We start from the raw sequence: 57,671 nt of genomic DNA on the forward strand, positions 1-57,671 counted from the left end.
GCGTGACGCTCCGCCGGGCCGCTGCCCGCCCCGCACCGCCCTCAGGCGGCGACCAGCACCTCGGCCGGCTCCAGGGCCAGCTTCAGCACCTCCCGCACGTCCGCGACCGGGTGGACGGTGAGCCGCTCCAGCACCTCGGCCGGGACGTCGTCCAGGTCGGCCTCGTTGCGCTTGGGGATGATCACCGTGCTGACCCCGGCCCGGTCGGCGGCGAGCAGCTTCTGCTTCACCCCGCCGATCGGCAGCACCCGCCCGGTCAGCGACACCTCGCCCGTCATCGCCACGTCCGTGCGCACCCGGCGCCCGGAGAGCAGCGAGGCCAGCGCGGTGGTCATGGTGATGCCGGCGCTGGGCCCGTCCTTGGGGACGGCCCCGGCGGGGACGTGCAGGTGCACGCCCCGGTCGCGCAGCGAGGTGACCGGCAGCTCCAGCTCGGCGCCGCGCGAGCGCAGGTAGGAGAGCGCGATGTGCGCGGACTCCTTCATCACGTCGCCCAGCTGCCCGGTGAGGGTGAGCCCGGTGCCGCCCGTCTCGGCGTCCGCCAGCGAGGCCTCGATGAACAGGACGTCGCCGCCGGCGCCCGTCACCGCCAGACCGGTCGCCACGCCGGGGACGGCGGTGCGCCGCTCGGCCGGCTCCTGGGCCGCCTCGGGGACGTGGTGCGGCCGGCCGATCAGCGCGCGCAGGTCCCCGGCGCCGATCTCGGCGGGCAGCTCGCGCTCGCCCAGCTCGGACTGTGCGGCGACCTTGCGCAGCACCCGGGCGATCGAGCGTTCGAGGTTGCGGACGCCGGCCTCGCGGGTGTACTCGCCGGCGAGCCGGCGCAGCGCCTCCTCCTCGACCCGGACCTCCTCGCCCTTCAGCCCGGCCCTCTCCAGCTGGCGCGGGAGCAGGTGGTCCCGCGCGATGACGACCTTCTCGTCCTCGGTGTAGCCGTCCAGCCGGACCAGCTCCATCCGGTCGAGCAGTGCCTCGGGGATGGCCTCCAGCACATTGGCGGTGGCGAGGAAGACCACGTCCGAGAGGTCCAGCTCGACCTCCAGGTAGTGGTCCCGGAAGGTGTGGTTCTGCGCCGGGTCCAGCACCTCCAGCAGGGCGGCCGCCGGGTCGCCCCGGTAGTCGGAGCCGACCTTGTCGATCTCGTCGAGCAGGACGACCGGGTTCATCGAGCCGGCCTCCTTGATGGCGCGCACCAGGCGGCCGGGGAGCGCACCCACGTAGGTGCGCCGGTGGCCGCGGATCTCCGCCTCGTCCCGGACGCCGCCGAGCGCCACCCGGACGAAGCTGCGGCCCATCGCCCGGGCCACCGACTCGCCCAGCGAGGTCTTGCCGACCCCGGGCGGCCCGACCAGGGCCAGCACCGCACCCCCGCGGCGGCCGCCGACCAGACCGAGCCCCTGGTCGGCCCGGCGCTTGCGGACCGCGAGGTACTCGACGATGCGGTCCTTGACGTCGCCGAGCCCGGAGTGGTCCGTGTCCAGCACGGCGCGGGCGCCCGCGATGTCGTAGGCGTCCTCGGTGCGCTCGTTCCAGGGCAGCTCCAGGACGGTGTCCAGCCAGGTGCGGATCCAGGAGCCCTCGGGCGACTGGTCGGACGCCCGCTCCAGCTTGTCGACCTCCTTGAGCGCGGCCTCGCGGACCTTCTCCGGCAGGTCGGCGGCCTCGACCCGGGCGCGGTAGTCGCCCTCCTCGTCGGCCGGGTCGCCGTTCAGCTCGGCCAGCTCCTTGCGCACGGCCTCCAGCTGGCGGCGGAGCAGGAACTCCTTCTGCTGCTTGGCCACGCCCTCCTCGACGTCCTTGCGGATGGTGTCGTTGACCTCCTCCTCGGCGAGGTGGTCGCGCAGCAGCGCCAGGGCGTACTCCAGGCGGGCCACCTGGTCGGCCTCCAGCAGCACCTTGAGCTTCTGCTCGGCGGTGGCGAAGGGCGCGTAGCCGATGTTGTCGGCCAGCTCGCCGACGCCCTCGATCTGGGCCACCCGGTCGACGATCTGCCAGGCGCCGCGCTTGCGCAGCCACTGGGTGGAGAGCGCCTTGTACTCCTTGACCAGCTCGGCGGCGCGGCCGGCCACCGGGGTGTCGAGCGAGGACTCCCGGAACGGCGTGGTCTCCACCCAGAGCGCGGCGCCCGGCCCGGTGGTGCCGACGCCGATCCGGACCCGGCGCACGGCACGGACCAGCGCGGCCGGATCGCCGTCGGCCAGCCGGCCGACCTGCTCGACGGTGGCGAGGGTGCCGACCGCCGCGTACGAGCCGTCCACCCGCGGGACCAGCAGCACCTGGGGCTTGGCGGTACCGGTGGCCGCGGCCCGCGCGGCCTCGACCGCGGCGCGCACCTCGGTGTCCTTCAGGTCCAGCGGGACGACCATGCCCGGGAGCACGACCTCGTCGTCGAGCGGCAGCACGGGCAGGGTGAGCGGTGTGGACGTCGATGCCATGATCTCTCCCCAGTCAGCGAAGTTGAGTTGACCTGACTAAGGTTGGGCGGGCATCGAATGTTCCCTCCGGCCCGTTCGCCATGAGCGAACAAGGAAGGCCTCGGAGAGGCCTGTCAAAAACGCCCCGGAAACACCCGCGGCCGCCCCCGGGGACTTACGCGCGGTCGAGCACCGCGGCCGCCCCGCCGGCGGCCTGCGCCGAACCCGGGGAGCCGACCGGAGCCGCCTCGGGGCGGCGCCACCGGCGACCGGGCCCGCGCCTGAGCCAGCGCCAGAGCGCCACCCCGGTCAGCACCGCCACCGGGTGGCCGACCCCGGTCACCAGGTCCCGGTCGGCGGCGATCTGATCGGCGAGCAGGACGGCGGCGCCGCCGAGCGCCAGCAGCCGCCCGCGCGGCGACAGCAGCCCGGCCAGCGCACCGAGACTGACCAGCACGCCGTAGCTGACGCCGATGTCCAGGGAGTCCAGCGCCCCGGACTCCATCCGGCCGGTCGCCACCGCGGCGATCACCACCGACTGGGAGAGCACCGTCGCCGTGATGTGGCCGATCGCGAAGACCGCCGCCGCCCGCACCGAGCCCACCCGGCGCTCCAGCGGCGCGACGGTGAAGGCGAAGGCCCAGAGGTACGGCATCCAGATCGTGCCGGCCACCCAGAAGCCGCTGAACAGCAGCGCGCGCAGCGGATGGCACACCAGGTTGTGCCCGTCCGAGCTGGAGGCCTCCTGCAACCGGAGCACCAGCCCGGGGTCGGCCAGCTTGGCGAAGGTGGTGGTGGCCACGACCACGGCGAGGTAGCCGAGCGCGAAGGGGTTGCGCCGGGGCGTCGGCACCCGGGCGAGCACCCACTCGGCCAGCCCGGCCCGCAGGCCGTACCGGAGCATCCCGTAGGGCGGTCCCGGGCGCGGTCCGCTCCGTGCGGTGCTCCCGCGCAGCTCCGCCATGCCGCCTCCGCTCCCGACCCGCAGCTTCCGGCCCCCGTCCGGTGCTCAACGTACCGGCGCGCGCCGGAAATCCCACCTCTGCGACTTGTCGTGACCACGGTACGTCGGGCTCCTGGGAGCCAGCTGGGAATACCCCGTGAACATCGAGTGGCGCGGCACTCCGGGATTGGTACAGACCTGAACTCCGTCTACGCACGAGTAGCGGCTCTGACCGGCGGCTTGGCGTCAACTGGAGTGCATACGTACCGTTACGGAGTGAAAAATCGCCGGGTAAGGTACTGGCCCGTGCCCACTTCCGAGTGGGTCCGACGGGCGGCCGGACGGCCGCCCCGCGGGCCGGAAACGTCCGGTCCACCTGCCGGGAAGCACGTGGTGTCCGTACGCTGCGATGTGTGCGGAAGAGGCGGGCAGTCCACACCTGTCCTCCGATTCCGCACGCGCTACGGGACGGCGGACCCGGCACAGTCCACGACGGAACAAGACTACGAGCGGAGCCTCGCCATCCCCACAGGTGGCCGGCCCGCAGCCCTGGGGGCGGTGGCGTGACCGTGACAGAAATTCAGCAGGACAACCAGAACAGCGGCGGCACGGTGAGCAGCCAGCGCAGAGTGCTGGTGGTGGAGGACGAGCCCACGATCGCCGAGTCGATCGCGGCCCGGCTGGGCGCGGAGGGCTTCAAGGTCGCCGTGGCCCACGACGGCCCGGGCGCGGTCGACGGCTTCCACACCTGGCAGCCCGACCTGGTCGTGCTCGACATCATGCTGCCCGGCTTCGACGGCCTGGAGGTGTGCCGCCGGATCCAGGCCCAACGCCCGGTACCGGTCCTGATGCTGACCGCGCGCGACGACGAGACGGACCTGCTGGTCGGCCTCGGCGTGGGCGCCGACGACTACATGACCAAGCCGTTCTCCATGCGGGAGCTGGCGGCCCGGGTCAACGTCCTGCTGCGCCGCGTCGAGCGCGCCCAGCAGGCGGCCCGCACACCGGCCCTCGGCTCGCTGCGCTTCGGCGAGTTGGAGATCGACCACGTGCAGCGCCGGGTCCGGCTGGCCTCGGGCGACGTCCACCTGACGCCGACCGAGTTCGACCTGCTCGCCTGCCTGGCCGCGCAGCCGCGCGCGGTACTCACCCGCGAGCAACTGCTGGCCGAGGTCTGGGACTGGACGGACGCGTCCGGCACCCGCACCGTGGACAGCCACGTCAAGGCGCTGCGCCGCAAGATCGGTGCCAGCTGGATCCGCACCGTCCACGGGGTCGGCTACGCGCTGGAAGCTCCGCTCTCATAGCGGCGCCTCGGGCGACGGGCCTCCGGGGGGCCCGTGTCCCGAACCGCCGTACCCACGCGGGGAACCTCAGCGCGCGGGGATCACAGGGGACCAATGACCTTTCCACAGCAACGCAACGGGGACGCCGACGGCGCCCACCGGCCCACGCTGGCCGCCCGCGCCGCCCACCGGGTCTGGGCCGACATCCGGCCGCTCGACCCGGTCCGCTCGATCAAGGGCAAACTCGCCCTCCTGGTGATCGTCTCGGTCTTCCTCGCCACCGGCATGGTCGTGGTGGCGATCCGCTCCGAGACGCAGATCCGGATCATCATGGTCTTCTCCATGATCGCCTCACTGCTCTTCATGCAGTTCCTCGCGCACGGGCTGACCGCTCCGCTGCGCGACATGACCGCCGCCGCCCGCGCGATGGCCTCGGGCGACTACAGCCGCCGGGTCGAGGTGGGCTCCCGCGACGAGATCGGCGAGCTGGCGGCCACCTTCAACCAGATGGCGGCCGATCTGGAGGCCGCCGACCGGCACCGCCGCGAGCTGGTCGCCAACGTCTCCCACGAACTGCGCACGCCCATCGCCGCGCTGCGCGCCGTGCTGGAGAACGTGGTCGACGGCGTCGTCCAGCCGAATCCGGCGACCCTGGGCGCCGCACTGGAACAGACCGAGCGGCTCGGCCGGCTGGTCACCCACCTGCTCGACCTGTCCAAGATCGACGACGGGGTGGTCGACCTGGACGCGCGGCCCTTCGAGGTGCGCGAGTTCCTGGACGGCGTGCTGCGCGGCGTCACCGTGGACGGTGCGACGGCCGGCGGGGCCTTCTCCCGGCGCGGGGACGTCCGGCTGGCCCTGGAGGTCAGCCCGGCCGGCCTGACCGGCGTGGCGGACCCGGAGCGGCTCCACCAGGTGGTCGCCAACCTGGTCGACAACGCCTGCAAGCACTCCCCGCCCGGCGGCACGGTGACGGTCCGGGCCCGGCCCGGCGGTGAGCCCGGCGCCCTGCTGCTGGAGGTCGAGGACGAGGGGCCGGGCATCCCGGCGGCCGACCGCACCCGGGTCTTCGAGCGGTTCAGCCGCAGCGGCACCGCCACCGCCCAGGGGCCCGGCTCCGACGGCGGCACCGGTCTGGGGCTGGCCATCGCCCGCTGGGCGGTGGACCTGCACGGCGGGCGGATCGAGGTGGCCGAGGCCGCGCCGGGCTGCCGGATCGAGGTCCGCCTGCCCGGCCCGCGGTAGCGCCCGCCCCGGGCCGGGTGCCCGTCGGCCGCGCGCCGGCCCGCACCCGGCCCGGGGCGGCGGTCCGCGGCGAACGGACTTCGCCCGCATGTCACAGAACCGACACAGACGTGGACGGACGATCCAGGAGAGCCCGGACAGTGATTTGTCCGGTTTCATCCGGATATGGTGGCTGATCGGAAGTGATCGCTTCCCCTCCGAGGCGGCTTTCTAACGCACATTTTCAGCCAACCTGCAGGTCAGGACTGTGATCTGGGCGACGCCTGAGCCCTGGGGACTGCGCGATCACTGGTCAGGGGCGTAGCCTTAATCCCCGCTGTCCAAACATCCCAAAAGGAAGCGGAAGAGGGCGGTTGCCGCCGTGTCGCCACAGTCCCAAGAAACCCCCAACAGCTCGGCAAGCTCCACTGGCTTCGGCCCCAATGAGTGGCTCGTCGACGAGATCTACCAGCAGTACCTCCAGGACCCGAACTCGGTCGACCGAGCCTGGTGGGACTTTTTCGCCGACTACAAGCCCGGTACCGAGGTGACCCCAGTGACCCAGGCCGCGACCCAGGTCGGCCCCACGCCGACCCCCGTTGCCGCCCCCGCGCCCGCCGCTGCTGCTCCGGCCGCACCCGCCCCCGCCGCACCGGCCGCGCCCGCGCCGGCCCCTGCGGCCGCGGCACCCGCGCCCCTCGCCGCAGCTCCTGCCGCGCCGCCGGCCCCGAAGGCCGCCGCTCCGGCGCCGGCCGCGCCCGCCGAGACCGGACCGGAGCTGGTCCAGCTCCGCGGCCCCTCCAAGGCGGTGGCGACCAACATGGACGCCTCGCTGGAGGTGCCGACCGCGACCTCCGTGCGCGCCGTGCCGGCCAAGCTGTTGATCGACAACCGCATCGTCATCAACAACCACCTGCAGCGCGCCCGCGGTGGCAAGGTCTCCTTCACCCACCTGATCGGCTACGCCCTGGTCCAGGCCATCAAGGCCTCGCCGGGCATGAACCACAGCTACCAGGTGAAGGACGGCAAGTCGTACCTGGTCAAGCCCGAGCACGTGAACCTGGGCCTGGCCATCGACCTGGTGAAGCCGAACGGCGACCGCCAGCTCGTGGTCGCGGCGATCAAGAAGGCCGAGACCCTCGACTTCTTCGGCTTCTGGCAGGCCTACGAGGACATCGTCCGCCGGGCCCGCGCCAACAAGCTCACGATGGACGACTTCACCGGCGTCACGGTCTCGCTGACCAACCCCGGCGGCATCGGCACCGTGCACTCCGTGCCGCGCCTGATGCAGAACCAGGGCACCATCGTCGGCGTCGGCGCCATGGAGTACCCGGCCGAGTTCCAGGGCTCCGCCCCGGAGACCCTGTCCCGCCTGGGCGTCTCCAAGATCATGACGCTGACCTCGACCTACGACCACCGCGTCATCCAGGGTGCGGCGTCCGGCGAGTTCCTGCGCGCGATCCACCGGCTGCTGCTGGGCGAGAACGGCTTCTACGACGAGATCTTCGAGTCGCTGCGGATCCCGTACGAGCCGGTCCGCTGGGCCACCGACGTGGCGACCACGCACGACGACGAGGTCAACAAGACCGCGCGCGTCATCGAGCTGATCCACTCCTACCGGGTCCGCGGCCACCTCATGGCCGACACCGACCCGCTGGAGTACAAGCAGCGCAAGCACCCCGACCTGGACGTCACCACGCACGGCCTCACCCTGTGGGACCTGGAGCGCGAGTTCGCGGTCGGCGGCTTCGGCGGCCAGCGGATGATGAAGCTGCGCGACATCCTCGGTCTGCTGCGCAACACGTACTGCCGCACGGTCGGCATCGAGTACATGCACATCCAGGACCCGACGCAGCGCAAGTGGCTGCAGGACCGCCTGGAGAAGCCGTACACCAAGCCGGAGCGCGAGGAGCAGCTGCGCATCCTGCGCCGGCTGAACTCGGCCGAGGCCTTCGAGACCTTCCTGCAGACCAAGTACGTCGGGCAGAAGCGCTTCTCGCTGGAGGGCGGCGAGTCGCTCATCCCGCTGCTGGACGCGACCATCGACTCGGCGGCCGAACACCGCCTGGACGAGGCCGTCATCGGCATGGCCCACCGCGGCCGCCTGAACGTGCTGGCCAACATCGTCGGCAAGCCGTACGGCAAGATCTTCGGCGAGTTCGAGGGCAACCTCGACCCGAAGTCGATGCACGGCTCCGGCGACGTGAAGTACCACCTCGGCTCCGAGGGCACCTTCACCGGCCTGGACGGCGAGACCATCAAGGTCTCGCTCGCCGCGAACCCCTCCCACCTGGAGGCCGTGGACCCGGTCGTCGAGGGCATCGCCCGCGCCAAGCAGGACATCCTGGACCAGGGCGGCACCACCTTCCCGGTGCTGCCGATCCAGATCCACGGCGACGCGGCCTTCGCCGGCCAGGGCGTCGTCGCGGAGACCCTGAACATGTCGCAGCTGCGCGGCTACCGCACCGGCGGCACCGTGCACGTCGTGGTCAACAACCAGGTCGGCTTCACCGCCGCGCCCGCGAGCAGCCGCTCGTCGATGTACTGCACCGACGTGGCCCGCATGATCGAGGCGCCGATCTTCCACGTGAACGGCGACGACCCGGAGGCCGTGGTCCGCGTCGCGCGGCTCGCCTTCGAGTTCCGCCAGGCGTTCCACAAGGACGTCGTGATCGACCTCATCTGCTACCGCCGCCGCGGTCACAACGAGGCCGACAACCCGTCGTTCACCCAGCCGCTGATGTACGACCTGATCGACAAGAAGCGCTCGGTGCGCAAGCTGTACACCGAGGGCCTGATCGGTCGCGGCGACATCACCATGGAAGAGGCGGAGCAGGCGCTCCAGGACTTCCAGGGCCAGCTGGAGAAGGTCTTCGCCGAGGTCCGCGACGCCGCCCAGACGCCGGCCCCGGCCGCCAACGGCAAGCCGCAGGCGGACTTCCCGGTCAACATCCAGACCGGCATCTCCCAGGAGATGGTCAAGCGGATCGCCGCCTCCCAGGTCAACCTGCCGGACTGGCTGACCGTCCACCCGCGCCTGCTGCCGCAGCTGCAGCGCCGCGCCTCCTCGGTCGAGGACAACACCATCGACTGGGCGATGGGCGAGACCCTCGCCATCGGCTCGCTGCTGATGGAGGGCCACCCGGTCCGCCTCGCCGGCCAGGACAGCCGCCGCGGCACCTTCGGCCAGCGCCACGCGGTGCTGATCGACCGGGTCTCCGGCGAGGACTACACCCCGCTGCTGTACCTGACCGAGGACCAGGCCCGCTACACCGTGTACGACAGCCTGCTGTCCGAGTACGCGGCGATGGGCTTCGAGTACGGCTACTCGCTGACCCGCCCGAACTCGCTGGTCATGTGGGAGGCGCAGTTCGGCGACTTCGTCAACGGCGCGCAGACCGTGGTGGACGAGTACATCGCGTCCGCCGAGCAGAAGTGGGGCCAGCACTCCGGCGTCACCCTGCTGCTGCCGCACGGCTACGAGGGCCAGGGCCCGGACCACTCGTCCGCCCGCCCGGAGCGCTTCCTGCAGCTGTGCGCGCAGAACAACATGACGGTCGCCATGCCGACCCTGCCGTCGAACTACTTCCACCTGCTGCGCTGGCAGGCGCACAACCCGCACCACAAGCCGCTGGTCGTCTTCACCCCGAAGTCGATGCTGCGTCTGAAGGCCGCGGCGAGTGCCACCGAGGAGTTCCTGTCCGGCTCGTTCCGCCCGGTCATCGGTGACACCACCGTCGACCCGGCGAACGTCCGCAAGGTCATCATCACGGCGGGCAAGTTCTACTACGACGTCGAGGCGGCCCGTACCGAGCGCGGGGTCACCGACACCGCGATCGTCCGGGTCGAGCGGCTCTACCCGCTGCCGGTGGCCGAGCTCCAGGAGGAGCTGGGCCGCTACGGCGACGACGTCCAGTTCATCTGGGCGCAGGAGGAGCCGGCCAACCAGGGTGCCTGGCCGTTCATCGCCATGAACCTGGTCGACCACCTGCAGGTCGTCGTCGGCCGCAGCGCCAACGGTTCGCGGCTGCGCCGCGTCGCCCGCCCGGCCTCCTCGGCCCCCGCGGTCGGCTCGGCGAAGCGTCACGCCGCCGAGCAGCAGTCGCTGCTGGAGGAGATCTTCACCATCTGAGCCCGCTCCGACTCCGGTCGGGCTCGAACGGCCCCGGCCCCCGCGCACACCGCGCGGGGGCCGGGGCCGTTGCGGTGGGCCCGGGCCCGCGCGGTGACGCCGTGCCAAGGTCCCAGCTCTGCAACCAAACGGCCACCGACCTGCGAGCACAGCTGACGGCTCGATAGGTTATGCCTCGCCGGACCGACGCCCGGGCGCCCCTCACCGCGCCCGCCGCCCGCCGGATGACCTCACCGCTCTCCCAGGGGGACCACCACATGACCGCCGACACACCACGGGACGCCACGCCCTCGCCGCTCCCGCCGGTCTTCCAGCCGCTGCACCCGGACGACCCGCGCGAGGTCGGCGGCTACCGGCTCTTCGCCCGCCTCGGCGCCGGCGGCATGGGCCGGGTCTACCTGTCCTACACCCCGGGCGGCCGCCCGGTGGCGCTCAAGGTGGTCCGCCCGGAGTTCGCCGAGGACGGCGAGTTCCGGCGCCGCTTCGCCCAGGAGGTCAGCAACGCCCAGCGGATCCACGGGCTCTACACCGCCCAGGTGATCGACTCCGGCGGCCTGGACTCGGACGCACCCTGGCTGGTCACCGCGTACGTGCCGGGCCCGTCCCTGCAGCAGGTGGTCCGCGAGAACGGCGCGCTGCCGGTGCGCACCGTGCTGCTGCTGATGGGCGGCATCGCCGAGGCGCTGCAGGCCATCCACAGCGTCGAGGTGGTGCACCGCGACCTCAAGCCGGCCAACGTGCTGGTGGCCGGCGACGGCCCGCGCGTGATCGACTTCGGCATCGCCCGGGCCGCCGACGCCACCGCGCTGACCGGCACCGGCTACCGGATCGGCTCGCCCGCCTTCATGTCCCCGGAGCAGGCCCAGGGCCGTCCGGTCACCCCGGCCACCGACGTCTTCGCGCTCGGCGCGCTGGCCGCGTACGTGGCCGGCGGCACCGCGCCGTTCGGCGACGGCCCGGACACCGCCGTGCTCTACCGGGTGGTGCACGAGCAGGCCGACCTGGACGCCGTCCCGGCCGACCTGCGCGAGCTGATCATGCGCTGCCTGGCGAAGTCCCCCGAGGACCGGCCGAAGCCCGCCGAGATCATCGAGATCGCCCGCAACCACCCGTCGGTCGGCGGGCAGCTGCGGTTCTCCGAGGACTGGCTGCCCAAGCAGGTCAACACCGAGATCACCCGCCGCTCGGACCTGCCGAAGACCCCGCCGACCCCGCTGCCGGCCGCGCCGGCCACGGCGCCGACCCCGCCCCCGAGCGGCCCGCCCACCATGCCGCCGCCGCCCCTCGCCCAGCCGACCCACCCGGCCACCGCGCCGTCCTTCGGCGCGCCCGACTTCGGCACCCCCCGGCCGCAGCCGGTCACCCCGCCGCCCGGGTTCGCCCCGCCGCCGCTCGGCGCGTACGGCGCCCCGCAGCCCGGCTACGAGGCCCCGACCGCGCCGCTGCTCCCCTCACCGCCGACCGTGCAGCTGCGCCAGGAGCCGCCGTCCTACGACACCCCGCCGCCCGGCCCGGTGGTGACGGACACCCCGGCGTCCGCGCCGGAGCCGAAGCGCAAGGGCGTCTCCTGGAAGGTCCTGCTGACCGTCGCCCTGGTGATGGCCCTCGGCGGTACCGCGGGCGGCGTGGTGCTGGTGAAGAAGCTCGGCGACGACAAGAAGAACGACAGCAGCAGCACCACCCAGCAGACCCCGGGCAACCAGCCCCAGGCCCTGCCCTCGCAGACCGCGGACCCCGGCATCGCCGACACGCCCAGCCCGTCGCCGACCAAGCCGTCCTCCGGGAAGGTGACGGCCGCGCCGTCGGCGTCGGCCACCAACGGCGTGACCGCGCCCGCCCGCCCCGTCGGCTACACGCCGCTGCTCGACAAGAAGCCGCTGGCCATCCCCGGCACCGAGGCGTACTACGACTCCTACCGGATCGACCTGGACGGCGGGACGGTCGTGCCGCGCGGCAACGACCTCAAGTGGGGCCTGGGGCTGAACGCCACCGGCAGCAGCAGCAAGGCCAACTCGTTCACCACCGCGGGGGACGACAAGTCCGACTTCGCGGTGATCACCGAGGCGAGCGTGACCCCGGAGCAGTGCGCGATCGCGATCGACTCGCGGCCCGACACCGACCTGTCCTTCAACCGGGTCTCGCCCGGGCGCCTGCTCTGCGTCCGCGACCGGATCACCCGCAACATCGCCATCGCGGTGGTCGAGATCGCCGACGGCACCACGGGCGCCGTCAAGCTCACCGTGAGCACCTGGCGGGCCAGCTAGCCCGGCACCGTCCGGACTATCCTGACCGGGTCGAATCCCCACCTGACCGGAGCGAACCGTGTACTTCACCGACCGCGGCATCGAGGAGCTGGCGAGCCGGCGCGGCGACGAGGAGGTCACCTTCGAGTGGCTGGCCGAGCGCCTGCGCGAGTTCGTCGACCTCAACCCGGACTTCGAGATCCCGGTCGAGCGGCTGGCCACCTGGCTGGCCCGGCTCGACGACGAGGACGACGAGTGACGCGGTAGGCCGTGATCGAGGGCCCGGGAGGCAACGCCTCCCGGGCCCTTCGCGCGCCCGCCCCGTAGGGGACGCCTCCGGGTCCGCTCGGGGTCCGCTCCGGGTCGGAGTCCGGGCCGGATCCCTTGACTTCGCCGTCACGCGATATATCGTCTTTGGAAGAGAACGCGATACATCGCGAGTCGTAACGGGAGGCGGCAGACATGAGCCAGTGGACGGTCGAGGGCCCCGACAGGATCACCATCGACGGGGAGGTCGACACCCTCCACGTACGGATCGTCGGGGGCGCCGTGAACGTGGTGGCCACCGAGGGCCCGGCCCGGCTGGAGGTCACCGAGCTGGAGGGCGAGCCGCTGCACGTCACGCTCGCCGAGGGGGTCCTGACGGTCACCTACAAGGACCTCAGCTGGAGCGAGTTCGGCGAGTCGGTCAAGTCGGTGCAGTCGATCAAGTCGTTCTTCGGCGGCCTGCGGCGCACCCGCCGGGCCGTGGTCTCGCTGGCCGTGCCGGCCGGCGCCAAGGTCAAGGCGGGCACCGTCACGGCCGGCGCCACCGTCTCCGGCATCAGCGCGCCGGTCTCGGTGCACAGCGCCAGTGGCGACGCCACCCTGGTCGGCCTCACCGGCCGGACGGACGTCAACACCGTCTCCGGGGACGTCGACGCCCAGTCGCTCTCCGGCGACCTCAAGGTCAACACCGCCTCCGGGCGGGTCACCCTGCTGGCCGGCACCTCCGACAACGTGCAGGTCCACTCGGTCAACGGGGACGTCACCCTCGACCTCGACGTGGCCACCCCGTCGGAGATCAAGGTGACCACGGTGAGCGGCTCGGTCGGCGTCCGGCTGCCCTCGCTCGTCGACACCAAGGTCGACGCCGGCACCAACAGCGGGGACGTCACCAGCACCTTCGAGCAGCTCAAGGTCGGCGGCTCCTGGGGTGCCAAGAAGCTCTCCGGCAAGCTCGGCTCCGGCCAGGGCAACCTGGCGGTGACCACCGTCTCCGGCGCGGTCACCGTGCTCCGCCGACCGGACACCGAGGACGACGGCCCGGTGATCGTCAAGGAACTCCCCGCCGGCCCCGACCTCGGCAAGGGCCCCGACCTCACCAAGGAGGCCTGAGATGACCCCCGTCTTCGGTCACGGCCGGCTCCGCCTGTACCTGCTGAAGCTGCTCGACGAGTCGCCGCGGCACGGCTACGAGGTCATCCGCCTCCTGGAGGAGCGCTTCCAGGGCCTGTACGCGCCCTCGGCCGGCACCGTCTACCCGCGGCTCGCCAAGCTGGAGCAGGAGGGCCTGGTGACGCACAGCACCGAGGGCGGCCGCAAGGTCTACCGGCTCACCGAGGTCGGCCGCGGCGAGCTGGCGACCCGCCGGGGCGAGCTGGACGAGCTGGAGCTGGAGATCCGCGACTCGGTGGCCCAGCTCGCCGGGGCGATCCGCGAGGACGTCCGGGACGGCGCCGAGAACCTGCGCGAGGAGCTGTGGGGCGCGGCGAAGCAGGCGCCCCGGCCGGAGGGCGCCGAGACCGGCGGGGACCCGTGGGCCGGCCCGTGGGGCGACAAGGACGCCTGGCAGCGCGCCAAGGAGGAGTTCGCCCAGTTCAAGAAGCAGGCCAAGGAGCAGGCCAAGCGCGCCAAGGAGCAGGAGAAGGCCGCCAAGGCCAAGGCGAAGGCCGCCGAGGAGGAGGCCCGCAAGCTGCGCGAGCAGTCCCGGGCGGCCCGGACGGCGGCGCAGCAGGAGGCGCTGCGGATCAAGCGCCGGGTCGAGCAGCAGGTCCGCGACCACGCGGCCCGGGGCGACTGGCCGACCGGGCTGGCCGAGGGGCTCTCCGAACTCACCAAGGGCCTGGCCGGGCTGGCCGACGCGGCCCGCTGGGGCCACGCGGCGCAGGACGCCGACGCACCCGCCGAGAAGGTCACCGTCACCCGGATCGACCTGGACAAGGACGAGCCGGCCGACGGCGCCCCGGCCGACCTGCCGCCGTGGGCGGCGACCGACCCGGCCGGCGACCCCACCCGGGAGCTGGAGCGGCTGCTCGACCGCTTCCGGGACCAGGTCCGCGACGCGGCCCGGGACGGCGGGGTGAGCGCCGAGCGCCTGGCCGAGGCCCGCTCGGTGCTGGGCGCCGCCGGCGAGCGGCTGCGGCGCCTGCTCGGCTGAGCGGCTGCCGGGCCGACCGGCACGGGCCGGCGCTCCTGCGGGAGCGCCGGCCCGCGGCGTTCAGGGGGTGAGCACGATCTTCCCGAAGACGTCACCCTCGGCGAGCCGGGCGAAGCCCTCCCGGGCCTCGGAGAGCGGCAGGACCGAGTCGATCACCGGCCGGACGCCGGTGGTGGCGCAGAGCGAGAGCAGCCCGGCCAGCTCCTCCTTGGTGCCCATGGTCGAGCCGACCACCCTGAGCTCCAGGAAGAAGATCCGGTTCAGCTCGGTGGTCTTCGGGTTGGGGCCGGAGGTGGCCCCCGAGATGACGACGGTGCCGCCCGGGCGCAGCGACTTCACCGAGTGCGCCCAGGTGGCGGCGCCGACCGTCTCCATCACCGCGTCCACCCGCTCGGGCAGTCGGGCACCGCTCTCGAAGGCGGCGTCGGCGCCGAGCTCGACGGCCCGGGCCCGCTTGGCCTCGTCCCGGCCGGTGACCCAGACCCGCAGCCCGGCGGCCTTGCCGAGGACGATCAGCGCGGTCGCCACGCCGCCGCCGGCGCCCTGCACCAGGACGGTGTCGCCGGGCTTCACCCCGGCGTTGGTGAACAGCATCCGGTAGGCCGTCAGCCAGGCGGTGGGCAGGCAGGCGGCCTGCTCGAAGCTGAGCCCGGCCGGCTTGGGCAGCAGGTTCCAGGTGGGCACCGCCACCCGCTGGGCGAAGGTGCCCTGGTAGCGCTCGGTGAGGATCGAGCGGGGCTCGTCCGGGCCCACCCCGTGGCCGCTCTGGCCGATCACCGAGTGGAGGACCACCTCGTTGCCGTGCTCGTCGACGCCGGCCGCGTCGCAGCCGAGGATCATCGGCAGCTTCTCGGCGGGCAGACCGACCCCGCGCAGCGACCAGAGGTCGTGGTGGTTGAGGCTGGCGGCCTTGACCGTGACCACGCTCCACCCGGGGCGCGCCTGCGGTTCGGGGAGTTCGCCCAGCTCCAGCCCGCTCAGCGGGTCGTCGGCGTCGATTCGTGCGGCGTAGGCAGCAAACATGGTCCGGACGATAGCCGCGACGGCCGGGGCCCGGAACCTCGCGTGACTGTGACGCGCGTCCCGGGCCGCGATTCCCCCGCTCGCCGCCGGGCGCTCGGAACGGCTGCCTCCGGAAAGGGAGGGAGCGCCCCTCATCGCGGGGCGCTCCCTGTTCACGCGTCAGCGCCGGGCGACGCCCTCGGCCCGGGCGGCTTCGGCGACGGCCTTGGTGACGGCCGGGGCGACCCGCTCGTCGAACGGCGAGGGGATCACCTTCTGCGGCGTCAGCTCGTCGGCGACCACGCCGGCCAGCGCCTTGGCGGCCGCCAGCTTCATGCCCTCGGTGATCCGGCTCGCCCGGACCTGCAGCGCGCCGGCGAAGATGCCGGGGAAGGCCAGCACGTTGTTGATCTGGTTCGGGAAGTCGCTGCGCCCGGTGGCGACGACCGCCGCGTACTTGTGCGCGACCTCGGGGTGGATCTCCGGGTTCGGGTTGGCCATCGCGAAGATGAACGCGCCCTCGGCCATGGTGGCCACGACCTCCTCCGGCACGGTGCCGCCGGAGACGCCGATGAAGACGTCGGCGCCGGCCAGCGCGTCGGCCAGCGAGCCCTTGAGACCGGTCCGGTTGGTCCGCGCGGCGATCTCGGCCTTGACGTCGGTCAGGTCGCCGCGGCCCTCGTACACCACGCCCCGGCGGTCGCAGACCGCCACGTCGCCGATGCCGGCGGCCACGAGCATCTTGGCGATGGCGATGCCGGCCGCGCCGGCGCCGGAGATGACGGCACGCAGCGTGCCGATCTCCCGGCCGGTCACCCGGGCGGCGTTCCAGAGCGCCGCGGTGGTGACGATCGCGGTGCCGTGCTGGTCGTCGTGGAAGATCGGGATGTCCAGGGCGTCCTGGAGGCGGCGCTCGATCTCGAAGCAACGGGGCGCGGAGATGTCCTCCAGGTTGACGCCGCCGAAGGAGGGCGCCAGCCGGACGACGGTCTCGACGATCTCGTCCACCTCGGTGCAGGCGAGCGCGATCGGGACGGCGTCCACACCGCCGAACTGCTTGAACAGGATGGCCTTGCCCTCCATGACGGGCAGCGAGGCCTCCGGGCCGATGTCGCCGAGGCCCAGCACGGCGGTGCCGTCGGTGACGACGGCGACCGTGTTGGCCTTCCAGGTGTAGTCGTTCACCAGCTCGGGCTGCTCGGCGATGGCCGTGCAGACGCGCGCGACGCCGGGGGTGTAGGCGAGGGACAGGTCGTCCGCGTCGCGCACCGGAACGGTCGCCCGGACCTCCATCTTGCCGCCGCGGTGGAGCGCGAAAACGGCGTCGACCGGATCGTCGGTGTCCTGGGTGCTGCTGTGGATGATCTCCGCTGCCACGATGACCTCTTCGTCATTGATCAGCGAGGGCGCGGCCCCGACGGGCGGACGACCCGGCCGGAAACTCGAAACCGGGTGCGCCGAGGCGGACCCGGGAAGGGCTGGATCGGGGCGCCGCCGTCGGGGCCGCGCCCTCGGATGAGGGTTTTTGTAACTGTTGAGCCTGAGCTGTACTGCTACTTATTCCGGGCCGAGCGTAGGTCGGACGACGGCATCGCACCTATGCCTTTTCGTCCTCGTCGCGCGCTCGTCATCCGCACCACGGCCAAAAGTCGGCGCCTGGCGTCCGGCACACCGGGCTCCGGTGGCGGCGAACGGCGAACGAGCACGCGCACTCGCAGGAGTGAACCCGGACACGACGGGGAGGCGGTGCCCCGGATACGGAGTCGGCGTCGTGGACTTCCGTTCCTGCGCACCCCGAGCCTGTCGCGACTCGGTGGTCCGGTTCGAGCTTCGGGGGTCACCCGGTACCGAATTCTGACACACCCGCCGCCGGGACCGGCAGGTCGGGATGGGAGGATCCCTTGTTCCGCCGTCTCGCGTACACCTCCGCGACGGCGCGGCGACACCACGTACCTCCCACAGGAGCACCCTCATGCACCACCGTGCCCACCCCCGCCGACCGGCCGCCGCGGCCCTCTCGCTCGCCACCGCGGGAGCCCTGCTGCTGACCGGTTGCGGCGGCGACGAGCAGGCCGCCGCGAAGGACCCGGTCCAGGAGCTCCGGGGCAGGATCCCCAAGGCGCAGCACAGTGCCGGAGTGCTCCGGATCGGCTCGGACCTCAACTACGCGCCGGTGGACTTCCGGGGCGCCGACGGCAAGCCGGACGGCATCGACCCCGACATCGCCAACGCCGTCGGCAAGATCCTCGGCCTGCGGATCGAGACCGTCGACACCCCGTTCGAGAAGCTGATACCGAACCTGCACGCCAAGCAGTTCGACGTGGCGATGTCCGGCCTGAGCGACATCCGCCAGCGCCGGGAGGGCCTCGACGACGCGGGCAAGCAGACCACCCCGGGCGTGGACTTCGTGGACTACTTCATCGCCGGCACCTCGATCGTCGTCCAGAAGGGCAACCCCAAGGGCGTCCGCACCCTGGACGACCTCTGCGGCCGGGTCGTCGCGGTGCAGCAGAACACCACCCAGGACGAGATCGTCGCCCGCCAGGTGCTGGCCTGCAGCCGCGGCGGAAAGCCGCTGACCGTCCACAAGTTCGACAGCGACGCCAAGGCGCTGGCCGAGGTCGCCTCCGGCGCGGCGGCGGCCGGCCTGAACGACTTCCCGGTGGCCGCCTACGCGGCCAAGACCGCCGACGGCGGCAGCCGCTTCGAGGTGACCGGCGCGCAGTCCAAGTCCAACCCGTACGGGATCGCGGTGCGCAAGGAGGACACCGAACTGCGCGACGTGCTGGCCAAGGCGGTGGACCAGCTGATCCGCAGCGGCGAGTACGACAAGATCCTCGCCAAGTGGAACGTCGCCGCGGGCGCGGCCCAGAACGCGGTGGTCAACGGCGGGATCTGAGCGGCCGGCGCGGGCGGCCCAACCCGGCGGCCCCATCCGGAGGTCACGTGGGCGGGCCTCCGGGCAGAGCGCAGGGGGATCTGCATACTTATACGCAGGGTGACAGGGACACCTTATTAGTCCGAATACCGGACAGTGTGACCCCCCGTTATCCGATTTTGATCTGAATGAGGGCCATCCGACCGTCATCAGATGGCAGGATTCCCCCCATCTCCGATCGGGCCGGCCACTGGTCGAGGCGGTTCGATCAACGTCCACCTCGGCGGAGGGTGGCGGAAGACGCATCACGCACCACCCTGCGCGAACCCTGCCCAGGCTCAGCACGACCGGCTCTGCCCGTTCGACGACGTACAGCGACATACACCCGTACAGCGCCGTACGGCCTGCTGCCCCGGTGTGCCGCTCCCCGCGGCGCGCTCCGCCCGACCTCTCCCTCAGGAGGAGATCCCCCTCATGACCGCCCGTACCCCGCGCACCCGCCTCTTCGCCGCCGGCGCGGTACTCGCGTCCGTCTCCCTCGCGCTGACCGCCTGTAGCAGCAGCAAGGACGAGAGCACCGGCGCCCCCAACGCCAGCGCGACCGTCAACGAGGTGAAGGCCGACGACAAGCTGGCCGCCCTCGTCCCCGCCGACATCAAGTCCGCCGGAAAGCTCGCGGTCGGCTCGGACGCCTCGTACGCGCCCAACGAGTTCAAGGCCGACAACGGCAAGATCGAGGGCATGGACGTCGACCTGATCACCGCCGTCGCGGCCAAGCTCGGCCTCAAGGTCGATGTCCAGGACTCCGGTTTCACCGCGATCATCCCCGGCATCCAGTCGAACAAGTTCCAGATCGGCATGTCGTCCCTGACGGACAACAAGGAACGCGAACAGACCGTCGACATGGTCACGTACTTCAACGCCGGCAGTGCCATCGCGGTGAAGAAGGGCAACCCGGACAAGATCAACGCCGATGACCTGTGCGGCAAGAAGGTCGCCGTCCAGACCGGCACCACCCAGGCGCAGGAGATCACCGACACCCGCAACCCCGCCTGCGCCAAGGCCGGCAAGCCGGGCATCGTCAACGACGGTGACAAGTTCGACCTGCAGACCGACGTCACCAACGCGGTGGTCTCCGGTCGCGACCAGCTCATGATGGCCGACTCCCCGGTCGTCGACTACGCGATCAAGCAGTCCGGCGGCCAGCTGGAGAAGCTCGGCGCCACCTACGACGCCGCCCCCTACGGCATCGCGCTGGCCAAGGGCTCGGCGCTCACCCCCGCGGTCCAGTCCGCCGTCCAGTCGCTGATCGACGACGGCACCTACAAGCAGATCCTCTCCAAGTGGGGCGTCGAGGCCGGTGCGATCGACAAGTCGACCGTCAACGGCGCCGTCAGCTGACCCTCCGCCTGACTCTCTCTCCCCCGAGGCCACACCGTGAACTCTCTGGACAAGGGGAAGGCGGCGAAGGGACGGCCTGAGACCATCAAGGCCGTCCCCGTCCGCCACCCCGGACGCTGGGCGGGCGCCGTCGTCATCGCCCTGCTCGCGGCGATGCTGCTGAGCGCCCTCTTCACCAATCCCGCCTTCAAGTGGGACATCGTCGGGAAGTACCTCTTCCACGACAGCATCGTGCACGGCATGCTCGTCACGTTGGAGCTGACCGCGCTCGCCATGATCATGGGCGTGGTCGGCGGCATCATCCTCGCGGTGATGCGGCTCTCCCCCAACCCGCTGCTCTCCGGCACCGCGTGGATCTACATCTGGATCTTCCGCGGCACGCCCGTCCTGGTGCAGCTGGTGTTCTGGAACTTCCTCGGTCTGATCTGGGCCAAGCTCTCGATCGGCGTGCCGTGGGGGCCGGAGTTCTGGTCCGAGTCCACCAACGTGCTGATCCCGACCTTCGTCGCCGCCCTGCTGGGCCTGGGCCTGAACGAGGCCGCCTACATGGCGGAGATCGTCCGCGGCGGCATCCAGTCGGTCGACGAGGGCCAGAGCGAGGCCTCGCACGCGCTCGGCATGAGCCGCTTCCAGACCATGCGGCGGATCGTGCTGCCGCAGGCCATGCGGGTGATCATCCCGCCGACCGGCAACGAGACCATCTCGATGCTCAAGACCACCTCGCTGGTCAGCGTGATCTCCCTGGAGGAGATCTTCCGGGCCGGCCAGGTGATCTACTCTCGGAACTACCAGAACATCCCGCTGCTGATCGTGGTCAGCCTCTGGTACCTGTTCTTCACGTCGCTGCTGACCATCGGCCAGTACTACATCGAGCGGCACTACGCCCGCGGCTCCAACCGGACGCTCCCGCCCACGCCGATCCAGCGGCTGCGGAGACTGTTCGCCGGGAAGCCCACCCCGAAGACCACCGCCGACGTGGTCCCGGGGCTCGAGGGAGGTGGTCACGTATGACCGATCTGACCAAGACCCCCGCCGACGCCGGCAACGGCGGCCCGATGGTCCGGGCCGAGGACGTCCACAAGTCCTACGGCACGGTCCAGGTGCTCAAGGGCATCGACCTGGAGGTCAAGCAGGGCGAGGTGTTCTGCCTGATCGGCCCCTCCGGCTCCGGCAAGTCGACCTTCCTGCGGTGCATCAACCACCTGGAGAAGATCAACGCCGGCCGGCTCTGGGTCGACGGCGAGCTGGTCGGCTACCGGCAGAAGGGCGACCGGCTCTACGAGCTCAAGGAGAGCGAGGTCGCGCTCAAGCGGCGCGACATCGGCATGGTGTTCCAGCGCTTCAACCTGTTCCCGCACATGACCGCCCTGGACAACGTCATCGAGGCGCCGGTGCAGGTCAAGGGCGAGTCCAAGGCGGACGCCCGCAACCGCGGGATGGCGCTGCTGGAGCGGGTCGGCCTGGCCGACAAGGCGAAGAACTACCCCTCGCAGCTCTCCGGCGGCCAGCAGCAGCGGGTGGCGATCGCCCGGGCGCTCGCCATGAAGCCCAAGCTGATGCTCTTCGACGAGCCCACCTCGGCCCTCGACCCGGAGCTGGTCGGAGACGTCCTGGACGTCATGCGCGGCCTCGCCGAGGAGGGCATGACCATGGTCGTGGTGACCCACGAGATGGGCTTCGCCCGTGAGGTCGGCGACGCGCTGGTCTTCATGGACGGCGGTGTGGTGGTCGAGTCCGGCAACCCGCGCGACGTCCTCACCAACCCCCAGCACGAGCGCACCCGGGCGTTCCTGTCCAAGGTGCTCTGAGCGCAGCCGTACGGCGCCCGGCAGGCCGGTCCTGCCGGGCGCCGACGTTTTCCCCGCCCGGGTAATAGGCTGGAGGCAATCAGCCCGTTACCGAATCTGGAAGGACCACCGTGGAGCTCGCCTCGTACGCCGATCTGGCCGTCCGGCTGGTGAACACCGAGGAGCCCGAGCGCGGCAGCGACTCGCTGACCTCGGTGGACGCGGTGCGGTCGCTGTTCTCCGACTCCTCCCGGGCCGCCGCGCTCGCCGACGAGTCGGACCTGCCGCGGCTGCGGGCCGTCCGGACCAGGCTGCGCGGGGTGTTCGAGGCCGCCGCCGAGGGGGACGAGATCCGCGGCGTCGACCTGCTGAACAGCCTGCTGATGGAGTACCCCGTCAGCCCGCTGGTCTCCGGGCACGACTACCTGGACGACGCCGGCCGGCCGCGCTGGCACCTGCACCTGGCCGAGAACTCGGCGACCGCCACCGCCCACTTCAGCGCCGTCGCCTGCATGGGACTGGCCGTCCACCTGACCGAACTGGGCGCCGACCGGCTCGGCATCTGCCAGGCCTCCCCCTGCCGCAACGCCTATCTGGACACCTCCACCAACCGCTCCCGGCGGTACTGCTCCGACCGGTGCGCCACCCGCGCCAACGTCGCCGCGTACCGGGCCCGCAAGCGGCAGGAGGCCCAGGAGGCATCGGCCCCGGCCGGCCAGGGCTGACCGGCAGACCCGGGGCCTAGAACTCGTCGGGGTCGACCCAGACGCCCAGCCGGCGGGCCAGGCCCGGGATCCGGGCCGGCCGACCGGTCAGCAGCAGCCGCTCCAGCCGGCGGCCCGGGGCCAGCCAGGCCGGGCGCGGGCGCAGCCGCAACAGCACCCGGCCGAGCACCAGCTCGTCCGGGACGGCGCCGTAGCTGCGGCTGTCGCTGTCGACCGGACGGTTGTCGGAGAGCAGCCACCAGCCCTTCGCGCGCCGCTCGACGGCCCGCTTCACCACCAGCAGGTCCTGCTGGAAGGGGTGACGGAACACCACCACCGCCCCCGGTCTGATCCGCGCGCCGTACCGGACCAGCAGCTGGTCGCCCTCGCGCAGGGTCGGCACCATCGAGGGCCCCGCCACGTCGATCAGCCCGAACGGCGCGCCACCCCCCGGGGTGCCGCCCTCCGGTTCCGCCATCCGCGCCACGCCTCCTCCTCCGGCTCGCCGCGTCCCAGTCTGCCGTACGGACCGTCATCGACCGATGCCCGAATTGGCCCGATTCCGGCTCCACCTTTTGCCCTAGGCCCGCCGCCCGGCCGCGAAACCCGGTGGCCGGAAGGGTAATCTCGGGCGCGGGAAGACGATCTAAGGAAGGACTCCCATGTTCTCTCGTCTGTTTGCACCGCGCGCCACCGTCCACGCCCACTGCGACCTGCCCTGCGGCGTGTACGACCCCGCCCAGGCCCGGATCGAGGCCGAGTCGGTGAAGGGCACCCAGGAGAAGTACCAGGCCAACGAGGACCCGGCGTTCCGCACCCGTGCCCTGATCATCAAGGAGCAGCGCGCCGAGGCCGTCAAGCACCACATCTCGGTCCTGTGGAGCGACTACTTCAAGGCTCCGCACTTCGAGAAGTACCCGCAGCTGCACCAGCTGATCAACGACACCCTGAAGGCCGCCTCGGCCACCAAGGCGTCGACGGACCCGGCCACCGGCCAGGCCCTGCTCGACCTGATCGCCGAGGTCGACAAGATCTTCTGGGAGACCAAGCAGGCCTGATCCCCGATCAGGCACCGCCGACCGCCCCCGTCCGGACCTCCGGACGGGGGCGGTCGCGCGTTCGCGCACGCGGGGGCCATCGGTAAGGGTTGATCGGCCCCGGCGCTTGTTATGCTGCCAGGGCGTCCGAGGGAGAAGTCCGGTGTGAATCCGGCGCTGACCCGCAACGGTGGGCGGAGCCCTGTGCCCGCGAGCCCGATCGCCCTGGGACGCCGATCTCCCGACAACTCGCCGTGGACTGCGAGGGGATGGCGCCCCGGCAGCCCTGCCGCCCGGCGCGCCGCCTCGCTGCCGCCCGTGGCCCGAGGCGAAGGCGCGCCGCCCGTGAGCACCGCAGTGACCGCACCGGCCCCCGAACGGACGGCCCGTCGAATACCCGTCGTACCGCTGGCCGCCGGCCTGGTCGCGGCACTGCTGCTCTCCCTGGTCTGCGGCGTGGCCCTGGGCTCCTCCGGGCTCGGCTGGGCACACGTCCTGCGGCTGCTGGGCGCCGGACTGACGGGCGGTCGACTGGAGGCCGGGGAGGCCGCCGCCTACGCGATCGTCTGGGAGATCCGACTGCCGCGCACCGTGCTGGCCGCCGTGGTCGGCGCCGGGCTCGCGGCCACCGGGGTCGCGGTGCAGGCGATGGTCCGCAACGCGCTCGCCGACCCGTTCGTCCTGGGCGTCTCCTCCGGCGCCTCGGTCGGCGCCAACGCCGTCCTGCTGCTGGGTGCCTTCGCCTCGCTCGGGGTCTGGGCGATCTCGGTCTCCGCGTTCGCCGCCGCGCTGCTGGCGATGGTCCTGGTGTACGCCGCCGCCCGGACGGCCCACGGGCTCACTCCGCTGCGGCTGGTGCTGACCGGCACCGCGATGTCCTACGGCTTCTCGGCTGTGACGGCGCTGATGGTGTTCGGCGCCGCCCGCGGCGAGGCCGCCCGCAGCGCCATGATGTGGCTGCTCGGCAGCCTCGGCGGGGCGACCTGGGGGTCCGTCCCGATCGCCGCCGCCACCGTACTGGCCGGCCTCGCCTACCTGGCCTGCGCCGCCGGGCGGCTGGACGCGCTCGCCATGGGCGACGAGACGGCGGCCTCCCTCGGGGTGGACGGCGACCGGCTGCGCCGCGAGCTGTTCGTGGTGACGGCGGCAGTCACCGGCACCGTGGTCGCGGTCAGCGGCGCGATCGGCTTCGTCGGCCTGATGGTGCCGCACCTGACCCGGATGCTGGTCGGCGCCGGGCACCGCCGGGTGCTGCTGGTCGCGCCGCTCGCCGGCGCGCTGCTGCTGGTCTGGGTGGACATCGTCTCGCGCACCCTGCTGGCACCGGCCGAACTGCCGGTCGGGGTGGTCACCGCCGTCCTCGGAGTGCCCTGCTTCCTGCTGCTGATGCGCCGTCGCGGCTACACCTTCGGAGGCCGCTGATGGATCTCGCGATCGACGCCGTCTCGGTCGACCTGGCCGGCACCCGGCTCGTCCACGACGTCACGCTCGGCGCCGCCGCCGGCCAGGTGGTCGGACTGGTCGGGCCGAACGGCAGCGGCAAGTCGACCCTGCTGCGCTGCGTCTACCGGGCGCTGCGGCCCGCCGCCGGCGCCGTCCGGCTGGACGGCGAGGACCTGCACGCGCTCGCCGCGCGGGAGGCCGCCCGGCGGGTGGCCGCGCTGCCGCAGGAGCACTCCGCCGAGTTCGACTTCACGGTGGCCGAGGTGGTCGGCATGGGCCGGCTGCCGCACCGCGGCGGCTTCGCCCGGCCGACCGCCGGGGACGCCGAGCGGTGCACCGGCGCACTGCGCCGGGTGGGCGCGGGCCACCTGGCCGGGCGCGGCTTCCTGAGCCTGTCCGGGGGCGAGAAGCAACGGGTGCTGATCGCCCGCGCGCTGGTCCAGGAGCCCCGCGTGCTGGTGCTCGACGAGCCCACCAACCACCTGGACATCGCCCACCAGTTGGAGGTGCTGGCGCTGGTCCGGGAGGCCGGTCCGACGGTGCTCACGGCGCTGCACGACCTCAATCTGGCGGCCGGCCACTGCGACCTGCTGTACGTCATCGCGGCCGGCCGGATCGTCGCCTCCGGGGTGCCCGCCGACGTCCTGCGCCCCGCCCTGCTGGCCGAGGTGTTCGGCGTCCGCGCGACCCCCGTGAAGCACCCGGAGACCGGCGCCGTCCAACTGCTCTTCGACCGGCTCGACCGGCCCTCCCCCGACTCCGCCGACTCCCCCCGCTGAGGAAACCCCATGCGCACCAAGGCCGTTGCCACCGCCGCCCTGCTCACCCTCGCACTGACCGCCTGCGGCGCCGAGATCGCGCCCGCCGGGGACGCCGCCGCCGGCTCCGCCCACTACCCGGTGACCGTCGACAACTGCGGCACCGAGGTCACCTTCGAGCGGAAGCCGGCCCGGACGGTGACCAACGACGTCGGCATCACCGAACTGATGCTCGCGCTCGGGCTCGCCGACCGGATGGCCGGCTACGTGATGCCCGACGACAAGGGCCAGGTCGACAAGGTGGCCTGGAAGGACGGCTACCGGCAGACCACGTGGCTCTCCAAGCAGCAGATCACCAAGGAGATCGCCCTGGAGGCCAAGGCCGACCTGGTCTTCGCCGGCTGGCACTACGGGTTCGACGAGGCCGGCGGCTTCACCCCGCAGGCCCTGGCCGGCCTCGGCATCGACTCCTACGTGCTCAGCGAGTCCTGCCGCAGCGGCAAGGGCCCCGAGCGCGGCGTGATGTCCCCGCTGGACGCGCTCTACACCGATCTGGCCAGCCTGGGCGAGATCTTCGACGTCCGCGACCGGGCCGACAAGCTGATCGCCGAGTTCCGGGCGCAGGTCGCCGCCGTGCCGCAGCCCGAGCGCCGCCCGCGCGTCTTCCTGTACGACAGCGGCGAGGACAAGCCGTACACCGCGGGGAAGTTCGCCGCGCCCCAGGAGATCATCGCCAAGGCCGGCGGGGAGAACGTGATGGGCGACCTCGCCGACTCCTGGACCACCGTCGGCTGGGAGAGCGTGGTCCAGCGCGACCCCGAGGTGATCGTCATCAACAACTACGGCTCCCCCGACGCCGAGGCCAAGCGGAAGTTCCTCACGTCCTTCCCGCCGCTGGCGGGCGTCTCCGCGGTCCGCGACGGCCGGATCTTCGTCCTGGACTACGTGGACCTGGTGGAGAGCCCGCGCAACCCGGCCGCGATCACCGCGCTCGCGGCGTACCTGCGCAGCGTGACGACCGGCTGAGCCGCGGCCCGGCGGGCGTACGCTCGGAGGTACGAGCCGACGGAACCGACCGGAGGAGCGAGAACATGACCATCATGGCCGCGCCGTCCGCCTTCGACACCCGGGCGCTGCGCGAGGGCATCGAGCGCAGCGACGCCGACGCGCTGCTGGCGCTGTACGCGGACGACGCCGAACTGCGCATGGTCGACCGCAAGACCCAGCCCAGCCACCCCCTGGTGATGCACGGCCTGGACGAGATCGGCGCCATGCTGAGCGACGTCTACGGCCGGGAGCTGAGTCACACGCTGGAACGGGTCGTCCTCGACGGCGACCGCCTCGCGTTCATGGAGTCCTGCCGCTATCCCGACGGGGTCCAGGTGCTGGTGACCTCGGTCGCCGACCTGCGGGACGGCCGGATCGTCGACCAGACCTCGATCCAGGCCTGGGACGAGGACGAGCAGGCCAAGTAGGCTCGTGGCATGATCCGCACCGCCGTAGTCACCGATGTCCCGGTCATCCACACCATGATCCGCGAGCTCGCGGAGTACGAGAAGGCGCCGCACGAGGCGGTCGCCACCGAGGAGCAGCTTCGCGAGGCCCTGTTCGGCGCCGCCCCGGCGGTGTTCGGGCTGATCGCCGAGGACGACACCACCGGCGAGACGGTCGGCTTCGCGGTCTGGTTCCTCAACTTCTCGACCTGGCGCGGGACGCACGGCATCTACCTGGAGGACCTCTACGTCCGCCCCGAGGCGCGCGGCGGCGGCCACGGCAAGGCGCTGCTGCTGGAGCTGGCCCGGATCGCCGTCGAGCGCGGCTACTCGCGGGTGGAGTGGTCGGTGCTCGACTGGAACGAGCCCTCGATCAACTTCTACAAGTCGCTCGGCGCGGTGCAGATGGACGACTGGACCGTCCACCGGCTCACCGACCGGGCGCTCCTCGTCGCCGGCACCCGCTGACGGACCGGACCGCCGAAGCGGTTCCGTCCGGGGGCTGCCACCCTGCGTCGCGAGGGCCTACCATGAGTGACCCTCGCACCCGGTGTCGCTCGTTCCCGTGAAGGCGGGACCGGATCGCGACATCCGCCCGCCGATAGCGGTAACGTCTCGGGCGGATGCGCGGCGTCCGACCACCCCTGCCGGGGTATGACCGGTACGTACCGCACCACCCCTCTGGACAGTTGGGGCGAAGCAGTTGAGCCAAGCAACAGACAGTGCCGCGGCCACCGGCCCGGAAGCACAGCGCGTCACCCAGGAGGTGAGGGTGTCCCAGATCGACGGCGAGCCCGGAGTACAGGACTTCGTGGAGGTCCGGCTGCCCGCGGCGGGTGCCTACCTCTCGGTGCTGCGAACAGCGACGGCGGGCCTGGCGGCCCGGCTGGACTTCACGCTGGACGAGATCGAGGACCTCCGGATCGCGGTGGACGAGGCCTGCGCCATCCTGCTCCAGCAGGCGGTGCCCGGCTCGGTCCTCTCCTGCGAGTTCCGGCTGGTGGGTGACTCGCTGAAGGTCATCGTCTCCGCCCCGACCACGGACGGCCGGGCCCCGGAGCGGGACACCTTCGCCTGGACGGTGCTCTCCGCGCTGGCCGGCGAGGTGGAGTCCTCGGTCGCCGAGGACAACACCGTCTCCATCAGCCTGCACAAGAAGCGCGGCGGGTCCGCCGCCCATTAGAGCCGCCGCAGCAGCACCGAACAAGAGCCGTCCGCCCGGCACCACCCGGGCCGGCGGACGGCTCCCGGTACCGCCCACCAAGCGGTACGACCAACGAGACGAATCCGGGACCGCCCCAGGTCCCGGTGCTCCCGGAACGGAACGGGGGAATGGCCGTGAGTGATCTGGACCGTACCGGCCTCGCGACGGCGGGCCCTGCCGTACCGACCCAGGCGAGCGTTCCCGGCCTCGCCGCCAACGACGAAGCGCACCCGAAGGACGCCCACCGGATGAGCCAGCCGACCGAGCCGACGTCTGATCCGTCGCCCACGCCCTCGCCCCCGTCCGAGGCCCCGGAGTCCCCGGCGCCCCGCGACGACGCGGCCGGGGCGCTGCGCGGTGCGGTGCCCTCACAGGCCCCGCACCGTTCGGGTGCGCCGGACCGGGAGGCGGCCCGGGCCCTGTTCGTCCGGCTGTCCGCGCTGCCCGAGGGCTCCTCGGAGCGCGTCGAGCTGCGCAACCAGCTGGTGCGGATGCACATCCCCCTGGTGGAGCACCTGGCCCGGCGGTTCCGCAACCGGGGCGAGCCGCTGGACGACCTCACCCAGGTCGCCACCATCGGGCTGATCAAGTCGGTGGACCGCTTCGACCACGAACGCGGGGTCGAGTTCTCCACCTACGCGACGCCGACCATCGTCGGCGAGATCAAGCGGCACTTCCGGGACAAGGGCTGGGCGGTCCGGGTACCGCGCCGGCTCCAGGAGCTGCGGCTGTCGCTGACCACGGCGACCAGCGAGCTGTCCCAGCGGCACGGCCGCTCCCCCACCGTGCACGAGCTGGCCGAGCACCTGGGGATCTCCGAGGAGGACGTGCTGGAGGGTCTGGAGTCCGCCAACGCGTACTCCACGCTCTCGCTGGACGTCCCGGACAGCGACGACGAGTCGCCGGCCGTGGCGGACACCCTGGGCGCCACCGACGAGGCGCTGGAGGGCGTCGAGTACCGCGAGTCCCTCAAGCCGCTGCTGGCCCAACTGCCGCCCCGGGAGCAGAAGATCCTGGTGCTGCGGTTCTTCCGCAACATGACCCAGTCGCAGATCGCCGCCGAGGTGGGCATCTCACAGATGCACGTCTCCCGGCTGCTGGCCCGTACCTTGGCCCAGCTCCGGGAGAAGCTCCTGGTGGAGGAGTAGGACTGACGGCCGCTCAGCGGCGGCCGCCGGATCCGGCCCTCTGCGCTCAGCCCTCGTGCGGAGCGTAGAGGGCCGCCGTCGATTTCGGGGTGAGCAGGGCCACGATGCCGACCAGGCCGAACAGGCCGATCGCCGCCCCGACGGCGACCATGGCGCCGCCGCTCTGCCACATGTAGTAGGCCACCGGCAGGCAGATCGAGTTGGTCAGCACCGCCGGGCTGCGGCCCCAGCGGCGCCCCTTGAGCAGCGCCCGGGCGGCCAGCAGCGGCAGCACGCCGAGCAGCACGATCACCAGGCCGCCGAACTCGTTCAGCGCGAGCTGCTTGGAGTCGCCGGACACGGCGGACACCATGTCCCAGACGCCGACGACGACGAGCGCGGCGCCCTCCAGGGCGGTGATGGCGGCGCCCGCGGTCAGGGCCGCCGGCCGGTCGGCGCCGGGCACGGGTACGGGTGCGGAGGATTCTGCGGTCACTCCAGCAGGGTAGCGGCCGGTCGGTCCGTACCGACCCGTAGGCTGAGCACATGCGCGCTCTCCTGGTCGTCAACCCGAAAGCGACCACCACCAGTGGCCGCACCAGGGATGTCCTGATCCACGCCCTGCGCAGCGACCTCAAGCTGGAGGTGGCCCAGACCGAGTACCGGGGCCACGCGCGCGACCTGGCCCGCGAGGCGGTCGAGGACGGCACCGTCGACCTCGTGGTGGCCCTGGGCGGCGACGGCACCGTCAACGAGGTGGTCAACGGACTGCTGGCGCACGGCCCGGGCGAGAAGGTCCCCCGGCTGGCCGTGGTGCCCGGCGGATCGACCAATGTGTTCGCCCGCGCGCTGGGACTGCCCAACGACCCGGTGGAGGCCACCGGGGCCCTGCTGAACGCGCTGGAGCACCGCCGGGAGCGGCCGATCGGCCTGGGCAAGGCGATGACCGAGGGGCTGCCGGACCGCTGGTTCACCTTCACCGCCGGCCTCGGCTTCGACGCGGGTGTGGTGGGCCGGGTGGAGGAGCAGCGCAAGGCGGGGCGCAAGTCCACCCACGCGCTCTACGTCGGCCAGGCGCTCCGGCACTACGTCACCCAGCGTGAGCAGCGCCGATCTGGCCCGGTCAGCCTGCAACTGCCGGGCCGGGAACCGGTGCCGGGCCTGGTGCTGGCCATAGTCAGCAACACCTCGCCGTGGACGTTCCTGGGCAACCGCCCGGTCTATCCCTCCCCGCTCGCCTCCTTCGACACGGACCTCGACGTCTTCGGCATCACCCGGATGACCGCGTTCGGCACTGCTCGAACGGTCCGTCAGATCCTGCGGTCGCACACGCCTTCGAGCGATGGCGACACGCCTGCCGGCCCGTCCGGAAAGCACGTCGTCTCCTACCACGACGCCCGGCACTTCACCTTGGTTTCGCAGGAACCGGCCCCATTCCAGGTCGACGGGGACCACCTTGGAGACAGGAGTCGCGTCAGTTTCACAGGCGTACGGCGGGCACTGCGTGTGATTGTGTGACCGGAAGGGGGGTTCGCCCTTCTTCTCGAACGCACAAGCCCCCTTCACTCCATAGAAGTACTGGCTGTGAGCTAGGCGACACCGAAGAATCAAAAATTCCTTCCTGAAGGGGGTTGTATCCGGGCCCGAGGTTTGCGAACCTCTACATGGCGATCGGGACACATCGCAGCGACGGCAACCACAGACCCTGGCGGGTGCCGACCGCGGGGTGTCCCTCGAATCGCCGAATCCCTCCCCAGCACAGACCACCCGGGCCCGATGGGCCTTTGGTCTCTTTTGTTGTTGCGGGATTCGTGAAAGCGTTCACATTCACAAGCCATCGATTGTGCCGACCGGGCAACCCCCGCGGCAGGAGGAGTTGGACGACCATGGACTGGCGCCACCGCGCTGTCTGCCGCGAAGAGGACCCGGAGCTTTTCTTCCCGATCGGGAACACCGGTCCTGCTCTGCTGCAGATCGAGGAAGCCAAGGCCGTGTGCCGCCGCTGTCCGGTCATGGAGCAGTGCCTGCAGTGGGCGCTCGAGACCGGCCAGGACGCCGGCGTCTGGGGCGGTATGAGCGAGGACGAGCGTCGCGCAATGAAGCGCCGCGCTGCCCGCAACCGCGCCCGCACCGCCTGATCACACGCCGTAACACCAGTAGTGACCGTAGGACCGATCAACACATGATCAAGGGCTTCCCTGCACTTCCTGGCGAAGCCTTCCGTACAAAGGACCTTGCTCGACACGGTCCCGCGACACCGGGCCGCCCAGGCACTTGATACTGTTCACTTAGAGCAATATTGTGGAGCTGAGGCGCTCACCGTGTGCAACGCACCGGTGAGGTGTCGCACCACCCAGAGCCCCCGTTCCGGCCGACTCCCCCCGACGGCCGGAACGGGTTGAGAGGCCCTGTCGACCCACCCCCCCCCGGTCGACAGGGCCTCGTTTCTGTTTCCGCGCCCGTTCCCACGCAGCCGCCGCGCACGTTTCACGCGGCCGCGCGCGGTGGTGCAGGGGTGCGCACCCGGCGCCCCCGCCGATCGCACGCCCCCGTCACACTCCGCCGCACCTCGACCGCTGCACCCCGCCGGCCGCCGCAGCGGTTCAGGGCACCGGGATCTCCAGGATCACCTTGGTGCCGCCGTTCGGCCCGGCGACCATGTCGAAGGTGCCGCCCAGCTCCCCGGTGGCCAGGGTCCGGACGATCTGCAGCCCGAGGTTGCCCGCCTGCTGCGGGTCGAAGCCCTCCGGCATGCCCCGGCCGTCGTCCTGCACGGTGATCAGCAGGTACTCCTCCGGCCGTGCGCCGCCGTTCCAGCTGTCCGACCAGCCCATACCGGTGGCCGGCGCCCGACCGCGCAGCGCGCTGACCTCCAGGTTGCCGGAGGCGGACGGACCGAAGGCGTGTTCCAGCGCGTTCTGCAGCAGCTCGGTCAGCACCATCGCCAGCGGCGTGGCCACCTCGGCGGAGAGGATGCCGAAGCTGCCGCTGCGGCGGGTCGCCACCCGGCCGTCCTGGGACAGCTCCATCACCATGGCCAGCACCCGGTCGGCGATCTCGTCGAAGGCGACCTGCTCGTCCAGTGCCTGGGAGAGCGTCTCGTGCACGATCGCGATCGAACCGACCCGGCGGACCGCCTCGTCCAGCGCGGCCCGGCCGGCGTCCGAGTCCATCCGGCGCGACTGCAGCCGCAGCAGCGCCGCCACCGTCTGGAGGTTGTTCTTCACCCGGTGGTGGATCTCCCGGATGGTGGCGTCCTTGGTCATCAGCTCGCGGTCGCGCCGCCGCAGCTCGGTGACGTCCCGGCAGAGCACCAGGGAGCCGGTCAGCGTGCCCTTGGGCTTGAGCGGGATCGCCCGCAGGGTCACCACCCCGCCCTGCACCTCGACCTCGGTCTGGCGCGGTGCCCAGCCGCTCGCCAGCTTCACCAGCGCCTCGTGCACCGCCGACCGCGAAGGCGGGACCAGCTCGGCGGTGGCCCGGCCGAGGTGGCTGCCGACCAGGTCGGTGGTGAGGCCGAGGCGGTGGTAGGCCGAGAGCGCGTTGGGGCTGGCGTAGGTGACGATGCCGTCGGCGTCGAGCCGGATCAGGCCGTCGCCGACCCGGGGGGCCGCGTCCATGTCGGTCTGCTCGACGCCGTGGTACGGGAACGTCCCGGCGGCGATCATCTGGGCAAGGTCGGAGGCGCTCTGCAGATAGGTGAGTTCGAGCCGGCTCGGGGTGCGGACGGTCAGCAGGTTGGTGTTGCGGGCGATCACGCCGAGCACCTTGCCCTCGCGCCGCACCGGGATCGACTCGACCCGGACGGGCACCTCCTCACGCCACTCCGGGTCGCCCTCGCGCACGATCCGGCCCTCGTCGAAGGCCGCGTCCAGCAGCGGCCGGCGGCCACGCGGGACGAGGTGGCCGACCATGTCGTCCTGGTAGGAGGTGGGCCCGGTGTTGGGCCGCATCTGGGCCACCGAGACGTACCGGATGCCGTCCCAGGTGGGGATCCACAGGACCAGGTCGGCGAAGGAGAGGTCGGAGAGCAGCTGCCACTCCGAGACCAGCATGTGGAGCCACTCCACATCGGCACCGGTCAGGGTGGTGTGGCGGCGGACGAGTTCGTTCAGCGAGGGCACATGGCGAGCGTAGCTCCAGGCCCGGGGCGCGGCCCTGCCGCACCCGCCCGCGCGGGGGTGACCCCAAGTTGTCCAGACCAATTTTCGGGGAGCCCTGGACAACCCAGATTGGTCTAGTCCACAATGAAAGGGCACCAAGGAGAGGCCCCCCGCGCAACTGCCCTGACCGCGCGAGGCCGCTCCTCGGTCGGACGCCGCCGAACGAGGACCCCGCACAGTTCTCGATCACCCCGGCGCCCGACGACAGCTCCGGGCTGCGGTGCCGCATGGGTTGAGGGTCCCGTGTCGGCGCCGTGGCCCGTAGTGCTTTCCGCCCTCCGGCGGGGTGCCCCCAGCCGTTTCCGGCCGCTCAACTGCCGAACCCCCGTCCACAAGCTGTGGACGGGGGTTCGGCATTGCACCACCCGGCCGCGAGCCCCCCACGAAGCCGAAGCCCCACCCCGAGCAGGCACCCCGCGGGACGTGAGCCCCACCCCGCCCCGAGGCACCCACCAAGCGGGCACCCCCACCCCGCCCGTCTTGAGCCCCGCCCCGAGCCGAACCCGCCCCGAGCCGAAGGGCCGCGCCGGTGCCGAAAGGGTGGGCCCCTCCTGCCCGATGCCGGGCAAGGAGGGCAAGCGACGGAGCGACGAAGGAGCGACGGAGCGACGACCGTCGGCACCGGGTCGAGCGGCCCGGAGGCGAGCGGGCGAAAATACAGCCCGGCGGCGAGCGGGCGACGACTCAGCGCGTCTCGGTGACCTTGGCCAGGGCGCGCGGGGCGTCCGGGTCCTGGCCGCGGGCGATGGTGACCTCGTAGGCCAGCTGCTGCAGCGGCAGGATCTCCAGGATCGTCTGGACCTCCTCGGGCACACCGGCCGGCAGTGCGAAGCCCGCCGAGGCGGCGTCCACCTGCTCCTGCTGGCCGATGACCACCAGGTCCGCACCGCGGCCGCGCAGGCGGTCCAGGACCGGCTGCAGGGCTTCGCCGCCCTTGCCCTCCGGGACGATCGCGATGACCGGGGAGACGTTGTCGACCATGGCCAGCGGCCCGTGCAGCAGGTCCGCGCCGGAGAACGGGGAGGCCGGGATGTAGGTGGTCTCCATGAGCTTCAGCGCAGCCTCGCGGGCGGTGGGGTAGCCGTAGCCGCGCGAGGTGATGACCAGGCGCTGGGCGAAGCGGTAGCGCTCGGCCAGGGCCTTCACCTCGGCCTGGCGGGCCAGGATGCCGGCGGCCAGCGCCGGCAGCTCCTTGGCGGCCGCGCCGTCGCCGCCGCGCAGGCCCTCGACCAGCAGGTAGAGCGCCAGCAGCTCGGCGGTGTAGGTCTTGGTGGCGGGCAGCGCCTTCTCCGGGCCGGCCAGCACGTCGATGTGGAACTCGGAGACCTCGGCCAGCGGCGAGGAGGCGTTGTTGGTGACCGCCAGGGTGATGGCGCCGGCCTCGCGGGCCGCCTTGGTGGAGGCCACCAGGTCGGGAGAGCCGCCGGACTGGCTGACGGTGACGACCAGCACGTCCGAGAGGTCCGGCTTGGCGCCGTACGCGGTGGTGGTGGACATCGAGGTCAGGCCGGCCGGCTTGCCGAGCAGGATCTCGATCAGGTACTTGGCGTAGAGCGCCGCGTTGTCCGACGTGCCGCGCGCGGTGAGGAGCACGAAGCGCGGGTTGCGGGCGGCGATCTGGGCCGCGATCTCGAAGATCTTCGGGGCGCCCTCGTCGAGGATGCGCTGGAGGACGGCCGGCTGCTCGGCCATCTCCGCCGCCATGATCCGGCCGGGGACGGGGACAGTCTGCGGGTCGGACATCTGGATGTGCCTCCGATGAGATGGTTCGACCCCGTCCGGGCGGGGATGCCCGGGCGGGGACCTCTACGGCGGCGAGTCCGCACACTCGCTCCGGTGATTCCTGCGGCAATCCTACGGGGGGCTCCCCCGCGCGGCACGTCCGAGAGCCCCTCCCGGTGGCCCGGAAGGGGCTCTCGTCAGGTCACCGGCCCCGTCGCTCGGCTCAGCCCTGCTTGTTGATCAGCTGGTCGATCGCGGCGTCCGCCTCCTTGGCGGCCTGGTCCACCGGCTTGTTGCCCTTGAGGATCGCGGTGAGCATGTCCGGCAGGATCTTCTGCTTCTCGATCGCGCCCCAGCCCGGCGCCAGCGGGGTGAACCAGGCGTCCGGCACCGCGTTGGCCGCGGCGGCGGTGGCCGGCTTGCTCTTCAGCGGGTTCAGCTGGGTGAGGTTGTTCGGCAGGATGTCCTTGTCCGCCAGCGCCTGCTGGGACTTGGTGCTGGTGAACATCCGGACCCAGTCGGTGGCCAGTGCGGCCGACGGCGACTTGGCGGTGACCGCGAGGTCCGAGCCGCCGATGAAGGTCGGCAGCGGCTTGCCGCCCGGGCCGGGCATGGTGGCCAGCTTGACGGCGTCCTTGAGGGTCGGGTCGCCGGTGACCGGCGCGGTCACGCTGGAGGCCTCGTAGCCGTTGCCGTAGAAGGCCCCGGCGTGGCCGCGGGCCATCGACTCGAACTGGTTCTGCTCGTTGACCGCCAGGTCGCCCTTGTTGTACTTGCGCACCAGCTCGACGAAGTGGTTCAGCCCCTGCTGGGACTTCGGGTCGCTCAGCGTGCCGTGCCAGTTGCCGGCGCTGTCGAAGCGGGCGATGGCGCCGCCGTACGCGGAGACGTAGCTCATCGCCGCGTACCAGTACGGGCCGGGCAGGTAGAGCGCGGAGTAGCTCTTGTCGGCCTTGTTCTTGTCCGCGACCTTGTCCAGCGCCGCCCGCAGCTCGTCCTCGGTCTTGGGGAAGTCCGCGGTGCCGGTGGCCGCCTGGAAGGCCGCCGAGTTGTAGATGGCGACCCGGGCGCCCGCGTAGTACGGCACGCACCAGAGCTTGTCCTGGTAGGTGCAGGTGTTGGCGAGCGCCTTGATCCAGGCGTCGGAGTTGTCGAAGGTGGAGCGCTCCACCGGGGCCAGGGCGCCGGAGAGCACGTACTTCATCGTCTCGGTGTTGCCGAGTTCCACCACGTCGGGCGCGTTGCCCTCGGCGAGCGCCTTGTCCAGCTTGCCGACCTTGTCGGCCCAGCCCTGGTAGGCGAGCCTCAGGGTGACGTTCGGGTACTTCGCCGCGAACTCGTCGTTCACCCGCTGCACGAGGTCCGGCCAGTTCTTCTGGGCGTCGTCCATCAGCCAGACGGTGACCGTGCCCGTGGCGGACTTCGGGTCCACCGTGGCGGCCCTGCCGTCCCCCGACGGCGAGCCGCCCGAGGAACAGGCCGTCAATCCGGCGGCGAGCGCCATGATCCCGAACGTCGCCATGAGCTGACGCTTCTTCACGCCATCCTCCGAGGGTGCTAGAGCCTGTGCCCGCCGGCAGCGTGATGGCGCGTCCGCCGGGAGAGCTCCGGGCGGGGACGGCGAAGTGCTTCAGGAAGGGCCTATACCACATCCGGTGAGGTTGAAGTTCGAACCGGATGGACTGGAGCCTGGCCTAGACCACTGGCGGTGTCAACGCCAAATGGGCAGGCTGCCAAGGACGTTGCAGACCTGTTGTACCGCGTGGCGATCAGTTGCGGCGCCATCACCCTAAGTAGAACTTAAGGCTGGCTTAAGGCCGATTTGAGGGAACACCGACAGGTGGCAACTCCGCAGGTCAACGCGGGGGAAACGGAACGGGCCCGCCATGCGCCATGCGCATGACGGGCCCGTTCGCGGGTGCCTTCCCGGCACCCGGGGTCACGGTCCGACGGAACCTCAGCCGATCGCTCCCGACTGGCCGGTGAGCACCTCGACGGCCGCCAGGCCGCAGACCCGGGCAGCACCGTGGGTGGCGATGTGGAGCGCGCCGACCGGCTCGGACTGCGGCAGGCCCATCTCGACCACCGCGGCGTCCGGACGGGCCGCCACCAGACGGGACAGCGCGGCGGACATCCACCCGTAGCGGTGGGCGTCGCGGACCACCAGCACCAGGCGGCGGCCCTCGGCGCCGGCCACCACCTCGGCGACCAGTGCGTCCAGCTGCTCCGGGGCGGCGTCCTTCGGACCGACCTCCCGGGTGCGGGTGCCGGGGAAGCGGTCGGCCAGCATGTCGGCCACGCCCCACGGGGTCACCGCGCCGACGGCGATGTTCGGCTCGTCGGAGAACGAGGCCACGTACGGGCGCTCGGTCACCGGCAGGGCCTCCCGGCCCGGTGCCCGGACCACGCGCAGCGCACGGCGGGCGGCCCGCAGGCCGACCGCCAGGTCGGGCTCCAGCCGCTCGCCCTGGGCCGCGATCCGACCCCAGCTGCCCAGCGCGCGCACCCGGTCGGCGGCGTCGGCCAGTCGCTCCTCGGGGAGCTTGCCGGCCCGCACGCCCGCCACGATGGCGTCGCGCAGCAGCAGCACGGTCTCCTCGTCGGCCAGACCGCCGCCGACGCAGATCGCGTCCGCACCGGCCGCCAGGGCCAGCACGGTGCCCTCGCCCATGCCGAAGGTGTCGGCGATGGCGCCCATCTCGATCGCGTCGCTGACGATCAGGCCCTGGTAGCCGAGGCCGCCGTCGGCCGGGGCCGCGCGCAGCAGGTCGCGCAGGACCCGGGGGCTGAGCGTGGCCGGCAGCTCGGGGTCGAGCGCCGGGATCATGATGTGGGCCGTCATCACGGCCTTGGTCCCGGCGGCGATCGCGGCCTGGAACGGGATCAGGTCGCGGGCGCGCAGCACGTCCAGGTCGACGTCGATCACCGGCAGGCCGTGGTGGGAGTCGACCGCGGTGTCGCCGTGTCCGGGGAAGTGCTTCGAGCAGGCGGCCACGCCGGCCGACTGCAGGCCCTCGACCCAGGCGGCGGTGTGCCGGGCGCACAGCTCCGGGTCGGCGCCGAAGGAGCGGACGCCGATCACCGGGTTGCGCGGGTTGGAGTTGACGTCCGCGGTGGGCGCCCAGTTGTAGTTGACGCCGGCGGCGGCCAGCGCGCGGCCCAGCTCGCGGGCCACGTCACGGGTCAGCGCCGGGTCGTCGATCGCGCCGAGGGCGAAGTTGCCCGGCCAGGAGGAGCCGGAGCCGGCCTCCAGGCGGGTGACGTCGCCGCTCTCCTCGTCGATGGCGATCAGGAGGTCGGGGTTCTCCTCGCGCAGCGCCTTGGTGAGCGCGGAGAGCTGGTCGAGACCGGTGACGTTGCGGTCGAAGAGCGCGACCGAGCCGAGGCCGGCCGCGAGGTGGCGGCGGACCCACTCCGGGGGCTCGGTGCCGACGAAGCCGGGCTGGAGGACGGTCAGCGCGTCGCGGTGCAGCTGGTCGCTGGCCGGGAGGGTGGGGACAAGGATGCTCACGTCGCGTCAGCCCTTCACTGCACCGTCGGTCAAGCCACCGACGGCCTTGCGCTGGAGGAATACGAAGAGGATCAGCACCGGGAGGGCGAACAGCGTCGAGGCCGCCATGGTGGCGCCCCAGTCGGTGCCGAAGTTGGTCTGGAACGAGGACAGCCAGAGCGGCAGGGTCTGCCCCTCGGTCTTGTTCAGGATCAGGACCAGGGGGAACTCGTTCCACGCGGTGATGAAGCCGAACAGCGAGGTCGACATCAGGCCCGGGGCGAGCAGCGGGAAGATCACCTTCACGAAGGCCTGGGTGCGGGTGCAGCCGTCGACCATCGCGGACTCCTCCAGCTCCTTCGGGACGGCGGCGATGAAGCTGCGCAGCGTCCAGATGGTGAAGGGGAGGACCATCATCATGTAGAAGGCGGTCAGCGGGACGAGGCTGTTCAGCATCTCGCTGTCGCGGGAGATCAGGTAGACCGCGATGGTCATGACCTCCCAGGGCGCCATCTGCGCCGCCATCACGACCAGGACGAAGGCCTTGCGGCCGCGGAACCGCATCCGCGCGATGGCGAAGGACGCCAGGGTCGCGATCACCAGCGAGATCAGCACCGCGACGATCGTGACGGTGAAGCTGTTGGTGACGTACGTCCAGAACTTGGGGGCGTTGATCGCCGTCGAGAAGTGGTCGAGGGTCGCGTCGAGGGGCAGGAAGACCGGCGTCCGACTGACGATGTCCTTCTGTTCCTTGAAGGCGGTGATGACCATCCAGTAGACGGGGAAGATGAAGAAGACGAAGAGGACGAGCGCGATCACGTTCGGCCAGGTACGTCCGATGAGCGAGCGCCTCACAGCTCGTCCTCCTGCTTCAGAATGATCCGGAAGTAGTACGCCATCAGCACGCCGAGCATCAGGATGGTGAGCACCGCGATCGCGGCGCCGGTCCCGTAGTGCTGGGCGCCGGAGCCCTCCAGGAAGGCGTGCACGGGCAGCGTCCGGGTGAGCGAGTCGGGGCCGCCCGCCTTGATCGCGTAGACCTGGGTGAAGGCCTTGAAGACCCAGATGACCTCAAGGAAGGTCGTGGCCAGGAAGAACGGCTTCAGGCTGGGGAAGATCACCGAGGTGAAGATCTTGGCGGGGCCGGCGCCGTCCATCCGGGCCGCTTCGTAGAGCTCCTTCGGGATGGTGGTCAGACCGGCGTACATGTTGAACGCCACGAAGGGGATCGAGCCCCAGACGATCAGCAGGATGATCACGAAGAAGGTGGAGTACTGGCTGCCGGTCCAGTTGTAGTCGGCCATCGAGTGCCAGCCCAGCTGGTCCAGGAACCAGTTGACGACACCGAAGCGGGTGTCGAACAGCCAGGTGTAGACGGTGGTCGCGGCGACCACCGGCATGGCCCAGGCCAGGAGCAGGCCGACCGAGAGCACCAGCCGCATCTTCTTGCCGAGGCGGTTGAGCAGCAGGCCGACCAGCGAACCGCCGACCATGATCAGGACCACGTTGACCAGGGTGAACGCGACCGTCCGGCCGGTGACCGCCCAGAACTCGGAGTTGGTCAGCTGCTCGGTGTAGTTCTCGAAGCCGTTCCACTCGGTCAGGTGCTGGACGAGCTGGCGCGCGTTCAGGTTCTGGAACGAGACCAGGACGGTCTTCAGCAGGGGCCAGCCCAGCAGGCCGAGGGTGACCACGGTGGCCGGCAGCAGCAGCAGGTACGGGGCGAACCGCGTGCCGAAGCCCGGTCCGCCCGCCGTTCTGGTGCTCTTCTTCGGAGTGCCCTTGGCGCCGCCGGTGGCGACGCTCGTCTCAATAGTGGCCACAGCAGCCTTCCCTGTGTCCGGGGACTGTGTCTGCACCCGCTCCGAATGCACAGCCATCGTTCTCTCTTCCTGACAACCTGACCACGACGGACAGGCGCCGCCCACCGGTCCCCCGCCGGGGACCGGTGAGCGACGCCGCTCGACTGCTTACTGCTTGGCGTTCAGACGCTTGGCGATCTCGTCGTCGGCCTTCTTGGCGGCGGCGGCGTAGTCACCGGTCAGGGCGCCGGTCAGGAACTCCTTGATCGGGTTCGGGTTGTTCTCGACGCTCGCCCAGTTCGGCGTGGTCGGGGTGATCCCGCCGGAGGCGGCACCGAGCTTGGCGGCGGCGGCGAAGTCGCCGACCACCTTGTCGTCCAGCGACTTCTTGTTCGGGATGCTGCCGGCGGCGGCGACCAGGCCCTCGTTCTTGTCGTTCAGGGCGATCTTCAGGAAGTCCTTCGCCATGTCGCTGTTCTTGCTCGCCTGGGCGATCGCCAGGTTGGAGCCGCCCAGGAACACGCCGGAGGCCTTGTCGGCGGTCTTGCCCGGGAGCGGGAAGTAGCCGATCTTCTCCTTCGGCATCTCCTTCTCGGTCGGGATCTCCCAGCCGAGGCCGATGATCGAGCCGATGTCGCCCTTGGCGAAGACGTCCTTCTGCTGCGGCTTGGCCTCGTCACCGTCCTTGGCGGCGGTGGTCGAGTGGCTCTGCAGCGCCTTGTAGGTCTCGAAGGCCTTCTGCGCCTCGGGGGTCGACAGACCGCCGACCCACTTGTCGCCGTCCTTCTTCGCGAGCTTGCCGCCCTCGCTGGTGAGGAGACCGAAGTAGACGTACCACTCCTGGCCCGGCATGTAGATCGCGTCGGAGACGCCGGGGACGGCCTTGACCTTGTCCAGGTCGGCGTAGAACTCGTCCAGGGTCTTCGGGGGCGTGGTGATGTTCGCCTTGCCCCAGATCTCCTTGTTGTAGGCGACCACGCGGTTGGTCACGAACCACGGGGCGGCGTACTGCTTGCCGTCCAGGATCGCGGACTCGCTCTGGTTGGCGTTCCAGTCGGCACCGCCGATGGCGGCCTTGTCCTTGGTGATGTCGAGGAGACCACCGGTGGCCGCGTAGCCCGCGGTCTGGGTGTTGCCGACCTCGAGCACGTCGACCGAGCCCTCGGACAGCGCGGCGGTGACCTTCGGGCCGATACCGGTCCACTCCTGGATCTGGTACTCGATCTTGGAGCCCGGGTAGGTGGTCTCGAACTCGGTCTTGACCGCGTCGTCCCAGCCCTTGGGGGCGGAGCCGGACATCAGCCACACCTTGAGCGTCTTGCCGCTGTAGTTCTTGGCGGCGGACGAGGACGAGCCGGCCTTGTCGCCGTCGCTCTTGGCGTCCGAACCACAAGCCGCCAGGCCGACGACCATTGCTGCGACGCCGACCGCCGCGATGAGCTGACGCTTCACGCCATCCTCCTGAGGGATGCCTGAGTTACCCCCGTCGGGTGGCTGCGGCAGACCCACGTAAAGCGGGAGGAAAGGTGCCGCGGACCCCATCGAACGGGTGGGGGGATTCATAGTTACCGATCTAGTGGTGTAGACCAGATGCCTGGAGCTTGGCCTAGACCAATGGGCCTGTCAACGGCTCTTCGACCGATCCGGACCACCCGTTATCAAGCCGACACCGCACATCGTTCATCGCGTGATGAGGTATTCGTTCCGTAGCCATACATGCAACGATGTGAGTTGTTAACGATGCGGCGGGGCCCCCAAAGGCCCCGCGAGAAGCGGGAGACAGGTCCGATGAGCAGCGACGGGGGCAGCACGGCCCAGGTCAACGACCCCCAGGTGAAGAACCTCCCGGCGCAGACCGGTGCGGATGCCACCGCGCGGGTGCCCAAGTACTACGGACTCAAGCGCCACCTGCTGCAGCTCACCGAGACCCAGCCGGCCGGCACCCCCGTCCCGCCCGAGCGGGCGCTCGCCGCCCAGTTCGACACCTCGCGCACCACCGTCCGCCAGGCCCTCCAGGAGCTGGTGGTCGAGGGGCGGCTGGAGCGCATCCAGGGCAAGGGCACCTTCGTCGCCAAGCCCAAGGTCGCCCAGGCCCTCCAGCTGACCTCCTACACCGAGGACATGCGCGCCCAGGGCCTGGAGCCCACCTCCCGGCTGATCGAGATCGGCTACATCACCGCCGACGACCGGCTGGCCCCGCTGCTGGACATCAAGCCCGGCGGGCGGGTGCTGCGGATCGAGCGCCTGCGGCTGGCCAACGGCGACCCGATGGCCATCGAGGTCGCCCACCTCTCCGCCAAGCGCTTCCCGGCCCTGCGCCGCAACCTCGCCAAGCACAACTCGCTGTACACGGCCCTGCGCGAGGTGTACGGCGTCACCGTGGCCGAGGCCGAGGAGACCATCGAGACCACCCTGGCCACCCCGCGCGAGGCCGGACTGCTCGGCTCCGACCTCGGCCTGCCGATGCTCCAGCTCGCCCGGCACTCCTTCGACGCCGACGGCGACCCGGTCGAGTGGGTGCGGTCCATCTACCGCGGCGACCGGTACAAGTTCATCACCAGGCTCAAGCGCCCCGAGTAGGCCTCGACCGCTCCCCCGCCACTCCGAAGGCACCGGCGTACGCACGCGTACGCCGGTGCCTTCGTGCATGACCCCGGCGCGCGGTGGTCCGCCCCGAGCCGAAGGGCCGCGCCGGTGCCGAAAGGGTGGGCCCCTCCTGCCCGATGCCGGGCAAGGAGGGCAAGGGACGGAGCGACGTCGGGGGCACCCCCGGCCGGAGCCTGGGTGAGAGCGACGGAGCGCCGACCGTCGGCGCCGGGTCGAGCGGCCCGGAGGCGAGCGCGCGACAACACGGCCCGGCGTGCGACGCGTCCGGAATGCGGGAAGTTCTGTCGTTCCCGGTGACACAGATCACTCCATGCTCTAGATTTCGCAGCCGTATTGACTGCCGATCACCAGTGGTGCTGCTCGGCGGGCTCTGGGGGCCGTGCGGTACCTCCGGGCTGCGGCGCCGTCGGGGTGAGCCCTCTGGAGCGGAGCCGAACCATGTCGTCAGATGCTGCTGCCACCGGACCTGTCATGCCCGAGCCACCGGGCCCGGCAGCCGTTCCGGCGGTGACACCGGAACGGGTGCTGGCCGGGCTCGCCCTGCTCGTGCCGATCGTCGCGATTCTCTGGGTGTCCTCGTACGACAAGACCGGCCCCGAGGCGGGCGGAGTGCCGTTCTTCTACTGGTACCAGCTGCTCTGGGTGCCGGTCTCGGCCGTCTTCACGGTGGCCGCGTACCTGCTGATCAACCGCGACGAGAAGGCCCGCAAGGCCGCCCGGAAGGCGGGTGGCGCACGATGAACGGCGTCAACGTCCCGGCCCTGACCGTCTTCGTCCTCTTCTTCGTCCTGGTCACCGTGATGGGCTTCCTCGCCTCGCGCTGGCGCCGGGCGGACAACGCCCAGCACCTGGACGAGTGGGGTCTGGGCGGCCGCAGCTTCGGGACCTGGGTCACCTGGTTCCTGCTCGGCGGCGACCTCTACACCGCCTACACCTTCGTCGCCGTCCCGGCGGCGGTGTACGCGACCGGCGCGGCCGGCTTCTTCGCCGTCCCGTACACGATCATCGCGTACCCGCTGGTCTTCCTCTTCCTGCCCCGGCTCTGGTCGGTCTCCCGGGTGCACGGGTACGTCACCCCGGCCGACTTCGTGCGCGGGCGGTACGGCTCCAAGCCGCTCTCCCTGGTGGTCGCGCTGACCGGCATCCTGGCCACGATGCCCTACATCGCGCTGCAGCTGGTCGGCATCCAGGCGGTGCTGGACGTGCTGGGCGTGGGCGGCGGCGAGAACGCCAACTGGTTCGTCAAGGACCTGCCGCTCTTCCTCGCCTTCGGCGTGCTGGCCGCCTACACCTACTCCTCCGGGCTGCGGGCGCCGGCGCTGATCGCCTTCGTCAAGGACACCCTGGTCTACATCGTGATCATCGTCGCGGTGATCTACATCCCGATGCGGCTGGGCGGCTACGGGCACATCTTCGACGCGGTCGGCGAGAAGTTCAGCGCCCCCAAGTCGGCCGGCTCGCTCACGGTGCCGGAGAACAAGCAGTGGACGTACGCCACGCTGGCGCTCGGCTCGGCGATGGCGCTCTTCATGTACCCGCACTCGGTGACCGGCGTGCTGGCCTCGAAGTCCCGCAACACCGTCCGCCGCAACATGGCGATCATGCCCGCGTACTCGCTGATGCTGGGCCTGCTGGCGCTGCTCGGCTTCATGGCGATCGCGGCCGGCATCGGCAAGGGCGACAGCGCGTTCAACGCCCAGCTCTCGGTGCCGCAGCTGTTCGAGAACATGTTCCCGGACTGGTTCACCGGCGTGGCCTTCGCGGCGATCGGGATCGGCGCGCTGGTGCCGGCCGCCATCATGTCGATCGCGGCGGCCAACCTCTTCACCCGCAACGTCTACAAGGAGTTCCTGAAGCCGGCCGCCACCCCGGCCGACGAGACCAGGGTCGCCAAGCTCGCCTCGCTGCTGGTCAAGGTCGGCGCGCTGGCCTTCGTGCTCGTCATGGACAAGCAGGCGGCGATCAACCTGCAGCTGCTCGGCGGGCTCTGGATCCTGCAGACCTTCGTCTCGATCGTCGGCGGCCTGTTCACCCGGTGGTTCCACCACTGGGCGCTGTTCGCCGGCTGGGCGGTCGGCATGATCTACGGCACCTGGGAGGCCTACGACATCCCCAGCAAGGCCACCAAGCACTTCGGCGGGAACGCCGCCGAGATCCCCGGCATCGGCGAGCTCGGCTACATCGGCCTGACCGCCTTCGTGCTCAACCTGGTGGTCTCGGTGGTGCTCACGCTGGCGCTGAAGGCGTTCAAGGCGCCGGAGAGCCCGGACGAGACCCGGCCCGGTGACTACAGCGCCGAAGCGGGCGACGAAGAGCTGAAGAACGCGCCGGAGCCCGTGGCGGCGCACTGATTCGCCCCGCGCGCGCCCTGTGACCGCGCCGCCTCCTCCGTGAACACTGGAGGAGGCGGCGCGATCATATGTATGAACGGCCGCACACACAGGGCACCACCGGACCGGACCGGCGTCCGGCCGGCACCCGATCGACCCACGGGGAGCAGCGGCGATGGCAGATCTCGGCACCACGCTCAACGGTCAGCACCAGTCCACCCACCGGCCCGGACCGCCGGCCACCACGGCGCCCCACCCGGCGTCGCCCGCCCCGCACACCGCGCCGGCGGCGGCACCCGGCCCGCTGCCGTCCGTGCTGATCGCCACCCGGCACGGCGAGTCCACCGCCAACGTCGAGTTCCAGCTGGCCGAGGCGGCCGGCGCACTGAGCGTGCCGATCAGCTGCCGGGACGCGGACATCCCGCTCTCGCTGCACGGCCGGCAGCAGGCCCAGGCGCTCGGCCGCTGGTGGGCCGGCCTGCCCAGCGCCGACCGCCCGCGCAGCGTCTGGTGCTCCCCCTACGAACGCACCACCGAGACGGCCCGGATCGCGCTGGCCCAGGCCGCCGGGCTGGGCGCGGTGCCGGTCACGCTCGCCGTCCGCTACGACGAGCGGCTGCGCGACCGCGAGCTGGGCGTCCTGGAGATGCTGCCCAAGGCCGCGATCGAGGCCAAGCACCCGGAGGAGGCGGCGAGACGCCGCAAGATGGGCGAGCTGTACTACCGCCCGCCCGGCGGCGAGTCCTGGGCGGACGTGGCCCTGCGGGTCCGCAGCGTGCTGCGCGACATCTGCGCGGAGGAGGCCGGGCGGCCGGTCCTGCTGGTCGCGCACGACTGTACGGTGCTGATGCTCCGCTACGCGCTGGACCGGCTCACCGAGGCGCAGTTGACGGCCCTGGAGCCGGTCCGCAACTGCTCCACCAGCCTCTGGCGCGCCGAGGGCGGGCGGCTGCGCCCGGCGCGCTGGAACGACACCGGGCACCTGGCCCTCGGCTGACGGCCGGGGCGGCCGGGGCCGGCAGGGCGGTCAGGGCGCCCGGCCGCCCGGGCCGCCGAGGGGGACGGCGGCCCGTCAGCCGACGACCGGTTCGGCGAAGCAGCGGCGGTAGGCCAGCGGAGTCGTGCCGAGGCGGCGGCCGAAGTGGTGTCGCAGGGTGGCGGCGTTGCCGAAGCCGCAGCGGGCGGCGATCGCGTCGACCGGCTCGGCGGTGGACTCCAGCAACCGCTGGGCGAGCAGCAGCCGCTGCCCGGTGAGCCAGCGGTGCGGCGTGGTGCCGGTCTCCTGCTGGAAGCGGCGGGCGAAGGTGCGCGGCGACAGGTGGACCCGGGCCGCCAACTGCTCGACGGTGGACTCCTCGTCCAGGTGGTGGCGCATCCAGTCGAGCAGCGGCGCGAGGGACTCGCCGTCCCCCTCGGGCAGCGGCCGGGCGACGAACTGCGCCTGCCCGCCCTCCCGGTGCGGTGCCACCACCATCCGGCGGGCGATCCCCCGGGCCACCTCGGCCCCCTGGAACTTGCGGACCAGGTGCAGGCAGGCGTCGATGCCCGCCGCCGTGCCGGCCGAGGTGATCACCGGGTCCTCGTCCACGTAGAGCACGTCCGGCTCGACGGTGGTCCGCGGGAAGCGCGCGGCCAGCTCGGCGGCGTGCCGCCAGTGCGTGGTCGAGCGGCGGCCGTCCAGCAGCCCGGCGGCGCCGAGCACGAAGGCGCCGCTGCAGATGGAGAGGACCTTGGCGCCGCCCTCCACGGCGGCCCGCAGGGCGTCCACCAGCGGCTCCGGGTACTGCGGGCGCACCCCGGTGGCCGTGACGACGACGAGGTCCGCCTCGGCGAGGCGCTCCGGACCGTGCGGGACGTCCACGGAGAAGCCGGCGTGGGTGCGGTGCGGGCCGGGGTGGGCGCCGGCGATGGCGAATTCGTACCGGGGCAGGCCGTCCTCGCTGCGGTCCAGGCCGAAGACCTCGCAGGCCACCCCGAGTTCGAAGGGGTGGAGCTCCTCCAGCACCACCGCGACCACGTTCTTCAGCATGCCGCCCAGGATGCCTTCCCGGGGTGCCCGCGGGGAAGAGCCGGGTGGCAGGATTTCGATGCAATCGGGCATTCCTGCCACTCGTGGCCGGCCGGCGGCGCCGCGAGAGTGGAGCCATGGACTCCGACACGCTCGCAAGCGCACTCGCCCTGGTCGGCGCCGTCGGCGGTTTCGGCCTGCTCGGCACCCTGATCGGGCGCGACGTGGCCCGCAACGCCGCCACCGGCCGCGACAACTGGCACCGGCCCGGCGGCTACCCCGTCGACCCGGCCCTGCCCGACCGGCTCTACGGCACCATGCCGGCTGCCTCGCTCCGCCCCGCCGCCGACCCGGCCACCGCCACCACCCCTGCCACCGGCGGCCCCGGGGCCGCCGACCTCCACGACCCCGCCCCGGCGCCGGGCGCCGAGGGCGGCTCCGGCACACTGACCGGATGGACATCGTCATCCGGTCGGCCCGTGAGGCGGACCTCGAAGCAGCCGGCCGCGTCACCGTCGAGGCCTTCGTCGGCGACGGTTACACCTCGCCCGAGAGCCAGTACGTCGACCTCCTGCGCGACGCCGGCCGCCGGTCCCGGGAGGCCGAACTCCTCGTCGCGGTCGACGCGGCCCAAGGACGGGTCCTCGGCTGCGTGACCTTCGCGGTGGGCGGCACCGAGTGGGCCGACATCGCCACCCCGGGCGAGGGCGAGATCCGGATGCTCGCCACCGCCGCGGCCGCCCGTGGACGGGGCGTCGGCGAGGCCCTGGTCCGCGCCGCCCTCGCCCGCAGCCGCGAGCTCGGCCTGGCCGGGATGGCCTTCTCCACCCGCCCCGACATGAAGGCCGCCCACCGCATCTACGAGCGCGTCGGCTTCCGCCGGACGCCGGAGCGCGACTGGGCGCCGTACCCGGGGATGGACCTGATGGTCTACAGCATGGTCTTCTGACGGGAGGTCGACCGGCACGGTAGCCGGTCGACCCCCCTGCAGAGGAGCCGGTCGGGGGCCGGGTCGGGCGGCTGCTCCGGTGGCCGACGGACGATCAAAGCGCGCTTTTGATATAAACCTCTGATCGAGACACGTCGTGGTAGCCCATCGATTCGGGGAGCAGCACCTCATGTACGACGGGCCCGGCATCGGCGCGCCCTCCGCGGCGGGCGGACCCACCCTGCAGGACATGCGCGAGGCACGCGGGATCCCCGCCCCCCGCGGCAGCCGGTACGCGATACCCGCGGAGCCCCCGGCACCCCCACGCCCGCTGCCGCCGTCGGTGCGCTTCAAGGCGGTGGACGGACTCCGCGGCCTCGCCATCGCGTCCGTCCTGCTCTACCACACCAACTGGTTCCAGAACGGCCTGTTCGGCGTCGACGCCTTCTTCGTCCTCTCCGGCTTCCTGGTCACGCTGGTCCTGATCCGCGAGCTGGACCGCACCGACGGCATCGCCCTCGGCGTCTTCTACCGCCGCCGCGCCAAGCGGCTGCTGCCCGGCCTGCTGGTCACCGTCCTCCTGGTGGTCCTCCTCTCGGCGCTGCTCAGCCCGCTCAAGGACGTGAAGGAGCTGCGTCCGCAGGCGCTGGCCGCGCTGGCCCAGGTCGCCAACTGGGCGCAGCTGGAGCGCGGTGACGCCTACTGGCAGCACTTCGCCGGCATCGACCCGCTGGCCGCGATGTGGTCGCTCAGCATCACCGAGCAGTTCTACGTGGTCTGGCCGCTGCTCCTGCTGCTCATCTACGCCGCCTGCCGCCGCTCGCTCACCGCCGCCGGCATCGTGACCGGGGTGCTGTTCGCCGGCGCCGCCGCCGTCGCCCCGCTGATGTGGAACGGCTCCAACAGCGACCGGCTCTACCTGGGCACCGAGTCCCGCGCGGTGGGCTTCGCGGCCGGCGCCGCCGCCGCCTTCGTGGTCTACCTGCGGCTGCGCCGCAGGGTCCAGGACGGCGCCGACGCGGGGCCCCGCTCCCAGCGGCGCTCGCTGGCCCGCTCGGGCCCGGCGAGCACCGTGGTGCTCACCCTGCTCGGCACCCTCGCGCTGGGCGGGCTGGTCTGGGCCAGCCTGAGCGTGGACAACTACCACCAGCCCTGGCTCTACCAGGGCGGGCTGGCCGGCGTCGCGGTGCTCTCGGCCGTCCTCGCCGCCTCGCTCTGCCACGACCGCGGCCCGCTGGTCCGGCTGCTCTCACTGCCCCCGCTGCGGCTCACCGGCACCATCTCGTACAGCCTCTACCTGCTGCACCTGCCGGTCTACTGGCTGCTCCAGCGGTTCGTCGACGACATCTCGCCGGCGCTGCTGCTGGCCATCGGCGCGCCCGTCTCCTGGGTGCTGGCCTGGCTGCTGCACACCGGCACCGAGCGGCTGCGGGTGCTGCGCTGGCGGCCGTTCCCGACCATCCCGCTGCTGGCCGCCGCCGCGCTGACGGCCACCGCCGGCGCCTGGTACCTGCCCGCCTGGGTCGAGCACGACATGCGCTCCGGATCCACCGACAAGCCGCTGGTGCTCGCGCTCGGCGACTCCTTCTCCGAGGACCTGGCCACCGGACTGTACCGGCACGGCGACCGCTTCCGGGTGATCGACGGCGGGATCAGCGGCTGCGGCGTGTTCGGCTCCGAGAAGGTCCGCGGCACCTCCCGGGTGGAGTTCGACACCACCGACGAGTGCCGCGACCGCACCGCGCTCTGGGCGAAGCGCCTGGACGGCGTCCAGGCCCAGGCGGTCGTCCTGCACCTCGGCTGGGACGCCGCCGAACAGTACCTGGACGGTAGCTGGCTCAACCCCTGCGACGAGGACTACCGCACCCGGTACACCGCCCAGCTCACCCAGGCGATGGACCTGGTCCGGGAGCGCGCGCACGGCGCCCGGGTGCTGCTGATGAACGAGCGGGTGCAGAACGGCGCGATCAACAAGACCTGGGGCACCTGCTACAACCAGCAGGTCGGCGACTTCGTGAAGGCCTCCGGCGGCGCCGTCCAGCTGGTCGACCTGAACGCCTTCTACTGCCCCGACGGCAGCTGCCTCTGGAAGGACCGTGACGGCCACCTGGTCTCCCCCGCCACCGACGGCGTGCACCTCACGCCGGCCGGCATGCGGCTGGTGACGCCCTGGCTGGAGCGGCAGATCGCGGACGCCCTGGCCGGGGCCGGGCCCCGGGACGCCGCTCCGGCTCCCCAGGTCACCCCGACCGCCCCGGCGACGCCGACCGCCCCGGCCGCGCCCACCGAGCAGGCCACGCCGTCCGACCAGCCGTCCCCCGGCCACTCCGCCAGCCCGAGCCGCAAGCCCACCACCACGCCGCCCCGCAAGCCCACCACGAGCCCGAGCGGCCGGGCGGCGGCCACTCAGCCGGCCGCGACCTCCGGGACGGCGTAGGTCTGCGCGAAGCAGCTGCGGATCGCCTGCTCGGACGCCGGGCGCCCGGCGAAGTCCATCCGCGGGGTGTCCTGGTTGGTGGGCAGGGTCGGGTCGATGCCGAAGTAGAGCGACCAGAAGTAGACGCCGGCCAACTTCCGCTCCTGCGCCACCTGGCAGACCGCGGTGAACCAGGTGGCCTGCACGGCCTCGTTGAGCTCGCGCTTGGTGTAGAAGTCACCGGGCGTCTTGTACGCGCCCTTCTGCGCCGGGATGCCCACCTCGGTCAGCTTGGTGGTCGGCTGCGGGCCCTTGCCGCGCTTGTCCAGCCAGGTGTTCCAGCTGGCCGCCAGGTCGGCCGGCGAGGCGTCGTCCCCGGCCGACTTCGCCGGGAAGTAGGCGTCGACGCCGGTGCTCGCGGTGGGCACCTGGACGGCACCCTTGGACCAGTTGTCCCAGTTGGCGTCGTACACGACCTCGCCGTGGAAGGTCTTCTTCGCCTGCTCCACCAGCGGGGCCCAGTGCGGGTCGCCCTCCAGCGAGTTGAACTCGGTGCCGATGGTGAACTCGGTCGCGTCGTGCTCCTGGGCCGACTTCAGGTAGGGCGCCAGGAAGGCCGAGTAGCTGGCGAACCAGGCCTCCCGGTCGCCGGGGGCGATGTTGCCGCGCCAGCCGTTGTTGGCCGGCTTCAGCGACTCCTCGTCCAGGATCGGCCGGACGGTCGTGCGCAGGCCCGCGCGGTGCGCGGCGTCCAGCAGGATCGCCAGCCGGTCCGGGCTCGGCGTGGTCGGCCGGGCGGCGACCGCGTTGGACTTGCTGCCCACCGTGTAGAACGGGAACGACACCGAGAGCGCGTTGGCGTTCAGGCCGACCACGTACTTGACGATGCGGTCCGCCTTGCCCTGGACGAAGCTCTCCGGGTCGGCCGGGTCGTCCAGCCAGTACACCTGGACGCCCCACTCCGGGCTGCCCTTCGCCCACGGCTGGGCCACCTTGGGCCCGGTGTCCTCCGGCGGCGCGTCCTTGCCGAAGCCCCAGACCCGGCCCTGCTCGTTGGCGGTACCGGCCCAGTGCACCTCGGTCGGGCGCTTGTGGTCGAACTTGATCGGGTGGTCGCCCCAGATGATCGGCACGCCCACGGTGAGACCGAGCACGGCGGTCGGCAGGATGAAGATGACGAATCGTTTCATGGTTCAGCAGTCCCTGGTCGCCGGTCAGGCCGGCTTGGCGATGACGACGAACTTGTTCTCCTCGCGGCGCAGGAACTTGATCAGCCCCCGCATGCCGCCCCAGCCCTCCAACAGGGAGAACAGCGGGATGGCCGCGACCACCGCGATCGGTTCCCACCACTTGCGCCGGTGGTCGGCCGAGCCCACCACGTTCAGGCGCAGCCCCTCCCAGTACGTCCAGATCACGTAGGCGAAGTTGATCGACCAGATCAGCACCACCGACTGGGTCACCGGCGAGGTGTTCATCGTCCCGGTGAACCAGGCGATCATGAGCACCAGACCGACGTGCTGGAGCGGCCCGAGCACCCAGCTGACCATGCCCATCCCGATGAACAGCCGGAACCGCAGCGGGATGCTCTTGTTGAAGCAGAGCGCCACCAGGCCCCAGGCCCAGCGCTCGCGCTGCTTGAGGAAGTCCTTGAGGCCGGCCGGCGAGGCGCCGTAGCAGCGGCCGTTGAACCAGTCGCTGCGCCCGGGGTAGCGGACGCAGAAGTTGAGCGCCATCTGGGCGTCCTCGACGATGGTGTCGGGGCCGAAGTCCCAGCCGATGGTGGCCTCCACCGAGGAGCGCACCAGCAGCAGTTCGCCGTGCACGCCGGCGATCGGCGTCCCGGTGCCGGTCATCGCGCGGAAGCGGGCGATGTCGTCGGCCGGGCGGATCGCGTCGGCGAGCCAGGTGAAGGTGGAGACGGCGTTCTCCCGCGGGTACGTCAGGATGCCCTGCGCCATGTGCTTGGCGTCGTCCCCGGCCCGGCGCTGCCGGTTGACGAACTGCGCCACCGCGGCGGCGGTGTCGGGCCCGACCCCGGTGTCGTCGTCCATGTGCAGCACCCAGACGTCGTCCTCGGCCTCGCCCTCCTCGATCCGCAGCTCGTGCGAGTAGTGGTTGGCGCGGGCCTTGAACTTGGTGCCGTTGGGCGTCTGGTACGCCTTCGGGACGGTCACCACCCGGATCAGCGGGTTGCGGCCGGCCAGCTCGTCGATCTTCTCGCCGGCCGCGCAGCCCTCCTCGGTGAGGATGTCCACCCGCATCCACGGGAAGTAGGCCGGCAGGTGGTCGACGTACGACAGCACCGAGCGTTCCAGCGCCGGGTAGGTGTCGTGCCGGCCGATGGTCGGCACCAGCACGATCAGGTAGTCGTCGTCGGCCGGCGCCGCCGGGGTCATCCGGTCCGCCCTGCGCAGCCGGCGGCGGACCATCAGCACGCCCTGGAAGCCGATCAGCACGCCGAAGACCGGCATGCCCCACAGGATCGTGATCGCCCAGCCGAGCGGGGTCGGGTTGGGCACGTACGCCCAGAGCGAGAAGCAGAAGATGATCAGGAACGAGAGGTAGAACGGGACGATGCGCGGCTTCCACGACATCTGCCGGTCGGCGAGCCGAGCGGCCTCGCGGGACGTGGTGAGTACCGTCCGCGCGGGTGCTGGTGCTGTCATGGCGAAAGTCGTTCCTCGTCTGTTGCGTCTGTCCGTTCACCCCGCCGGCCCGGGCCGGCGGGTCCTGCGCGCTACCCCGGGTAGGGAGGCGTCCCCGGGGCCGGCGGTACCGGTCCGGGCGTCACCGGCGGTGCCGGCCAGGGCTGCTGGGGGTGTGACTGGGGCTGCGGGGGCTGCTGCGGCGCGGCGGCCGGCTGCGCGGCCCAGCCGGGCTGCGTCCGGGCGTGCGGGGCGGGCTGCGCCTGCTGGGGCTGCTGGGGCTGCTGGGGCTGCGGCCAGGCCTGCTGGGGCTGGGGCTGGGCCTGCTGGGGCTGGGCCTGCGGGTGGCCGGGCGGCTGGTCCTGCGGGAGCGTCTGCAGCAGCGACCAGTGCAGCTGACCGGGCTGCTGGGCCGGCAGGGGCTGGAACGGCGACGGCTGCGCGCCGGCCGCCCACGGGCCCGGTGCCGGCGCCCAGCGCGACCCGGACCGGCGCAGCGAGCCGATCAGCAGCACCGCCAGCGTCGCGGTGACGGCCACGCCGAGCCCGAAGGTCACCAGCTTCAGCCACCCCTCGGTGGTGCCGGTGAACCAGCGGCGCTGCGGCTCGTCCAGCAGTGCGCCGGTCAGGCTGCGCACCCGGTTGTAGCCCTCGACCAGCGCCACCCCGACCGCCACGCCGCGCGCCCAGTCCCGCCCGCGCAGCAGCAGGATGCCGGAAGCCAGGTACAGCACGCCGAAGTTGAGGCTGCCGGTCTCGGCGGCCACCGAGGAGCCGCCGTAGTAGAAGATCCCCTTGGCGAAGGTGGTGAAGCCGGCCTGCCAGAAGCAGTTGTAGACCGCCCACCCGAGCAGCACCGCCCCCCAGGCCACCGCGAGGCCGCCGGCCGGACGGTCAGGACGCACCTGTGTCATCTCCCGTACCCCCGCCCCTGCCGGGCGCACCCGGCTTCAACCCGTTCGATTCCGGGGCACAGGATGCCACACGCGCGAACGGACCCGGAATTCCGCAGGTTCAGGCGGTGCGGGAGTGTTGCCGATGTCACCGCGGAGCGCCGGCCCGGCTCAACGGACGTGCAGACCGCTCCAGTCGACGTCCGCGCCGAACGGGCCGGAGCCGCCGGTGAGCGCGAGGCCGTTGTCGTAGGTGGCCTTGACGTCGGCGTTGGAGTTGCGGGGCTGGTCCGGGGTCAGGTTGTCCGCCGTCAGCGACTGCCCCCAGACCGTCCAGATCGTCCACGGGGTCCGCCGCAGGGTGTCCGGCTGGCGGGAGTTCACCGGGACGGCGAAGGACTCGGCCAGGATCCGCGGCTTGTCGTAGCCGGCCAGGCCGTCGTAGTAGCGCTTGGTCCACACCTCGCCGGTGCCGATCGGGTGCGCCGGGCTGCCGCTGTAGTCGTCCACCCCGACCACGTCGACGTACTGCGCACCCGGGTAGTAGTCCCACGGGTCGACGCCCGGGGCGCCGTCCCAGGAGACCGGGGTCCAGGCGAACAGCAGGTTGTGCAGGCCCCTGGTCTCCACCAGGTAGTGGTAGGTGATCCGCCAGAGCGCCTGGTAGTCGGCGGGCTTGCGGCCCGACCACCAGAAGCCCCGGGCGCAGTCGGCCGCGTTCATCTCGTGGTACGGGCGCAGCAGCACCGGTACGTCGTGGGCCGCGAGGTACTCCAGGTGGTCCGCCAGGAAGGAGAGGTCCTTCAGCAGCGCGCGGTACTCGGGGGTGTTGCCGGCGGCGTCGACGACCCGGGCGAACCAGCCCGGGTCCTTCGCCCCGGGCGAGGCCGAGCAGAGCACCCGGTCGAAGGACTTGACGTCCGAACCCGGGTACGGCTGGTGGAAGGACATCCCGACCAGCCCGGCCGGCCCGCCGCCGTTGTCGGGCAGCTCGGTGGTGGTGCCGTCGCAGTTCTTCCGGGTGCCCGACGCCCCGTAGGTGCCGTCCTCCGGGCGCGGGTGGCCGGACCAGACGGCGGTCATCAGGTCGACGGCGTCATCGGTGTACTGCCAGCCGACCGCGCAGGCCGGCCACCGGCCCGCCGAGTAGGAGCGCGGGTTCCCGACCCCCCACCCGCTCTGGCCGTAGCCGGGACCGAGGTCGGTCTCGACGAAGCCGGGCAGCTTGCCGGTGATGTCGGCGGCCTTCTTGTAGTAGTAGCCGACCGGCTTGGTCCCGCGGTAGTCCCCGTACTCGGGGTTGTAGAGCTCGTTGTGCGCCTCGACGTGCTGGCCGATCACCGTCCCGCCGGAGCGGCCGGCGCGGGCCTCGCGCTCCAGGTCGGTGAGGAGCTGCTGGACGGCCCGCGCGTTCGGCGAGGCCTCGGGGTCGCGGGCCAGCAGCTCGCGGCCGACCTCCGGCGGCAGGGTGCGCCCGGCGCCGTTCAGCGTGAGCACGCTGCGGGCGGGCGCGTCGTCCCGGTGGTCGCCGTCGGCCCGGCCGTCCCGGCCGGCCAGCACCACCGCGCCGGCGGCGAGCACCGCACCGGCCGCGGCCAGCACGGCCGGCTTGGCGCGCAGCGCACGGGGCAGGGCCACGGACACTCCTCCGGATGCTCACCGGCACCGGCCTGCACCGTCACAACCGGAACACGTGTACGACTGACAGGCGGTGAGCCTGCCACATTCCCCGGCGTCCGGGCGAGCGGACGCGCCCCGGCCGTGGGCCGGGGCGCGTCTCCTGCCGGTCCGGCCGGGGCGTCAGCCCGCCGGGGTGGCGGCCGGTGCGCCGCCCGCCGCCTTGGTGCGCTGGAGCAACTGGCTCTTCACGTGCTCGTCGAAGCCCACGGCCGCCGCCGTGGCGGCGGCGTCCGCGGTGTTGCCGCCCTTGGCCGAGCCCTCGACGGTGAAGAAGCCGTACCGGCCCAGGGTGCCCTTGGTGTTGGTGCAGCCCGGAGTGGTGCAGAACGCCGGGGAGCCGGGGGCGGCGGCGCCCTTGAGGTGACCGACGTAGTTCTTCACCGCGGCCTCGGCCTGCTGCTTGTGGTCGAAGACCGCGACGCCGACCGTCACCGCGCTGTCGCCGGAGACGTAGGTGGCCCGGAGCACCTGGCGGCAGCCCTGGTCACCGAGGATCTTGCCGAGGCCGCCGACCGTGGAGTTGCCGTCCCAGCAGGGCGAGTCGAGCGAGACCACGGTGCGGTTCCAGGTGGCGCCGTTGACCGTCACGGTGAGCGCCGAGAAGAGCGCCGCCGCGTCCTGCGGCGCCGGGTCGGTGGTGGCCTCCCAGAGCGGCTTCGACGGGTCCTCGGGCGTGGCGCTCGCGGTGGCCGTCGGGGACGCCTTGCCGGAGGCCGTGGGCGCCGGCGGCGGCTGGGTGGCCGCCGTGCCGCTGGGCGTGGGCTCGGCGACCGGCTTCTCGCCGTCGCCCTTGTTCATGAACAGCAGGCCGCCGGCGACCAGGCCGCCGACCACCAGGAGGGCGACGGCCGCGCCGATGATCCGGGTCCGACCCTTGCGCTTGGCCTCCGCCTCGTTGCGGTCCGCGAGAGCGGCCCAGTCCGGCTCGGCGTGCTGCGCCGGGGGCTGGGGCTGCGGGGGCTGCGGCTGCTGCCACTGGTGCTGCGGCGGCTGAGGCTGCGGCTGGACGGGCTGCGGGTGCACCGGGGGCTGCGGCTGGACCGGCGGGTGCTGGTGGTGGACCGGCCGCGGCGCCGGCGGCTGGACGTGCGCCGGTGGCTGGGGCACGGGCGGCTGGGGCTGCGGCGGCTGAGGCTGCGGCACCGGCGGCTGGGGCACCGTGGGCACCGGCGGAACGGCCGGCTGCGGCGCCGGCACCGGCGGCCCGTACGAGGCCGGCGGCGGGCCGAACCCGCCCGGGGCCGGCGGCACCGGCTGCGGCGCGCCGGGGTACGGCGCGGGAGCCGGCGGCACCGGCGCGGGCGGGGGCACGACAGGGCCACCGACGGGCGGCGGGCCCTGCGGTGCCTGTCCGGGTGTGCCCGGCTGCTGCTGGTTCTGTGCGCCCCCCGGCCCGGCGGGAGGGGGCGGCTGCTGCCCCGGCGAGGCGGGCCGGTCGGCCCACTCCCCGGGCGTGCCCGTTCCGTCGCTCATGCGCCCACCTCACTGCGCT

Annotated in this window: 47 protein-coding genes and 1 riboswitch; of the genes, 28 read left to right on the forward strand and 19 right to left on the reverse strand. The window is 72.0% G+C overall.

The genetic code is table 11. The features are described from left to right. Positions 1 to 41 precede the first annotated feature (41 nt). Positions 42 to 2,435: an endopeptidase La gene (lon, locus tag ACFVYI_RS17640; RefSeq protein ID WP_387886261.1), complete on the reverse strand. Its 2,394-nt coding sequence runs from the start codon at positions 2,433 to 2,435 to the stop codon at positions 42 to 44. A 154-nt stretch (positions 2,436 to 2,589) separates the two neighbouring features. After that, the gene (locus tag ACFVYI_RS17645; RefSeq protein ID WP_387886263.1) at positions 2,590 to 3,378 is read right to left on the reverse strand and encodes a rhomboid-like protein; all 789 of its coding nucleotides are present in this window, start codon (positions 3,376 to 3,378) and stop codon (positions 2,590 to 2,592) included. Between the two features lie 548 nt (positions 3,379 to 3,926). Between ACFVYI_RS17645 and ACFVYI_RS17650 the strand changes: the two genes are divergently transcribed. From ACFVYI_RS17650 to ACFVYI_RS17680, 7 genes are all read left to right on the forward strand, one after another. After that, the gene (locus tag ACFVYI_RS17650; protein ID WP_209411241.1) at positions 3,927 to 4,664 is read left to right on the forward strand and encodes a response regulator transcription factor; all 738 of its coding nucleotides are present in this window, start codon (positions 3,927 to 3,929) and stop codon (positions 4,662 to 4,664) included. 93 nt (positions 4,665 to 4,757) lie between these two features. Further along, entirely contained in the window at positions 4,758 to 5,888 is a 1,131-nt protein-coding gene (locus tag ACFVYI_RS17655; RefSeq protein WP_387886266.1) for a sensor histidine kinase, read from the forward strand. A 361-nt stretch (positions 5,889 to 6,249) separates the two neighbouring features. Further along, positions 6,250 to 9,999 carry a multifunctional oxoglutarate decarboxylase/oxoglutarate dehydrogenase thiamine pyrophosphate-binding subunit/dihydrolipoyllysine-residue succinyltransferase subunit gene (locus ACFVYI_RS17660; RefSeq protein WP_387886268.1) on the forward strand — a complete coding sequence of 1,250 codons (3,750 nt, stop codon included), beginning with the start codon at positions 6,250 to 6,252 and terminating at the stop codon, positions 9,997 to 9,999. A gap of 170 nt (positions 10,000 to 10,169) precedes the next feature. After that, positions 10,170 to 12,263, forward strand: a complete 2,094-nt coding sequence (locus ACFVYI_RS17665; protein WP_387886270.1) for a serine/threonine-protein kinase — start codon at positions 10,170 to 10,172, stop codon at positions 12,261 to 12,263. A 58-nt stretch (positions 12,264 to 12,321) separates the two neighbouring features. Then, entirely contained in the window at positions 12,322 to 12,501 is a 180-nt protein-coding gene (locus ACFVYI_RS17670; RefSeq protein ID WP_073926358.1) for a DUF6104 family protein, read from the forward strand. A gap of 203 nt (positions 12,502 to 12,704) precedes the next feature. Further along, a complete protein-coding gene (locus ACFVYI_RS17675; RefSeq protein ID WP_387886272.1) occupies positions 12,705 to 13,619 on the forward strand; it encodes a DUF4097 domain-containing protein in 915 nt (304 codons plus the stop codon). Position 13,620: 1 nt separating this feature from the next. Beyond that, complete coding sequence (locus tag ACFVYI_RS17680; protein ID WP_387886274.1) at positions 13,621 to 14,661, forward strand: PadR family transcriptional regulator; 1,041 nt, start codon at positions 13,621 to 13,623, stop codon at positions 14,659 to 14,661. A 60-nt stretch (positions 14,662 to 14,721) separates the two neighbouring features. Here ACFVYI_RS17680 and ACFVYI_RS17685 read toward each other — a convergent pair whose 3' ends face one another. Together ACFVYI_RS17685 and ACFVYI_RS17690 are read right to left on the reverse strand one after the other, a co-directional pair. After that, a complete protein-coding gene (locus ACFVYI_RS17685) occupies positions 14,722 to 15,684 on the reverse strand; it encodes a zinc-binding dehydrogenase (protein ID WP_387886275.1) in 963 nt (320 codons plus the stop codon). A 159-nt stretch (positions 15,685 to 15,843) separates the two neighbouring features. Then, a complete protein-coding gene (locus ACFVYI_RS17690) occupies positions 15,844 to 17,040 on the reverse strand; it encodes an NADP-dependent malic enzyme (protein ID WP_387886277.1) in 1,197 nt (398 codons plus the stop codon). Positions 17,041 to 17,635: 595 nt separating this feature from the next. Here ACFVYI_RS17690 and ACFVYI_RS17695 point away from each other — a divergent pair. The 5 genes from ACFVYI_RS17695 (at position 17,636) to ACFVYI_RS17715 (ending at position 22,454) form a co-directional block, all read left to right on the forward strand. After that, a complete protein-coding gene (locus ACFVYI_RS17695) occupies positions 17,636 to 18,562 on the forward strand; it encodes an ABC transporter substrate-binding protein (RefSeq protein WP_387886279.1) in 927 nt (308 codons plus the stop codon). 453 nt (positions 18,563 to 19,015) lie between these two features. Beyond that, positions 19,016 to 19,942, forward strand: coding sequence for an ABC transporter substrate-binding protein (locus ACFVYI_RS17700; RefSeq protein WP_387886282.1), 927 nt, complete (start codon positions 19,016 to 19,018; stop codon positions 19,940 to 19,942). A 36-nt stretch (positions 19,943 to 19,978) separates the two neighbouring features. After that, positions 19,979 to 20,953 carry an amino acid ABC transporter permease gene (locus tag ACFVYI_RS17705; RefSeq protein WP_387886285.1) on the forward strand — a complete coding sequence of 325 codons (975 nt, stop codon included), beginning with the start codon at positions 19,979 to 19,981 and terminating at the stop codon, positions 20,951 to 20,953. Further along, on the forward strand, positions 20,950 to 21,750 hold the full coding sequence (locus ACFVYI_RS17710) for an amino acid ABC transporter ATP-binding protein (RefSeq protein WP_387886287.1): 801 nt from the start codon (positions 20,950 to 20,952) through the stop codon (positions 21,748 to 21,750). Before ACFVYI_RS17705 ends, ACFVYI_RS17710 begins: the two co-directional genes overlap by 4 nt. Before the next feature lie 110 nt (positions 21,751 to 21,860). Then, a complete protein-coding gene (locus ACFVYI_RS17715) occupies positions 21,861 to 22,454 on the forward strand; it encodes a CGNR zinc finger domain-containing protein (RefSeq protein WP_387886289.1) in 594 nt (197 codons plus the stop codon). 16 nt (positions 22,455 to 22,470) lie between these two features. Here ACFVYI_RS17715 and sodX read toward each other — a convergent pair whose 3' ends face one another. Then, positions 22,471 to 22,911, reverse strand: a complete 441-nt coding sequence (sodX, locus tag ACFVYI_RS17720) for a nickel-type superoxide dismutase maturation protease (RefSeq protein WP_387886291.1) — start codon at positions 22,909 to 22,911, stop codon at positions 22,471 to 22,473. Positions 22,912 to 23,095: 184 nt separating this feature from the next. Between sodX and sodN the strand changes: the two genes are divergently transcribed. The 8 genes from sodN to ACFVYI_RS17760 all read left to right on the forward strand — a co-directional run bounded on the left by sodN (position 23,096) and on the right by ACFVYI_RS17760 (position 29,516). Continuing rightward, positions 23,096 to 23,491: a superoxide dismutase, Ni gene (gene sodN / locus ACFVYI_RS17725; protein WP_360638418.1), complete on the forward strand. Its 396-nt coding sequence runs from the start codon at positions 23,096 to 23,098 to the stop codon at positions 23,489 to 23,491. A gap of 103 nt (positions 23,492 to 23,594) precedes the next feature. Then, positions 23,595 to 23,713: riboswitch (cobalamin riboswitch) on the forward strand. A 102-nt stretch (positions 23,714 to 23,815) separates the two neighbouring features. Continuing rightward, on the forward strand, positions 23,816 to 24,892 hold the full coding sequence (locus ACFVYI_RS17730; protein WP_387886293.1) for a FecCD family ABC transporter permease: 1,077 nt from the start codon (positions 23,816 to 23,818) through the stop codon (positions 24,890 to 24,892). Then, on the forward strand, positions 24,892 to 25,692 hold the full coding sequence (locus ACFVYI_RS17735) for an ABC transporter ATP-binding protein (RefSeq protein WP_387886296.1): 801 nt from the start codon (positions 24,892 to 24,894) through the stop codon (positions 25,690 to 25,692). The genes ACFVYI_RS17730 and ACFVYI_RS17735 overlap by 1 nt, the downstream gene beginning before the upstream one ends. Before the next feature lie 9 nt (positions 25,693 to 25,701). Beyond that, positions 25,702 to 26,697 carry an ABC transporter substrate-binding protein gene (locus tag ACFVYI_RS17740; protein WP_387886298.1) on the forward strand — a complete coding sequence of 332 codons (996 nt, stop codon included), beginning with the start codon at positions 25,702 to 25,704 and terminating at the stop codon, positions 26,695 to 26,697. A 65-nt stretch (positions 26,698 to 26,762) separates the two neighbouring features. Beyond that, positions 26,763 to 27,146: a nuclear transport factor 2 family protein gene (locus tag ACFVYI_RS17745; protein WP_387886301.1), complete on the forward strand. Its 384-nt coding sequence runs from the start codon at positions 26,763 to 26,765 to the stop codon at positions 27,144 to 27,146. 9 nt (positions 27,147 to 27,155) lie between these two features. Beyond that, the gene (locus ACFVYI_RS17750) at positions 27,156 to 27,632 is read left to right on the forward strand and encodes a GNAT family N-acetyltransferase (protein WP_387886303.1); all 477 of its coding nucleotides are present in this window, start codon (positions 27,156 to 27,158) and stop codon (positions 27,630 to 27,632) included. A gap of 304 nt (positions 27,633 to 27,936) precedes the next feature. Further along, positions 27,937 to 28,347 (forward strand): anti-sigma regulatory factor, encoded by a 411-nt coding sequence (locus ACFVYI_RS17755; RefSeq protein WP_093860582.1) that lies wholly within the window; start codon positions 27,937 to 27,939, stop codon positions 28,345 to 28,347. Between the two features lie 155 nt (positions 28,348 to 28,502). Further along, complete coding sequence (locus ACFVYI_RS17760) at positions 28,503 to 29,516, forward strand: RNA polymerase sigma factor SigF (RefSeq protein WP_360638436.1); 1,014 nt, start codon at positions 28,503 to 28,505, stop codon at positions 29,514 to 29,516. A 46-nt stretch (positions 29,517 to 29,562) separates the two neighbouring features. Here ACFVYI_RS17760 and ACFVYI_RS17765 read toward each other — a convergent pair whose 3' ends face one another. After that, positions 29,563 to 29,991, reverse strand: coding sequence for a hypothetical protein (locus ACFVYI_RS17765; protein ID WP_387886305.1), 429 nt, complete (start codon positions 29,989 to 29,991; stop codon positions 29,563 to 29,565). 50 nt (positions 29,992 to 30,041) lie between these two features. Here ACFVYI_RS17765 and ACFVYI_RS17770 point away from each other — a divergent pair, with 50 nt between their 5' ends. Together ACFVYI_RS17770 and ACFVYI_RS17775 are read left to right on the forward strand one after the other, a co-directional pair. Next, positions 30,042 to 31,013, forward strand: coding sequence for a diacylglycerol/lipid kinase family protein (locus ACFVYI_RS17770; RefSeq protein ID WP_387886307.1), 972 nt, complete (start codon positions 30,042 to 30,044; stop codon positions 31,011 to 31,013). A gap of 368 nt (positions 31,014 to 31,381) precedes the next feature. Then, positions 31,382 to 31,633 carry a WhiB family transcriptional regulator gene (locus ACFVYI_RS17775; protein ID WP_014138019.1) on the forward strand — a complete coding sequence of 84 codons (252 nt, stop codon included), beginning with the start codon at positions 31,382 to 31,384 and terminating at the stop codon, positions 31,631 to 31,633. A gap of 465 nt (positions 31,634 to 32,098) precedes the next feature. Here ACFVYI_RS17775 and ACFVYI_RS17780 read toward each other — a convergent pair whose 3' ends face one another. The 7 genes from ACFVYI_RS17780 to ACFVYI_RS17810 all read right to left on the reverse strand — a co-directional run bounded on the left by ACFVYI_RS17780 (position 32,099) and on the right by ACFVYI_RS17810 (position 42,124). After that, on the reverse strand, positions 32,099 to 33,619 hold the full coding sequence (locus tag ACFVYI_RS17780) for a sensor histidine kinase (RefSeq protein ID WP_387886310.1): 1,521 nt from the start codon (positions 33,617 to 33,619) through the stop codon (positions 32,099 to 32,101). Between the two features lie 723 nt (positions 33,620 to 34,342). Beyond that, the gene (locus ACFVYI_RS17785; RefSeq protein WP_387886312.1) at positions 34,343 to 35,401 is read right to left on the reverse strand and encodes an SIS domain-containing protein; all 1,059 of its coding nucleotides are present in this window, start codon (positions 35,399 to 35,401) and stop codon (positions 34,343 to 34,345) included. A gap of 202 nt (positions 35,402 to 35,603) precedes the next feature. Continuing rightward, complete coding sequence (locus tag ACFVYI_RS17790) at positions 35,604 to 36,902, reverse strand: extracellular solute-binding protein (RefSeq protein ID WP_387886430.1); 1,299 nt, start codon at positions 36,900 to 36,902, stop codon at positions 35,604 to 35,606. A 435-nt stretch (positions 36,903 to 37,337) separates the two neighbouring features. Then, positions 37,338 to 38,891, reverse strand: a complete 1,554-nt coding sequence (locus ACFVYI_RS17795) for a glycoside hydrolase family 3 protein (protein WP_387886314.1) — start codon at positions 38,889 to 38,891, stop codon at positions 37,338 to 37,340. A 6-nt stretch (positions 38,892 to 38,897) separates the two neighbouring features. After that, a complete protein-coding gene (locus tag ACFVYI_RS17800; RefSeq protein ID WP_387886315.1) occupies positions 38,898 to 39,725 on the reverse strand; it encodes a carbohydrate ABC transporter permease in 828 nt (275 codons plus the stop codon). Further along, the gene (locus ACFVYI_RS17805; protein ID WP_387886318.1) at positions 39,722 to 40,750 is read right to left on the reverse strand and encodes a carbohydrate ABC transporter permease; all 1,029 of its coding nucleotides are present in this window, start codon (positions 40,748 to 40,750) and stop codon (positions 39,722 to 39,724) included. Before ACFVYI_RS17805 ends, ACFVYI_RS17800 begins: the two co-directional genes overlap by 4 nt. Before the next feature lie 90 nt (positions 40,751 to 40,840). Continuing rightward, positions 40,841 to 42,124: an extracellular solute-binding protein gene (locus ACFVYI_RS17810; protein WP_387886320.1), complete on the reverse strand. Its 1,284-nt coding sequence runs from the start codon at positions 42,122 to 42,124 to the stop codon at positions 40,841 to 40,843. Positions 42,125 to 42,460: 336 nt separating this feature from the next. Between ACFVYI_RS17810 and ACFVYI_RS17815 the strand changes: the two genes are divergently transcribed. The 4 genes from ACFVYI_RS17815 to ACFVYI_RS17830 all read left to right on the forward strand — a co-directional run bounded on the left by ACFVYI_RS17815 (position 42,461) and on the right by ACFVYI_RS17830 (position 46,606). After that, complete coding sequence (locus ACFVYI_RS17815; protein WP_329489546.1) at positions 42,461 to 43,252, forward strand: GntR family transcriptional regulator; 792 nt, start codon at positions 42,461 to 42,463, stop codon at positions 43,250 to 43,252. A gap of 498 nt (positions 43,253 to 43,750) precedes the next feature. Then, positions 43,751 to 44,020, forward strand: a complete 270-nt coding sequence (locus tag ACFVYI_RS17820; protein WP_387886322.1) for a DUF3311 domain-containing protein — start codon at positions 43,751 to 43,753, stop codon at positions 44,018 to 44,020. Then, positions 44,017 to 45,630 (forward strand): monocarboxylate uptake permease MctP, encoded by a 1,614-nt coding sequence (mctP, locus tag ACFVYI_RS17825; RefSeq protein WP_387886325.1) that lies wholly within the window; start codon positions 44,017 to 44,019, stop codon positions 45,628 to 45,630. Before ACFVYI_RS17820 ends, mctP begins: the two co-directional genes overlap by 4 nt. 154 nt (positions 45,631 to 45,784) lie before the next feature. Next, positions 45,785 to 46,606, forward strand: a complete 822-nt coding sequence (locus ACFVYI_RS17830) for a histidine phosphatase family protein (protein ID WP_387886327.1) — start codon at positions 45,785 to 45,787, stop codon at positions 46,604 to 46,606. Between the two features lie 75 nt (positions 46,607 to 46,681). Here ACFVYI_RS17830 and ACFVYI_RS17835 read toward each other — a convergent pair whose 3' ends face one another. Further along, a complete protein-coding gene (locus ACFVYI_RS17835) occupies positions 46,682 to 47,638 on the reverse strand; it encodes a helix-turn-helix domain-containing protein (RefSeq protein WP_387886329.1) in 957 nt (318 codons plus the stop codon). Positions 47,639 to 48,071: 433 nt separating this feature from the next. Between ACFVYI_RS17835 and ACFVYI_RS17840 the strand changes: the two genes are divergently transcribed. After that, positions 48,072 to 48,566 (forward strand): GNAT family N-acetyltransferase, encoded by a 495-nt coding sequence (locus ACFVYI_RS17840; RefSeq protein WP_387886331.1) that lies wholly within the window; start codon positions 48,072 to 48,074, stop codon positions 48,564 to 48,566. Between the two features lie 169 nt (positions 48,567 to 48,735). Beyond that, the gene (locus ACFVYI_RS17845) at positions 48,736 to 50,982 is read left to right on the forward strand and encodes an acyltransferase family protein (protein ID WP_387886332.1); all 2,247 of its coding nucleotides are present in this window, start codon (positions 48,736 to 48,738) and stop codon (positions 50,980 to 50,982) included. On the opposite strand, the gene ACFVYI_RS17850 is transcribed toward ACFVYI_RS17845, so the two are convergent. From ACFVYI_RS17850 to ACFVYI_RS17870, 5 genes are all read right to left on the reverse strand, one after another. Further along, complete coding sequence (locus ACFVYI_RS17850) at positions 50,952 to 52,151, reverse strand: glycoside hydrolase family 113 (RefSeq protein WP_387886333.1); 1,200 nt, start codon at positions 52,149 to 52,151, stop codon at positions 50,952 to 50,954. The two genes, ACFVYI_RS17845 and ACFVYI_RS17850, sit on opposite strands and share 31 nt — an antisense overlap. A gap of 24 nt (positions 52,152 to 52,175) precedes the next feature. Continuing rightward, the gene (locus ACFVYI_RS17855; RefSeq protein WP_387886334.1) at positions 52,176 to 53,627 is read right to left on the reverse strand and encodes a glycosyltransferase family 2 protein; all 1,452 of its coding nucleotides are present in this window, start codon (positions 53,625 to 53,627) and stop codon (positions 52,176 to 52,178) included. 71 nt (positions 53,628 to 53,698) lie between these two features. Beyond that, positions 53,699 to 54,511 (reverse strand): hypothetical protein, encoded by an 813-nt coding sequence (locus tag ACFVYI_RS17860; RefSeq protein ID WP_387886336.1) that lies wholly within the window; start codon positions 54,509 to 54,511, stop codon positions 53,699 to 53,701. Positions 54,512 to 54,670: 159 nt separating this feature from the next. After that, the gene (locus ACFVYI_RS17865) at positions 54,671 to 56,137 is read right to left on the reverse strand and encodes a glycoside hydrolase family 26 protein (RefSeq protein WP_387886338.1); all 1,467 of its coding nucleotides are present in this window, start codon (positions 56,135 to 56,137) and stop codon (positions 54,671 to 54,673) included. A 162-nt stretch (positions 56,138 to 56,299) separates the two neighbouring features. Further along, on the reverse strand, positions 56,300 to 57,652 hold the full coding sequence (locus ACFVYI_RS17870; RefSeq protein WP_387886340.1) for a hypothetical protein: 1,353 nt from the start codon (positions 57,650 to 57,652) through the stop codon (positions 56,300 to 56,302). Positions 57,653 to 57,671 lie beyond the last annotated feature (19 nt).

It is taken from the genome of Kitasatospora sp. NPDC058218 (genome assembly GCF_042882445.1).
Lineage (GTDB): Bacteria > Actinomycetota > Actinomycetes > Streptomycetales > Streptomycetaceae > Kitasatospora.

Bases quoted from the DNA above. Each gene is read 5' to 3' on its own strand.
- lon (WP_387886261.1), bottom strand. From the start codon at position 2,435: ATGGCATCGACGTCCACACCGCTCACCCTGCCCGTGCTGCCGCTCGAC.
- ACFVYI_RS17645 (WP_387886263.1), bottom strand. From the start codon at position 3,378: ATGGCGGAGCTGCGCGGGAGCACCGCACGGAGCGGACCGCGCCCGGGA.
- ACFVYI_RS17655 (WP_387886266.1), top strand. From the start codon at position 4,758: ATGACCTTTCCACAGCAACGCAACGGGGACGCCGACGGCGCCCACCGG.
- ACFVYI_RS17665 (WP_387886270.1), top strand. From the start codon at position 10,170: ATGCCTCGCCGGACCGACGCCCGGGCGCCCCTCACCGCGCCCGCCGCC.
- ACFVYI_RS17675 (WP_387886272.1), top strand. From the start codon at position 12,705: ATGAGCCAGTGGACGGTCGAGGGCCCCGACAGGATCACCATCGACGGG.
- ACFVYI_RS17680 (WP_387886274.1), top strand. From the start codon at position 13,621: ATGACCCCCGTCTTCGGTCACGGCCGGCTCCGCCTGTACCTGCTGAAG.
- ACFVYI_RS17685 (WP_387886275.1), bottom strand. From the start codon at position 15,684: ATGTTTGCTGCCTACGCCGCACGAATCGACGCCGACGACCCGCTGAGC.
- ACFVYI_RS17695 (WP_387886279.1), top strand. From the start codon at position 17,636: ATGCACCACCGTGCCCACCCCCGCCGACCGGCCGCCGCGGCCCTCTCG.
- ACFVYI_RS17700 (WP_387886282.1), top strand. From the start codon at position 19,016: ATGACCGCCCGTACCCCGCGCACCCGCCTCTTCGCCGCCGGCGCGGTA.
- ACFVYI_RS17710 (WP_387886287.1), top strand. From the start codon at position 20,950: ATGACCGATCTGACCAAGACCCCCGCCGACGCCGGCAACGGCGGCCCG.
- sodX (WP_387886291.1), bottom strand. From the start codon at position 22,911: ATGGCGGAACCGGAGGGCGGCACCCCGGGGGGTGGCGCGCCGTTCGGG.
- sodN (WP_360638418.1), top strand. From the start codon at position 23,096: ATGTTCTCTCGTCTGTTTGCACCGCGCGCCACCGTCCACGCCCACTGC.
- ACFVYI_RS17735 (WP_387886296.1), top strand. From the start codon at position 24,892: ATGGATCTCGCGATCGACGCCGTCTCGGTCGACCTGGCCGGCACCCGG.
- ACFVYI_RS17740 (WP_387886298.1), top strand. From the start codon at position 25,702: ATGCGCACCAAGGCCGTTGCCACCGCCGCCCTGCTCACCCTCGCACTG.
- ACFVYI_RS17745 (WP_387886301.1), top strand. From the start codon at position 26,763: ATGACCATCATGGCCGCGCCGTCCGCCTTCGACACCCGGGCGCTGCGC.
- ACFVYI_RS17750 (WP_387886303.1), top strand. From the start codon at position 27,156: ATGATCCGCACCGCCGTAGTCACCGATGTCCCGGTCATCCACACCATG.
- ACFVYI_RS17770 (WP_387886307.1), top strand. From the start codon at position 30,042: ATGCGCGCTCTCCTGGTCGTCAACCCGAAAGCGACCACCACCAGTGGC.
- ACFVYI_RS17775 (WP_014138019.1), top strand. From the start codon at position 31,382: ATGGACTGGCGCCACCGCGCTGTCTGCCGCGAAGAGGACCCGGAGCTT.
- ACFVYI_RS17785 (WP_387886312.1), bottom strand. From the start codon at position 35,401: ATGTCCGACCCGCAGACTGTCCCCGTCCCCGGCCGGATCATGGCGGCG.
- ACFVYI_RS17790 (WP_387886430.1), bottom strand. From the start codon at position 36,902: ATGGCGACGTTCGGGATCATGGCGCTCGCCGCCGGATTGACGGCCTGT.
- ACFVYI_RS17805 (WP_387886318.1), bottom strand. From the start codon at position 40,750: ATGGCTGTGCATTCGGAGCGGGTGCAGACACAGTCCCCGGACACAGGG.
- ACFVYI_RS17815 (WP_329489546.1), top strand. From the start codon at position 42,461: ATGAGCAGCGACGGGGGCAGCACGGCCCAGGTCAACGACCCCCAGGTG.
- ACFVYI_RS17820 (WP_387886322.1), top strand. From the start codon at position 43,751: ATGCCCGAGCCACCGGGCCCGGCAGCCGTTCCGGCGGTGACACCGGAA.
- mctP (WP_387886325.1), top strand. From the start codon at position 44,017: ATGAACGGCGTCAACGTCCCGGCCCTGACCGTCTTCGTCCTCTTCTTC.
- ACFVYI_RS17830 (WP_387886327.1), top strand. From the start codon at position 45,785: ATGGCAGATCTCGGCACCACGCTCAACGGTCAGCACCAGTCCACCCAC.
- ACFVYI_RS17835 (WP_387886329.1), bottom strand. From the start codon at position 47,638: ATGCTGAAGAACGTGGTCGCGGTGGTGCTGGAGGAGCTCCACCCCTTC.
- ACFVYI_RS17840 (WP_387886331.1), top strand. From the start codon at position 48,072: ATGGACATCGTCATCCGGTCGGCCCGTGAGGCGGACCTCGAAGCAGCC.
- ACFVYI_RS17845 (WP_387886332.1), top strand. From the start codon at position 48,736: ATGTACGACGGGCCCGGCATCGGCGCGCCCTCCGCGGCGGGCGGACCC.
- ACFVYI_RS17850 (WP_387886333.1), bottom strand. From the start codon at position 52,151: ATGAAACGATTCGTCATCTTCATCCTGCCGACCGCCGTGCTCGGTCTC.
- ACFVYI_RS17855 (WP_387886334.1), bottom strand. From the start codon at position 53,627: ATGACAGCACCAGCACCCGCGCGGACGGTACTCACCACGTCCCGCGAG.
- ACFVYI_RS17870 (WP_387886340.1), bottom strand. From the start codon at position 57,652: ATGAGCGACGGAACGGGCACGCCCGGGGAGTGGGCCGACCGGCCCGCC.